This window comes from Xanthomonas sp. NCPPB 1062, from assembly GCF_041481705.2.
Lineage (GTDB): Bacteria > Pseudomonadota > Gammaproteobacteria > Xanthomonadales > Xanthomonadaceae > Xanthomonas > Xanthomonas euvesicatoria.
On sequence record NZ_CM192987.1, the window covers coordinates 914,058 to 971,728 of the forward strand.

General features: G+C 65.3%; 42 protein-coding genes, 1 pseudogene and 1 riboswitch (2 of these 44 cut by a window edge). Of the genes and pseudogenes, 29 read left to right on the forward strand and 14 right to left on the reverse strand.

The features are described 5' to 3' along the window. From murC to lpxC, 6 genes are all read left to right on the forward strand, one after another. A protein-coding gene (gene murC / locus ACCQ16_RS03945) for a UDP-N-acetylmuramate--L-alanine ligase (protein WP_011346425.1) crosses the window boundary here: on the forward strand, positions 1 to 149 show its end. The gene continues 1,285 nt to the left of window position 1, outside the view; the window shows 149 of its 1,434 coding nt (coding positions 1,286–1,434); its start codon lies off the left edge, out of view; it ends in the stop codon at positions 147 to 149. Beyond that, positions 146 to 1,102, forward strand: coding sequence for a D-alanine--D-alanine ligase (locus tag ACCQ16_RS03950; RefSeq protein WP_218196039.1), 957 nt, complete (start codon positions 146 to 148; stop codon positions 1,100 to 1,102). The genes murC and ACCQ16_RS03950 overlap by 4 nt, the downstream gene beginning before the upstream one ends. A gap of 124 nt (positions 1,103 to 1,226) precedes the next feature. Beyond that, positions 1,227 to 2,054, forward strand: a complete 828-nt coding sequence (locus ACCQ16_RS03955; protein ID WP_029818683.1) for a cell division protein FtsQ/DivIB — start codon at positions 1,227 to 1,229, stop codon at positions 2,052 to 2,054. Further along, positions 2,051 to 3,286: a cell division protein FtsA gene (ftsA, locus tag ACCQ16_RS03960; RefSeq protein ID WP_003485272.1), complete on the forward strand. Its 1,236-nt coding sequence runs from the start codon at positions 2,051 to 2,053 to the stop codon at positions 3,284 to 3,286. The genes ACCQ16_RS03955 and ftsA overlap by 4 nt, the downstream gene beginning before the upstream one ends. Positions 3,287 to 3,592: 306 nt before the next feature. Beyond that, positions 3,593 to 4,831, forward strand: a complete 1,239-nt coding sequence (gene ftsZ / locus ACCQ16_RS03965) for a cell division protein FtsZ (RefSeq protein WP_008571978.1) — start codon at positions 3,593 to 3,595, stop codon at positions 4,829 to 4,831. Between the two features lie 234 nt (positions 4,832 to 5,065). Continuing rightward, positions 5,066 to 5,977 carry a UDP-3-O-acyl-N-acetylglucosamine deacetylase gene (gene lpxC, locus ACCQ16_RS03970; protein ID WP_008571811.1) on the forward strand — a complete coding sequence of 304 codons (912 nt, stop codon included), beginning with the start codon at positions 5,066 to 5,068 and terminating at the stop codon, positions 5,975 to 5,977. Between the two features lie 185 nt (positions 5,978 to 6,162). On the opposite strand, the gene ACCQ16_RS03975 is transcribed toward lpxC, so the two are convergent. Next, positions 6,163 to 6,609 carry a DciA family protein gene (locus tag ACCQ16_RS03975; RefSeq protein WP_219195138.1) on the reverse strand — a complete coding sequence of 149 codons (447 nt, stop codon included), beginning with the start codon at positions 6,607 to 6,609 and terminating at the stop codon, positions 6,163 to 6,165. Here ACCQ16_RS03975 and ACCQ16_RS03980 point away from each other — a divergent pair, their 5' ends adjacent. From ACCQ16_RS03980 to ACCQ16_RS03990, 3 genes are all read left to right on the forward strand, one after another. After that, positions 6,610 to 7,551: a M23 family metallopeptidase gene (locus ACCQ16_RS03980; protein WP_008571813.1), complete on the forward strand. Its 942-nt coding sequence runs from the start codon at positions 6,610 to 6,612 to the stop codon at positions 7,549 to 7,551. It abuts the gene before it with no gap. Between the two features lie 156 nt (positions 7,552 to 7,707). Continuing rightward, a complete protein-coding gene (gene secA, locus ACCQ16_RS03985) occupies positions 7,708 to 10,446 on the forward strand; it encodes a preprotein translocase subunit SecA (protein WP_011346428.1) in 2,739 nt (912 codons plus the stop codon). Positions 10,447 to 10,769: 323 nt separating this feature from the next. Further along, positions 10,770 to 11,717: a Nudix family hydrolase gene (locus ACCQ16_RS03990; protein WP_277573148.1), complete on the forward strand. Its 948-nt coding sequence runs from the start codon at positions 10,770 to 10,772 to the stop codon at positions 11,715 to 11,717. Between the two features lie 111 nt (positions 11,718 to 11,828). On the opposite strand, the gene ACCQ16_RS03995 is transcribed toward ACCQ16_RS03990, so the two are convergent. From ACCQ16_RS03995 to ACCQ16_RS04005, 3 genes are read right to left on the reverse strand one after another with little or no spacing between them, the layout of a single operon-like run. Beyond that, positions 11,829 to 12,458, reverse strand: coding sequence for a hypothetical protein (locus tag ACCQ16_RS03995; protein ID WP_014089397.1), 630 nt, complete (start codon positions 12,456 to 12,458; stop codon positions 11,829 to 11,831). Between the two features lie 45 nt (positions 12,459 to 12,503). After that, on the reverse strand, positions 12,504 to 13,331 hold the full coding sequence (gene metF, locus ACCQ16_RS04000) for a methylenetetrahydrofolate reductase [NAD(P)H] (RefSeq protein WP_008573251.1): 828 nt from the start codon (positions 13,329 to 13,331) through the stop codon (positions 12,504 to 12,506). Between the two features lie 39 nt (positions 13,332 to 13,370). Then, on the reverse strand, positions 13,371 to 14,753 hold the full coding sequence (locus tag ACCQ16_RS04005; RefSeq protein WP_372380211.1) for a glycoside hydrolase family 2 TIM barrel-domain containing protein: 1,383 nt from the start codon (positions 14,751 to 14,753) through the stop codon (positions 13,371 to 13,373). 410 nt (positions 14,754 to 15,163) lie between these two features. On the opposite strand from ACCQ16_RS04005, the gene ACCQ16_RS04010 reads away from it, so the two are divergent. Next, the gene (locus ACCQ16_RS04010; RefSeq protein WP_218560340.1) at positions 15,164 to 16,141 is read left to right on the forward strand and encodes an NAD(P)H-quinone oxidoreductase; all 978 of its coding nucleotides are present in this window, start codon (positions 15,164 to 15,166) and stop codon (positions 16,139 to 16,141) included. 239 nt (positions 16,142 to 16,380) lie between these two features. Beyond that, positions 16,381 to 18,138 (forward strand): S53 family peptidase, encoded by a 1,758-nt coding sequence (locus tag ACCQ16_RS04015; RefSeq protein ID WP_277569772.1) that lies wholly within the window; start codon positions 16,381 to 16,383, stop codon positions 18,136 to 18,138. Between the two features lie 79 nt (positions 18,139 to 18,217). Here the strand turns inward: ACCQ16_RS04015 and ACCQ16_RS04020 are convergent, their stop codons facing one another. Next, the gene (locus ACCQ16_RS04020) at positions 18,218 to 18,622 is read right to left on the reverse strand and encodes a VOC family protein (RefSeq protein WP_029818689.1); all 405 of its coding nucleotides are present in this window, start codon (positions 18,620 to 18,622) and stop codon (positions 18,218 to 18,220) included. Positions 18,623 to 18,998: 376 nt separating this feature from the next. On the opposite strand from ACCQ16_RS04020, the gene ACCQ16_RS04025 reads away from it, so the two are divergent. Further along, on the forward strand, positions 18,999 to 19,934 hold the full coding sequence (locus tag ACCQ16_RS04025) for a Gfo/Idh/MocA family protein (RefSeq protein ID WP_031421127.1): 936 nt from the start codon (positions 18,999 to 19,001) through the stop codon (positions 19,932 to 19,934). Positions 19,935 to 20,335: 401 nt separating this feature from the next. Here ACCQ16_RS04025 and ACCQ16_RS04030 read toward each other — a convergent pair whose 3' ends face one another. Continuing rightward, positions 20,336 to 21,706, reverse strand: a complete 1,371-nt coding sequence (locus ACCQ16_RS04030) for an alpha-amylase family protein (RefSeq protein WP_029818691.1) — start codon at positions 21,704 to 21,706, stop codon at positions 20,336 to 20,338. 713 nt (positions 21,707 to 22,419) lie between these two features. Here ACCQ16_RS04030 and ACCQ16_RS04035 point away from each other — a divergent pair. The 5 genes from ACCQ16_RS04035 (at position 22,420) to ACCQ16_RS04055 (ending at position 26,840) form a co-directional block, all read left to right on the forward strand. Further along, a complete protein-coding gene (locus tag ACCQ16_RS04035) occupies positions 22,420 to 22,965 on the forward strand; it encodes a DUF2058 domain-containing protein (RefSeq protein WP_041469437.1) in 546 nt (181 codons plus the stop codon). Between the two features lie 233 nt (positions 22,966 to 23,198). Then, positions 23,199 to 23,756: a DUF3228 family protein gene (locus ACCQ16_RS04040; RefSeq protein ID WP_029818693.1), complete on the forward strand. Its 558-nt coding sequence runs from the start codon at positions 23,199 to 23,201 to the stop codon at positions 23,754 to 23,756. 150 nt (positions 23,757 to 23,906) lie between these two features. Then, positions 23,907 to 24,593 (forward strand): sulfotransferase family protein, encoded by a 687-nt coding sequence (locus ACCQ16_RS04045; RefSeq protein WP_005910850.1) that lies wholly within the window; start codon positions 23,907 to 23,909, stop codon positions 24,591 to 24,593. A 500-nt stretch (positions 24,594 to 25,093) separates the two neighbouring features. Continuing rightward, positions 25,094 to 26,026, forward strand: coding sequence for a sulfotransferase domain-containing protein (locus ACCQ16_RS04050; RefSeq protein WP_277573150.1), 933 nt, complete (start codon positions 25,094 to 25,096; stop codon positions 26,024 to 26,026). Between the two features lie 31 nt (positions 26,027 to 26,057). Then, entirely contained in the window at positions 26,058 to 26,840 is a 783-nt protein-coding gene (locus tag ACCQ16_RS04055) for a class I SAM-dependent methyltransferase (RefSeq protein WP_008573532.1), read from the forward strand. A gap of 238 nt (positions 26,841 to 27,078) precedes the next feature. Here ACCQ16_RS04055 and ahcY read toward each other — a convergent pair whose 3' ends face one another. Further along, complete coding sequence (gene ahcY, locus ACCQ16_RS04060; RefSeq protein WP_031421135.1) at positions 27,079 to 28,521, reverse strand: adenosylhomocysteinase; 1,443 nt, start codon at positions 28,519 to 28,521, stop codon at positions 27,079 to 27,081. 31 nt (positions 28,522 to 28,552) lie between these two features. Continuing rightward, positions 28,553 to 28,665, reverse strand: a riboswitch (S-adenosyl-L-homocysteine riboswitch). 125 nt (positions 28,666 to 28,790) lie between these two features. Between ahcY and ACCQ16_RS04065 the strand changes: the two genes are divergently transcribed. The 6 genes from ACCQ16_RS04065 to ACCQ16_RS04090 all read left to right on the forward strand — a co-directional run bounded on the left by ACCQ16_RS04065 (position 28,791) and on the right by ACCQ16_RS04090 (position 39,472). Then, a complete protein-coding gene (locus tag ACCQ16_RS04065; protein WP_277573151.1) occupies positions 28,791 to 31,325 on the forward strand; it encodes a S9 family peptidase in 2,535 nt (844 codons plus the stop codon). Positions 31,326 to 31,679: 354 nt separating this feature from the next. Then, complete coding sequence (gene ppc / locus ACCQ16_RS04070) at positions 31,680 to 34,394, forward strand: phosphoenolpyruvate carboxylase (RefSeq protein ID WP_277573152.1); 2,715 nt, start codon at positions 31,680 to 31,682, stop codon at positions 34,392 to 34,394. Positions 34,395 to 34,530: 136 nt separating this feature from the next. Beyond that, positions 34,531 to 35,103, forward strand: coding sequence for a TetR/AcrR family transcriptional regulator (locus ACCQ16_RS04075; protein WP_008573539.1), 573 nt, complete (start codon positions 34,531 to 34,533; stop codon positions 35,101 to 35,103). Continuing rightward, a complete protein-coding gene (locus tag ACCQ16_RS04080; RefSeq protein ID WP_127167632.1) occupies positions 35,100 to 36,137 on the forward strand; it encodes a DUF4105 domain-containing protein in 1,038 nt (345 codons plus the stop codon). Before ACCQ16_RS04075 ends, ACCQ16_RS04080 begins: the two co-directional genes overlap by 4 nt. Further along, positions 36,134 to 38,128 (forward strand): esterase/lipase family protein, encoded by a 1,995-nt coding sequence (locus ACCQ16_RS04085; RefSeq protein WP_055026660.1) that lies wholly within the window; start codon positions 36,134 to 36,136, stop codon positions 38,126 to 38,128. The genes ACCQ16_RS04080 and ACCQ16_RS04085 overlap by 4 nt, the downstream gene beginning before the upstream one ends. Before the next feature lie 141 nt (positions 38,129 to 38,269). Next, complete coding sequence (locus ACCQ16_RS04090; protein WP_463671700.1) at positions 38,270 to 39,472, forward strand: OmpA family protein; 1,203 nt, start codon at positions 38,270 to 38,272, stop codon at positions 39,470 to 39,472. Positions 39,473 to 39,612: 140 nt separating this feature from the next. Here the strand turns inward: ACCQ16_RS04090 and ACCQ16_RS04095 are convergent. Further along, positions 39,613 to 39,965: pseudogene (locus ACCQ16_RS04095) on the reverse strand (hypothetical protein). Between ACCQ16_RS04095 and ACCQ16_RS04100 the strand changes: the two are divergent. Both ACCQ16_RS04100 and ACCQ16_RS04105 read left to right on the forward strand, forming a co-directional pair. After that, positions 39,964 to 42,735 carry a TonB-dependent receptor gene (locus ACCQ16_RS04100; RefSeq protein WP_372380212.1) on the forward strand — a complete coding sequence of 924 codons (2,772 nt, stop codon included), beginning with the start codon at positions 39,964 to 39,966 and terminating at the stop codon, positions 42,733 to 42,735. The pseudogene ACCQ16_RS04095 and the gene ACCQ16_RS04100 overlap by 2 nt on opposite strands. Continuing rightward, a complete protein-coding gene (locus ACCQ16_RS04105) occupies positions 42,725 to 44,338 on the forward strand; it encodes a histidine-type phosphatase (protein WP_277573154.1) in 1,614 nt (537 codons plus the stop codon). The genes ACCQ16_RS04100 and ACCQ16_RS04105 overlap by 11 nt, the downstream gene beginning before the upstream one ends. A gap of 576 nt (positions 44,339 to 44,914) precedes the next feature. Here the strand turns inward: ACCQ16_RS04105 and metK are convergent. Continuing rightward, a complete protein-coding gene (metK, locus tag ACCQ16_RS04110; protein ID WP_005910819.1) occupies positions 44,915 to 46,126 on the reverse strand; it encodes a methionine adenosyltransferase in 1,212 nt (403 codons plus the stop codon). 244 nt (positions 46,127 to 46,370) lie between these two features. Between metK and ACCQ16_RS04115 the strand changes: the two genes are divergently transcribed. Continuing rightward, positions 46,371 to 47,471 (forward strand): metal-dependent hydrolase, encoded by a 1,101-nt coding sequence (locus ACCQ16_RS04115; RefSeq protein WP_277573155.1) that lies wholly within the window; start codon positions 46,371 to 46,373, stop codon positions 47,469 to 47,471. On the opposite strand, the gene ACCQ16_RS04120 is transcribed toward ACCQ16_RS04115, so the two are convergent. The 5 genes from ACCQ16_RS04120 to ACCQ16_RS04140 form a co-directional block, all read right to left on the reverse strand. Then, entirely contained in the window at positions 47,465 to 48,292 is an 828-nt protein-coding gene (locus ACCQ16_RS04120) for a class I SAM-dependent methyltransferase (RefSeq protein WP_065628434.1), read from the reverse strand. The genes ACCQ16_RS04115 and ACCQ16_RS04120 overlap by 7 nt on opposite strands. Positions 48,293 to 48,320: 28 nt before the next feature. Continuing rightward, positions 48,321 to 49,319, reverse strand: a complete 999-nt coding sequence (gene dusB / locus ACCQ16_RS04125; protein WP_008573556.1) for a tRNA dihydrouridine synthase DusB — start codon at positions 49,317 to 49,319, stop codon at positions 48,321 to 48,323. Positions 49,320 to 49,427: 108 nt separating this feature from the next. Then, entirely contained in the window at positions 49,428 to 51,770 is a 2,343-nt protein-coding gene (locus tag ACCQ16_RS04130) for a glycoside hydrolase family 98 domain-containing protein (RefSeq protein ID WP_277573156.1), read from the reverse strand. Between the two features lie 527 nt (positions 51,771 to 52,297). Continuing rightward, positions 52,298 to 53,248, reverse strand: a complete 951-nt coding sequence (locus ACCQ16_RS04135; RefSeq protein ID WP_008573562.1) for a ribokinase — start codon at positions 53,246 to 53,248, stop codon at positions 52,298 to 52,300. A gap of 90 nt (positions 53,249 to 53,338) precedes the next feature. Further along, entirely contained in the window at positions 53,339 to 54,637 is a 1,299-nt protein-coding gene (locus ACCQ16_RS04140; protein WP_008573564.1) for a NupC/NupG family nucleoside CNT transporter, read from the reverse strand. A gap of 888 nt (positions 54,638 to 55,525) precedes the next feature. On the opposite strand from ACCQ16_RS04140, the gene ACCQ16_RS04145 reads away from it, so the two are divergent. From ACCQ16_RS04145 to ACCQ16_RS04155, 3 genes are all read left to right on the forward strand, one after another. After that, entirely contained in the window at positions 55,526 to 56,494 is a 969-nt protein-coding gene (locus tag ACCQ16_RS04145; RefSeq protein ID WP_014089419.1) for a potassium channel beta subunit family protein, read from the forward strand. Between the two features lie 161 nt (positions 56,495 to 56,655). After that, a complete protein-coding gene (gene hemP / locus ACCQ16_RS04150) occupies positions 56,656 to 56,895 on the forward strand; it encodes a hemin uptake protein HemP (protein ID WP_014089421.1) in 240 nt (79 codons plus the stop codon). 259 nt (positions 56,896 to 57,154) lie between these two features. After that, on the forward strand, positions 57,155 to 57,671 hold the 5' end (the start) of the coding sequence (locus ACCQ16_RS04155; protein ID WP_277573157.1) for a TonB-dependent hemoglobin/transferrin/lactoferrin family receptor. It continues 1,715 nt past the right edge of the window; only the first 517 of its 2,232 coding nucleotides appear in the window; the start codon lies at positions 57,155 to 57,157; its stop codon lies beyond the right edge, outside the window.

The window sequence follows — 57,671 nt, forward strand, 5'->3', positions numbered from 1 at the left end:
CAGTGGTCGTCGGCCAGATTGCCGGGCTTGCCGAAGTGTTGCCGGACGTCCTGCAGGACGGCGACCTGCTGTTGATGATGGGCGCCGGCGATATCGGTTACGTGGCCCAGCACATCATCAGCAACGGGTTTGTCGGAGAGCAGGCATGAGCGCGTTGGTCGGCAACGTTCGCACCAGCGATCCGGCAGCCTTTGGACGCGTCGCCGTACTGCTCGGCGGCACCTCGTCCGAGCGCGAGGTGTCGTTGAATTCCGGCAGCAACGTGCTGGAGGCGCTGCGCGCGCGCGGTGTCGATGCGCAGCCGGTGGATGGCATTCCGGCGTTGGCCAAGGCATTGGTCGCGCAGCAGTTCGATCGCGTGTTCAACGTGCTGCACGGACATAACGGCGGCGGCGAAGACGGCATCGTGCAAGGCCTGATGGAAGCCTTCGGCGTGCCCTATACCGGCTCGGACGTGCTGGGCTCGGCGCTGAGCATGGACAAGATCCGTACCAAACAGGTGTGGCTGTCGCTGGGCCTGTCGACGCCGCGCTACGCGCGGCTGGCCGCTGGCGCCAGCGCAGAGGCAATCCATGCCGCTGCACAGCAGATCGGGTTGCCGGTCATCGTCAAGCCGGCCAACGAAGGATCCAGCGTCGGCGTCAGCCGCGTGTTCGACCAGGCGCAGCTCGAAGAAGCAGTGACCCTGGCGGCGCGCTACGACGGTGCGCTGTTGATGGAGCAGTTGATCGAAGGCGACGAACTCACCGTGGCCGTGCTCGGCGACACCGCGTTGCCGTCCATCCGCATCGTGCCCAAGGGCCAATGGTACGACTACAACGCAAAGTACATCGCCGAGGACACCCAGTACCTGTGCCCGGGCCTGGAAGGCGAGGCCGAAGCGCAGATTCGCCAACTCGCGCTGGACGCCTTCCGCGCTGCCGGCTGCCGTGGCTGGGGTCGCGTGGACGTGATGCGCGATGGCAGCAGCGGCCAGCTGTATCTGCTCGAAGTGAACACCGCTCCTGGCATGACCAGCCATTCGCTGGTGCCCAAGGCTGCCCGCCAACTCGACATCGATTTCGAAGAACTGGTCTGGCGCGTGCTGGAGCAGACGCTGTGACGCGGGGATTGGGGATTCGGGATTCGGGATTGGCCAACAGCGACGCGATGCGCGCCCTTGCTGTTGCTGCTGCCGTGACGAATCTCCAATCCCCAATGCCGAATCCCGTGTGCGGAGCACACCAATGAACGCCACCCTACGCATCCTGGCCTGGTTGCTCGCGCTGGCGTTGGTCGCGCTGCCGGTGGTGGCCGTGCTCAATGGCTGGGTCGGTGCCGAGCGTTGGCCATTGGCGAAGTTGCGCGTGTCCGGCGACTTCAAGCGGGTGCCGGCCGAAGAGTTGCGTACGGTGGTGTTGCCGTATGCGCGTGCCGGCTTTTTCGCGGTGAAACTGCAGCAGGCACAGGACGCCATTGCGCGGTTGCCGTGGGTGGAAAGTGCGCAGGTGCGCAAGCGCTGGCCCGATGTGTTGGAAGTGCACGTGACCGAGCACAAGCCGTTCGCGCGCTGGGGTACCGACCGCATGCTGTCCGAGCAGGGCCGGCTGTTTCGCACCCCGCCGCTGTTGAAGGATTTCAAGTTGCCGCAGCTTGGTGGGCCGGACAGCAAGACCCAGGACGTGGTGGCGCTGTACAACGAATCGCGCGCGCTGTTCGCACCGACCGGGCTGGATGTGGAGCGTCTTGAAATGGACGCGCGCGGCAGTTGGTCGCTGGGGCTGAGCAATGGCGTGCAGATCGTGGTCGGCCGCGACGATGCACGCGCACGGCTGCAGCGCTTCGCCCGCGTGCTGCCGCAGCTATCCGATCCACAGCGCCCGATCGCCCGCGCCGACCTGCGCTACACCAACGGATTTACCGTCGAACGGCAGCGATTGGAAAGTGGGGATTCGGGATTGGAAAAAGCGCAGCCCCGGCATCGCGCAGCACCTTCCGCACCTCCCGTCGCCCAGGCAGTTCCGCGTTTTCCCAATCCCGTATCCCGAATCTCGAATCCCGGCTTTAAGACATGAATCGCAAAGGCGACAAATCCCTCATCGTTGGACTGGACATCGGCACCTCCAAGGTCGTCGCGCTGGTCGGCGAGTACTCGCCCGGCAATCCGATCGAAGTGATCGGCATCGGTTCGCATGAATCGCGCGGTCTCAAGCGCGGGGTGGTGGTGGATATCGAATCGACCGTGCAGTCGATCCAGCGTGCGGTGGAAGAGGCCGAGCTGATGGCGGGCTGCGAGATCCGCTCGGTGTACGCCTCGATTTCCGGCAACCACGTGCAGTGCAAGAACTCGCCCGGCATCGTGCCGATCCGCGACGGCGAAGTGACCTGGAGCGATCTGGAACGCGTGCTCGACGCGGCCAAGGCCGTGGCCATCCCCGCCGACCAGCGCATCCTGCACGCGATTCCGCGCGAGTACGTGCTGGACGATTCGCAGGAGGGCATCCGCAATCCGGTCGGCATGACCGGCGTGCGCCTGGAAGTGCATGCGCACCTGGTGGTGTGCGCGCAGTCGGCCGCGGCCAACATCACCAAGTGCGTGCAGAAGTGCGGGTTGCAGGTCGACGATCTGGTGCTGTCGTCGCTGGCATCGTCGGTGGCGGTGCTGACCGCCGACGAACGCGAACTCGGCGTGGTGCTGGTGGATATCGGTGCCGGCACCACCGACCTGGCGGTCTACGTGCAGGGCGCGATCTGCCACACCGCCTCGCTGCCGATCGCCGGCGACCATGTCACCAACGACATCGCGCACATGCTGCGCACGCCGACGCCGGAAGCCGAGCAGATCAAGGTGCGTTACGCCTGCGCGCTGGCACAGCTGGCCACCGCCGAAGAAAGCATCCAGGTGCCGTCGGTGGGCGACCGCCCGCCGCGCCGCATGCCGCGCCACGCACTCGCGCAGGCGGTGCAGGGCCGTTACGAGGAAATCTTCGAGATGGTGCAGGCCGAACTGCGTCGTTCGGGCTTCGAAGAAATGGTGCGCGCCGGCATGGTGCTTACCGGCGGTGCCTCGAAGATGGAAGGCGTGGTGGAACTGGCCGAAGAAATGTTGCAGATGCCGGTGCGCGTGGGCATTCCGCAGCACGTCACCGGCCTGGGCGAAGTCGTCGGCAACCCGGTACACGCCTCCGGCGTGGGCCTGCTGCTGATGGGCAGCCAGATCGAACACCCGCGCCGGCCATCGATTCCGACCGGGCGCGCGGGCAGCTTGTTCAAGAAATTGAAGAATTGGTATCGCGGGGAATTCTGAATGCCGGGATTCGGGAGTCGGGATTCGGGATTGGAAAGAGCAAGAGCAAGAGCGAAAGGCAAAGCGGCGGCGGTTGCGAAGATTAAGTAGAGAGCGGCGAGCAGGTAGGCGATAAAATTATTTGCAGGCATTGCGTCGAGGAGTAGGTGACACGAGCCGTGGAGCGCAACAGCGAATCTACGGCCCCGGCACACGAATCCCGACTTTCAAACAACAACACTCGCCGTGGTGCGGAGTGGGCAGGGACCCTCGCTTGTGCGAATCCCCAATCCCCATTCCCCAATCCCGGCTCAAGAGGACACTGACATGGCACATTTCGAACTGATTGAAAAAATGGCTCCCAACGCGGTCATCAAGGTGGTTGGCGTCGGCGGCGGCGGTGGCAATGCCGTTGCGCACATGGTCAACACCAACGTCGACGGCGTGGAATTCATCACCGCCAATACCGACTCGCAGGCCATCAAGAACTGCGGCGCCAAGCTGCAGCTGCAGCTCGGCACCAACGTCACCAAGGGCCTGGGCGCAGGCGCGAATCCGGAAGTCGGCCGTCAGGCCGCGCTGGAAGATCGCGAGCGCATCATGGACGCGCTGCAGGGTGCGGACATGGTCTTCATCACCGCCGGCATGGGCGGCGGCACCGGTACCGGTGCGGCACCGGTCGTTGCGCAGCTGGCCAAGGAAATGGGCATCCTGACCGTGGCCGTGGTCACCAAGCCGTTCCCGTTCGAAGGCCGTCGCCGCATGCAGGTTGCGCTGAAGGGCATCGAGGAACTGAGCCAGCATTGCGATTCGCTGATCACCATTCCCAATGAAAAGCTGATCACCGTGCTGGGCCGCAACGCCACCATGATCCAGGCGTTCCGCGCTGCCAACGACGTGCTGCAGGGCGCCGTGCAGGGCATCGCCGACCTGATCGTGCGTCCGGGCCTGATCAACGTCGACTTCGCCGACGTGCGCACCGTGATGTCGGAAATGGGCCTGGCCATGATGGGCACCGGTTCGGCACGCGGCGACGATCGCGCGCAGGCCGCTGCCGAAGCCGCCATCCAGAACCCGCTGCTGGACGACGTGAACCTGGCCGGTGCCAACGGCATCCTGGTCAACATCACCGCCGGCCCGGACTTCACCATGTCCGAGTTCGACGAGATCGGCCGCACCATCGAAGCGTTCGCGTCGGAAGATGCCACCGTGGTCGTCGGTACCGTGCTCGACCCGGACATGCAGGACGAAGTGCGCGTGACCGTGGTGGCCACCGGCCTGAACCGCGCGGTTGCACGCCAGGCCCAGCGTCCGGACCAGCGCGCGCCGATCAAGCTGGTGCGCAACGCCACCACCGGCCAGCCGGAATTCGGCGACTTCGACACCACCAGCGGCGATGCGGTGTCCAAGGCCGTCGGTGGCAGCATGGGGCTGGGCCTGCGCCGTCCGAGCAGCGACTCGGTCGGCAGCGGCAGCCACAACGGCGGCGGCTCCTCGACGCCGGCGGCGGACCTGCCCAACGATTATCTGGATATCCCGGCGTTCCTGCGCCGCCAGGCCGACTGAGGATCGTCGGCTGCGTTGCTACGGTGACGCAGCCCGTCCCGCCCGGGGCCCGCTTCGGGTTGCACTGCCATGTCATGTCATTCCTGCCGGATCGGTGCCGATCCGGCAGCTTTTGTTATCGCGTGACTGACTGATTACGGTTGCCGTCACGCGCGACTTGTTAAAATTCGGATAATCTCAGCGATTAGACAGTCGGTTCAGCGTCTGTCTGCATTGTTCATCCAGACTTCGCATATGACCCAGCAACGCACTCTCAAGAACACCATTCGCGCCACCGGCGTCGGCCTGCACAGCGGCGACAAGGTGTACATGACGTTACGGCCGGCTCCGGTCGACCATGGCGTGGTGTTCCGACGGGTGGACCTGGAACCGGTCGTCGAAGTCCCCGCAGATGCCGAACTGGTCACCGAGACCACGCTGTGCACCGGGCTGACCTGCAACGGCGCCAAGATCCAGACCGTCGAACATCTGATGTCCGCATTGGCGGGCCTGGGTGTGGACAACGTCATCGTCGAGCTGTCTTCGGCCGAGTTGCCGATCATGGACGGCTCGTCCGGCCCGTTCGTGTTCCTGCTGCAGTCGGCAGGCATCGTCGAACAGAGCAAGCCCAAGCGCTTCATCCGGATCAAGCAGACGGTAGAAGTGCGCGACGGCGACAAGGTGGCGCGTTTTGAGCCCTACGAGGGCTACAAGCTCGGCTTCACCATCGAATTCAATCACCCGATGATTCCGGCCAAGCAGTCGCGCCAGGAAATCGAGTTCTCCACCTCGGCGTACGTCAAGGAAATTTCGCGCGCGCGCACCTTCGGTTTCATGCGCGACCTCGAGTACATGCGCGAGCGCAATCTGGGCCTGGGCGGTTCGATGGACAACGCCATCGTGCTGGACGAGTTCCGAGTGCTCAACGAAGACGGCCTGCGCTACACCAACGAATTCGTGCGGCACAAGATTCTGGACGCCATCGGCGACCTGTATCTGGCTGGCGGCGCCATCCTCGGCGCCTACGAAGGCTTCAAGTCCGGCCACGCCCTCAACAACAAACTGGTGCGTGCGCTCCTGGCCGACCAGACCGCCTGGGAATGGGTCAGCTTCCCGGAAGGCACCGAACAACCACCGGTCACCTACGCCAGCCCCGTCTACGCCTGATGTCAGGGAATGCCCTGGTTGGCGTTCAAAGTGTGAACGCGCTCGAATTTCAGGCCCTTTCTTAACATTTATTTAAGACTTCTCTAACTCCTGCGGGCCACATGCCCGCTAGGATGCGTCGGGTCGTGTGCGGTCTTCGCAACGCTTTCACGCACTGGCGGCCGCTCCGGATGGGCGACATGGCTTCACCGTTTGGTCGGTAACACGTCCTGCAGAGAAGCCAACGCGTCGCGCAAGCCTTTGTGCGTCGCCTCGGAAACAGGTTTGGGACGGTCGCGGTTCTGCTGCGTTGGGGAATGCAGCGGCACGGTTGCGGTCTTGACGGTCACCGCGGTGGCCTTCAGTCCGACGGATCGGGCGGCATCCAGGATTTGGGTTTCGGCAAGCCGCACCTTGGCATGCCAGACCGGCGAATCCACCAGAAAAACGAGCTGTTCGCCTCGGACATTGGCCAACCGGCAACGGGTCGCCAGATGAGGTGGTAACAGGGGGCGCAACTGCCGGTCCAGCGCATCGAGCCACAAGGCTCGGCGCAAGGGGTCGCCAGCCTTTTCCCCCAGCGCGGCCTCGATGGCCGGTTGTGGAGTGGAAAGGTTGCGTGCGTTGGACTTGGGCTTGGACATGACACTCATATGGCGTTGAAAAAAGTTGTAATCAAATCGCGGCAGACCCGGGCGCAGCGTGTGGCCCGACAGTTCCAGGACTTTGCAGCGGATCGACCGATGGTGGTGCTTGGCGCGGTATTGGGCCTGGGCATGTTGATCGGCGTCGGTGCCAGCACCGCCACCGGCATGGTGACCAATTCGGCGCTGCAGGCCAAGGTTGCGCAGCAGCAGGCCGAGCTGGCCCAGGCGCAGCGCGCCTCGCAGGCGCAGGTCAATGCACTGGCCGCCCGGCTGGGCGAGCTGCAGGCGCAAGCCACCCGCCTCAACGCGTTGGGCGAGCGCCTGACCGAAATGGGCAAGTTGAAGGACGGCGAGTTCGACTTCGACGAGCCGGTCGGCGTCGGTGGCGGCGATGAGCCGGTCAGCGACATGCCGGTGAAAGACCTCAAGGAGACGCTCGGGCAAGTGGAGCAGCAGTTCTCCGCCTCCGGCCAGCAATTGAACGTGCTGGCCTCGCTGATGTTCGATCATCAGCTGGAGCAGAATTCGGTGCCCTCGCGGATGCCGATCCGCAACACCTACATCACCTCCGGTTTCGGCGGCCGCGCCGATCCGTTCGACGGTGGTTCGGCCTTCCACAAGGGCGTGGACTTCCATGCCAACGTGGGCGACCCGGTGCTGTCGGTGGCCGATGGCGTGGTCAGCTACGCCGGCGTACGCGGCGGTTACGGCAACGTGGTCGAAGTGGATCACGGCAATGGCTATGTGACCCGCTACGCGCACAACTCGCGCCTGGTGGTGAAGGTGGGCGATCTGGTGCGCGCCGGCCAGCAGGTCGCGCGTGCCGGTTCCAGCGGCCGCTCCACCGGTGCACACGTGCATTTCGAGGTCTGGGCGGATGGGCGCGTGGTCAATCCGCGCAAATTCCTGGGCGAAGCCACGCCGGTGGGACGTCAGCGGCGCGGTTGACGGGGGCGCGGGCCGCGCTTGATTCGTGAAGGCCCGCCCCAAGCTACAATAGGGTGTTGCCATCGACAGGGCGCAGTGCGCCCTGTTTCGTTTACGGCGGTCGGGTCTGTGGGGACCGGCGTCGGTCAAACCGTTCCTTTTCAACCGGTTTCTTCAATGATCAACAGTCTGCTTACCCGTGTCTTTGGCAGTCGTAACGAACGCCAGCTGCGCCAGCTCAACCGCCTCGTCACCCAGATCAATGCGCTGGAGCCGACGATCGAGAAGCTCTCCGACGCCGAGCTGCAAGCCAAGACTCCGGAGTTCAAGCAGCGGCTTGCCGCCGGCGAGTCCCTGGACAAGATTCTTCCCGAAGCCTTCGCGGTATGCCGCGAGGCCAGCCGACGCGTGCTGGGCATGCGCCATTACGATGTGCAGCTGATCGGCGGCATGGTGTTGCACCTGGGCAAGATCGCCGAGATGCGCACCGGCGAAGGCAAGACCCTGGTAGCCACGCTGCCGGTGTACCTCAATGCGCTGCAGGGCGAGGGCGTGCACGTGGTCACGGTCAACGACTACCTGGCGCGCCGCGACGCCGCGCAGATGGGCAAGCTGTACAACTGGCTGGGCCTGAGCGTGGGCGTGGTGTATCCGGGCATGCCGCACAGCGACAAGCGCGAGGCCTACGGCGCCGACATCACCTACGGCACCAACAACGAATTCGGCTTCGATTACCTGCGCGACAACATGGCGCTGTCGCGCGCCGACCGCTATCAGCGCAACCTGCATTATGCGATCGTCGACGAAGTCGACTCGATCCTGATCGACGAAGCGCGCACTCCGCTGATCATCTCAGGCCCGGCCGACGAATCGCCGGAGCTGTACATCCGCGTCAATCGCATCGTGCCGCAGTTGACCAGGCAGGAAAGCGAAGAAGGCGAAGGCGATTTCTGGATCGACGAAAAGGGCAAGCAGGTGCATCTGTCCGAGGCGGGCATGGGCCACGCCGAAGAGTTGCTGTTGCAGGCCGGCATCCTGGAAAACGCCGAAGACGGGCTGTATGCCGCGCAGAACCTGAGCGTGGTGCACCACCTCAACGCGGCGCTGCGTGCGCATGCCATCTATCAGCGCGATGTGGATTACATCGTGCGCGATGGCGAAGTGGTGATCGTGGACGAATTCACCGGCCGCACGCTGTCCGGGCGTCGCTGGTCGGACGGCCTGCACCAGGCGGTCGAAGCGAAGGAAGGCGTGCCGGTCCAGCGCGAGAACCAGACCCTGGCCAGCATCACCTTCCAGAACCTGTTCCGCATGTACAAGAAGCTGTCCGGCATGACCGGTACGGCCGATACCGAAGCCTACGAATTCCAGAGCATCTACGGCCTGGAAGTGGTGGTGATTCCGACCAACCGCCCGACCGTGCGCAAGGACCATCCGGACCAGGTGTTCCTCAACCGCAAGGGCAAGTTCAACGCGGTGCTGGCCGACATCGAAGATTGCGCCAAGCGCGGCCAGCCGGTGCTGGTGGGAACCACCTCGATCGAGACCTCGGAGATGCTGTCCGAGCACCTGCGCAAGGCCGGGGTGAAGCACGAAGTGCTCAACGCCAAGCAGCACGAGCGCGAAGCGACCATCGTCGCCAACGCCGGCCAGCCGGGCGCGGTGACCATCGCCACCAACATGGCCGGTCGCGGTACCGATATCGTGCTGGGTGGCTCGTTGGAATCGGAGTATCACGCCCTCGGCGAAGACGCCAGCGAAGATGCGCGCTTCAAGATCAAGACCGAATGGCAGCGTCGTCATGACGCGGTCAAGGCGGCCGGCGGCCTGCACATCATCGGTACCGAACGCCACGAGTCGCGGCGTATCGACAACCAGCTGCGTGGCCGTGCCGGTCGTCAGGGCGACCCGGGTTCGTCGCGCTTCTATCTGTCGCTGGAAGACAACCTGATGCGCATCTTCGCCTCGGACTGGGTCCAGAAGGCGATGCGCATGATGGGCATGAAGGAAGACGACGTCATCGAAGACCGCCTGGTCAGCCGGCAGATCGAAAAGGCGCAGCGCAAGGTGGAAGCGCACAACTTCGACATCCGCAAGAACCTGCTGGATTTCGACGACGTCAACAACGATCAGCGCAAGGTGATCTATGCCCAGCGCGACGAATTGCTGGACGCCGAGTCGGTCAAGGACAACGTCGACGGAATTCGCGGCGATGTGATCTACGACCTGGTCGCACGCTTCGTGCCGCCCAATTCGGTCGACGAACAGTGGGATCTGAAGGGCCTGGAAGCCACGCTGGAGTCGGAGCTGGGCATGACCTTGTCGCTGACGGACATGGTGCGTGCGCAGGAAGAAATCGACGCCGAGCAGATCGCCGCCAAGGTGCAGACAGCGGTGGATGCGCACTTCGCCGAGAAGGAAGCTGCCATCGGCGCGGACACCATGCGCGCGCTGGAAAAGCACGTGATGCTGACCGTGCTCGACCAGGGCTGGAAGGAGCATCTGGCCAAGATGGATTACCTGCGCCAGGGCATCTACCTGCGCGGTTACGCGCAGAAGCAGCCCAAGCAGGAATACAAGAAGGAAGCCTTCGAGCTGTTCTCCGAGATGCTGGAGAACGTCAAGCGCGAGGTGATCAATCTGCTGGCGCGCGTGCGCATTCGCAGCGAAGAAGAAGTGGCCGAACTGGAAGAGCAGGAACGTCTCCAGGCGCAGGCGCGCTTGATGGCCTCGCAATTCCAGCACCAGGATGTGGGTGGCTACGGCGCCGAGGAGGAAGTGGAGCAGATGCAGGGCGGCAACGCGCCTGTGCCGGTGTCGCAGGTCACCCGCGACGAACCCAAGGTGGGCCGCAACGACCCATGCCCGTGCGGCAGCGGCAAGAAGTACAAGCACTGCCACGGTCAACTCAGCTGAGGCTGAGTTGACCGTGGAGCAGCCCGCTTTGCGGGCTGCTCACCCGCTATCCGCGTTGCCGATAGCGGGCTCACGGCGCTGATTCCAATCCCCTGCGCCTTCGGCGCGCCCCCCTTACCAAGGGGGGCTTTGCTTTCGGAATTATCGCGATGCTTTGCGGGCTACGAGGTTAAGCGGTAAGTGCGGCGTTGATCTGTTGCTCCGAGGCGGAGATTTGGGATTGGGGATTGGCAATGCCTGCGCAACGCCTGCGTTAGCAAATCCCGAATCTCCGATCCCGGCCTCATTGCGCTGTACCGCTCACTCGCGGCACTCTTGCCGCCATGCCTGATTCTCTTCGATCCATTCACGTCGTTGCCGGCGTGATCACCGACCCCCGCGGGCGCATCTTGCTGACCCGCCGCACCGAAACGCGCGACATGCCTGGCCTGTGGGAATTTCCGGGCGGCAAGCGCGAGCCTGGCGAGACCTCCGAACAAGCGTTGGTGCGCGAGCTCAACGAAGAGCTCGGCATCGAGGCGCAGGTGGGCGATTGGGTGATGGAAGTGCCGCAGCTCTATCCGGACAAGCGGCTGCGCCTGGAAGTACGTCATATCACGAGCTGGAAAGGCAGCCCGCGCGGCCGCGAAGGCCAGGCCATGACCTGGGTGGCGGCAGACAAGCTGGCCCGCTATTCGATGCCGCCGGCCGACGTGCCGGTGGTGGGCGCGCTACGGCAGCCCGACCGTTACCTGATCACGCCCGAGCCGGAGGAAGAGGCGCGCTGGCTGGAGGGCCTGGAGCTCGCATTGCACAACGGGATCACCCGGATCCAGCTGCGTGCGCGGCAGCTTGCGCCGGCGCGTTGGCAGGCGTTGTTGCAGCAGGTGATGCGCCTGCGTGGTCGCGCGCGTGCGCAACTGTTGCTCAATCGCGATATCGCGCTGGCTGCGGATCTGGGTATTGGCGTGCACCTGGGATCGGAGCAGCTGGCCGGTCTGCAGGAACGCCCGCTGCCTGCAGACCGACTCGTGGCTGCGTCGTGCCATGGCTTGGACGACCTGCGCCACGCCCAACGGATCGGCTGCGACTTTGCGGTGCTGGGCCCGGTGCAGGCGACCGCGTCGCATCCGGGCGCCACACCGATCGGCTGGGACGGTTTCGAGACCTTGCGCGAACAGGTCTGGCTGCCGATCTACGCGCTCGGCGGCATGCAGGGCGAAGATGTGCGTCAGGCGCGCTCGCATGGTGCGCAGGGTATCGCGGCGATCCGCGCGCTCTGGCCGCAATGAGCGCACCGCAGCGTCTGACGGCCGAACCGCCAGCGCAATGCCTTCGATCCCTGTTGCGGCGTGCAGCGGTCCTGCGGTGATCCCGCGCCGCCGGATGCCACGCATACGCTGCTAGAACGTCACCCAGAAGCAGTTGTATTGCCTGCGTAGCCGCAGCACGCTGCGCGCCGGCGTGCCGCTGGCGAGGTTCTGTTCCAGCCGCAGTCCCCAGGGGCGCGGGCGGCTGGGCGGGGTAGGCAGTGGCGCGTCGATGGCGCTGCCATCCAGCGACGATGTGGGCGCGGTGGTGTCGGCGTCCCAGGTGGGGGTGTCGCTTTGCGGATACATCGGCACGATATCCAGCAACGGGCGCTGCACGATGGCTTCCAGCCGGCTCAGCACCTGATTGGCGGCGGCATCGGATTGACCGCTCCACAGGTACAGGCTGGACAGGCGGTTGACGTCGCGGCTGTCCACCGCCAATTGCAGCAACGACACCAGTTCGCTCAGCCGCCGCGGGCAGCCGTAGCGATACAGGCCGGTATCGCCCTGCGGGCGGATGGCAGGCGGTGCGCGGCTGGCCGCGCCGACGTCTTCGCAGCGCCGGTCGGTGAACAGGGTTTGCCCGTCCGGCGCGACGCAGCGATGGATTTCCTGCGCCTGCACGCGCGCGGCGGGACAGGCGCAGAGCAAGAACAGCAGGGGCAGAAGGCGATGCATCGGCGCAGCGTAGCCGGGTAAGCGTGAGCTGGCGACATGCATGCGCGCGGGTGTGCGAGGGCGACGACTGGAATGCGAAGCAGGTGCTCAGCGTCCGAGCAGCTGCAACACCTGCGTGGTCGGCTTGGCCAGATTGAGGGTGTAGAAATGCAATGCCGGCGCGCCACCTGCGATCAGGCGCTGGCACAAGGCCGCCACGACCTCTGCGCCGAAGGCGCGCACTGCGTCGGCGTCGTCGCCGTAGGACTGCATCTTCTTGCCGATCCAGCGTGGAATCTCTGCGCCGCATTGCTCGGAAAACCGCCGCAGCTGCGAGAAATTGGAGATCGGCATGATGCCGGGAATGATCGGTATCTCCACGCCCATCCGCTGCACTGCGTCGCGGAAATGAAAGTAGGCATCGGCGTTGTAGAAATACTGGGTAATGGCCGCATCGGCGCCGGCATCGACCTTGGCCTTGAAATAGCGCAGGTCGCTGAGCGCGTCGGCCGCCTGCGGATGGGTTTCCGGATAGGCGCCGACTTCGATCCGGAACGCGGCGCCGTGCTCGGCGCGGATGAAGGCGATCAGGTCCGAGGCGTAACGCAGGTCCCCGGGATGGCCCATGCCCGACGGCAGGTCGCCACGCAGCGCAACGATGCGGGTGCAACCGATGGCGCGATACAGCTTGAGCAGCTCGCGGATTTCCTGCCGGCTGCCGCCGACGCAGGACAGGTGCGGCGCCGCTTCGAAGCCATGCTTCTGCTTGAGGTGGCGTACCGTTTCGGAGGTGTAGCTGAGCGTGGAGCCGCCGGCGCCGAAGGTGCACGACACGTACTCCGGCGCGTAGCCCTTCAACCTGGCTGCAGTGCGGTCCAGTTGCGCGCGCTGATCATCGGTCTTGGGCGGGTAGAACTCGAAACTGAGATGCGTCATCGCGGCGGTTCCGGCGGATCGTCTGGCGATAATATCGCTTCATCGCGATGAATGCATATCAGATTGCGACGGTTCCGATGCGCACTGTCGCAGGGCCGGTGAGGGCGGCAGCACGCGGAATGGCAGGTTGGCATAGCCGGCGCGGCCGGCGTCATCGCGCACTTCCACAAACAAGCGGTAATTGCCCGGCGGTGGTGCGATCAGGCGCACCTCCTCGCCCGTAGCGCGTGCGCCGTTGCGACCACCGGGCATGCGGTTCGGCGCAATGGCGGCATCGACCAGCGGTGGCAACGTCTCGGGGTCGCCCCCGATGCTGCGCGCGGTGCTTTCGCTGCGCACGTGCCAGTCGTAGCGCAGTACGGATGCGCCGCTGGCACGAATGCGTGCGGTCACGGCCTGGCCTGGGCGAAGGCTCACGCTGTCGGCGGCGCGTTGGCCAGCCAGCGTGAGCGCCGCTACCGTGGGCGCCCGGGTGGCTGGCCATTGGCCGGTCCACAGCAATTGCAATGTGTCCACGCTGGGCGTGGCCTCGCCCGAAGACAGGAACAGGCCATACCAGGTGGGCGTGCGCTCCTGCTTGTCGCCCCACAGAAACACGAACGAGCCCAGCCCCTGGCGGGTGTCGCTGGCGATGTCGCTGCGGTAGCGCTGTTCCAGCAATAGCGCCTTGCGCGTGCTGTCGTCTTCGATCGGTGCGCCCCACGAGGTGGTCGGCGATTCCCAGTGCCCGGTGGGGCCCCATTCGGTGACCACGTAAGGGCCGCGCCAACCGCTCTCGTGCAGCTTTTGCGGGAGCGCTGCGATATCGCCGTAGAGCTGCACGGCGATCAGGTCCAGTGCCGGCGCGCGCGTCTTGAGTTGGTCGATGAGTTGCTTGTCGAAACCGGCCAGCGTGGTGGTGACCGGATGATCCGGGTCGATGGCATGGATCGCCTCGGCGATCTCGCCGACCGCATTCCAGACCTTGGGATTGGTGTAATCCAGATTGAGCTCGTTACCGACCACCCACATTAGCACCGCCGGATGCGCCGCCGATTGCCGTACCTGCGCAAGGATGCGTTGCAGTTGCTGTTTCACTGCCGTTGCATCGTCGTAATCGAAGCCATGTCGCTGGTTGCCGACCTCAATGCCGACCGCCACTTTCAGGCCGTTGCCTTGTGCGCGATCGAGCAGGGCGCGCTGGCGTTGCGGGTCCGGATCCACGCGCCAGGTGCGCAACGCGTTGCCGCCGCGTGCGGCCAGCGTTTCCATGCTGCCATTGCCCAGGCCGGCACCCTTGATCACGAAGGGAGCGCCATCCACCAACAGGCGGTAGCCGTCTGCTTCCTGCGCAATGCGCACCTGCGCCGCGCTGACCTGCGTGCTCGCGGCCAGTGCGAACACGCAGACGGCGATGACGCGCGCATTGCATGGCAGTTGCATGGCGACTCCTGGTGGTCAGCAAGACACCAGCATAGGCCGGGATACCGTGATGCGGGCGGCCGCGCAGCATCTGCCTGGTTGGGGTTGCTTGCGGGCAATCGCATCCGGTTCTGGGGACTGGGTTGCAATCGCGCGCCGCTTGCCTGCTTGAAGTTGCTGCGCATTCGGTGAGCGCAGCGCTTTGCGCCATTGGGCTGCAATGCGACATGCAGGAAGAGGTTGGCGAAGACCGCTTGTCCCATGCGCATGGTGTCCTTCGAACATTACGCAGTACCGCGGCGTTGTCGAAGACCCACCATCGCTGGCTTGCCGCTGCCGTGGCAATGCCTGCTGGAAACCGTGGAGTGCATCTGCGCCGGGCGTTGACGCCTGCACGCCTACACTGGGCGCACTTTCCATGGAGCGCTTTCATGAGCGATACCACGATGACCGCCATCGCCATCCGCGATGGCAAGGGCGACGCCGAGGCGCTGTACGCCACCGAACAACCGCGCCCGCGTCCGGCACCGGGGCAGGTGCTGATCCGCGTGCATGCCGCCGGCATCAATCGCCCGGATCTGCTGCAACGCGCCGGGCACTACCCGCCGCCACCTGGCGCGCCGGAAACGCTGGGGCTGGAAATCGCCGGCGAAATCGTCGAGCCGGCTGGTCGCTGGAAGGTGGGCGAGCGCGTGTGCGCGCTGCTGGGTGGCGGTGGCTACGCGCAATACGCCGCCGTCGATGCGCGTCACGTACTGCCCATTCCCGCCGGCATGGATCTGGTGCACGCCGCCGCGTTACCGGAAACCATCTTCACTGCCTATGCCAATCTGTTCGAACACGGCCGGCTCGCGGCAGGCCAATGGCTGCTGTTGCATGGTGCGACCTCGGGCATCGGCGTTACGGCGATCCAGATGGCCAAGGCGGCGGGCGCGCACGTGCTGGCCACCGCGCGCTCGGCCAGCAAGGCGGCACAGGCGCGCGAGTTGGGCGCCGATGTGGCGATCGATTCCACCACTGCGTCGTTTGTCGAGGTGGCCAAGGCGCACGGCGGCGTGGATGTTGCGCTCGACATGGTGGGCGCTGCGGTCTTCGCCGACACCCTGGAAGCGCTCAACCCGCGCGGACGCATCGTCTACATCGCCTCGCAGGCCGGCGCCACCATCGAGGTGCCGATTCCGGTGCTGATGCGCAAGCAGGCGGTCATCACCGGCTCGACGCTACGCCCGCGCAATGCAGACGAAAAAGCCCGGCTGGCGGCGGAAGTGGAGCGCGTGGTGTGGCCATGGATCGAGCAGGGCAAGCTGCGCGTACTGCTCGACAAGTGCTTCCCGCTGAGCGAAGCGGCTGCGGCGCATCGTTACCTGGAGCAGGGCAGTCACCTGGGCAAGGTGGTGCTGGAGATGTAGCACGTAGCCACTGGCCTCAACCAGCTCGGCGCCAGCGGCTGCAGGCGCCGTGCGCCCGGCGATCGACAAGCGCCGGCGGCGCCACCGCGCAATCGCACAGCTACCTCGGCACGAGGTTCGCGTGGCAGTTCGCGGCCGCATCGTTTTACGCACACAGAGTTCGCACTGTTGCGCCTGAAACCACTGCCGCCTCGTGAGAATCCGCAGCCTGTTAACTCACGATCAATGGCGGCACACGAATGATGACGCGCTCTTTCTCTCAGGCCGTCCTGGCTTGCGCCGTCGCGCTGGGTATGACCGGTGTCGCGCAGGCAGCCGAACAGGCACCTGCGCAACTCGCCGTCGGTGGCGCGCTGGCGCCGCAACGCATCCTGCAGGTGGGATTGGTGCTCAAGCCGCAGGTGACCATGCGTCAGCAACAAGCGGCGGTGGAGCAGTGGTTGACCCGCGATGGCGGCGATCCGGTGTTGCGCGGCCAACTGGCACGCGCATCGGCTGCTTCCACCCGCGATATCGCACAGGTCAAGGCCTATCTGAGCCGGTATGGCATCACCGATGTACGCCCGGCCATCGATGGCCGCCTGCTGCAGGTTCGCGCGACAGCGGCGGCATTGCAGGCTGCCCTTGGCACCCCGCTGCGTGCAGTGAGTGCCGATGGCCGCCTCGGCGTTGCCGCTGCGCAGGGCACGGTCGCAGTGCCGGCCGGCTTGCAGGCGGTGGTGCAAGGTGTGGTTGGCCTGGACGGCACGGCCGGCGCCAGGGTCACCCCGCACTGGGCGCCGCTGGGCGCCGCGCGCACATCGTTGTTGAACAGCAGCGCCGTGACGGCCGCCAACAGCGGCGGCGCAGAAGTCGTGCGCCACAGCATCGAAGAGCTCAATAGCGCGTACGGCGCCGATACGCTGGCACCGGCCAGCGATATCGTCGGTGCGGTCATTGCCGCCGGCAATCTGGAAAATACCCTCGCGCGGCTGCAGAGCTTCCAGGACCTGCACGGCCTGCACACCCCGGTCACGGTGGTGACGGTGGGCGACCCTAGCGCGCCGGGTTACCAGTCCGATGCCGCCAGCAAGGATTCGGAAGTCGAGTGGGACATGGATACCCAGTTGCTGGTCGGCAGCGCCGGCGGGTTGAAGCGCCTGATCATCTACAACATCCCGGACTTTTCCTGGAAGAGCATGATCGATGGCATGGCGCGCGCGGCCGACGACAATCTGGCCCGCGTGGTCAGCATGTCGATCTATGGGCAGGAAATCCAGGTCAACGACGCGGTCTTCCAGGCCATGGACGCCAGCCTGACCAAGGCGGTGCGTCAGGGGCAGAACTTCCTGATCTGCAGCGGCGACGACGGCGTCTACCTGCCGCTGAGCGCACGCGCCAACGCGCCTTATTACGACACGCTGGCGGGGCGCCCGGACCTGCGCCAGGTCGGTTGGCCGGCCTCGCACCGCTACGCGATTGCGGTGGGCGCCACCGAGTTGCTGACCCAGGGCGGCAACCCCGGCAGCTACGCCTCCGAGCGCGTCTGGAATGCCGGTGTCGGCCGCCACCTCAGCCAGGGCGGCCTCAGCAAGATTGCCTATGCGCCGCAGTGGCAGCGCACCCTGCTGCCGGGGCAGACGGCCTCCGGCTACCGCGCTGTGCCCGACGTCAGCTTCAATGGCTCGTTCTACAGCAGTGCGCAGATCCGCGGCACCGATGCGCAAGGGAACGAGGCTGCCTGGTATGTGTGGGGGACCAGTGCCGCCACCCCGACCTTCGCCGGCTATATCGCCCGGCTGTTGCAGTCGCATCCCACTCTGGGCTTCGTCGCGCCGCAGATCTATCAGTACGCGAGCCAGCGTCACGATGCGCAGCGCGCCCATGACGTGGTGGTCGGCAGCAATGGCCTGTATCGCGATGGATACAACGCGAGCTACGGTTGGGACTTCGCGTCGGGTTGGGGCAGCATGAACATCGGCGACTTCGACCGTTTCCTGACGCAGGCAGCGCCATGACCTTCACTGCGCATGGCGAGCTCGCTGTCGCTGCGCATTAACCCACCGATATTCCAACGTTGCGTAGCGGCGGTGCTGGTTACCGTGGCGGCGTACAGTCGACCACCGCTTCGATGTGGTGGCCGTCCGGGTCGATGACGAACGCGGTGTAATAGTCATCGCCATAATCCGGTCGCAAGCCGGGTGCGCCATTGCAGTGACCGCCGTGCCGTAGCGCGGCTCGGTGAAACGCGTCCACGGCGGACGCGTCGGTGGCGGCAAATGCCAGATGGAATCCGACCCCCGGGGCACATTGCGTTGCCTGGCGTTGTTTCAACGCCAGGCAATCGTCGCCACCGGGCCTGCCATCGCCGACCGCCTGGTCGAGCGTGCCTGGCTCCAGATCGGACCACACCCGCACATAGCCAGGCGCACCCAGCGTTGCGTCGAAAAATTCGGCGGATATCTCGATCGTACGAACGCCCAGCGAAACGTGATGCAACATCGGTGCAGCCTTCGATGGCGACGGCACATCGGCGTGCCGGCAGCGATACTTGTCTGCACGCGCGCCGGCGTCAATCGCATGCTGCAAAAGAGGCTAGTGGCGTGTGGTCGAGCACCGCCAATTCCAACCGCCGCGCCGACACCATCTGCAGCCGTCGCGCATTGTCTTCGTGGCGCAACTGAGCAGGCCCGGTAGGCAGCGGCTGGCATACAGGTATAGCAAAACAAGCAGGAGCGATGTCTCGCAGTGGGCTGCACGCTGACCGTACACTGCGCCGTCGCGTGCGCTCTCCGCATCGCGCCGCTGCAGCATTGGCCAGGCAGTGTGCGTGCAGGCGTTCGCATCGGTGGCCACCCCTACCAGCACGAAGGTTTCGATGAAGCATCCAGACGCATTGCGTATCGCCCTTGTCGGGATCGGCAAGATCGCCCGCGACCAGCACGTGCCGACCATCGCTGCGCGCGACGATGTGCAGCTGGTGGCCACCGTGAGCCGGCATGGCACGGTCGACGGTGTGCCTGCCTATCACACCCTGGAAGACGCATTTGCCGCCCAGCCGCAGATCGAAGCGGTGGCCTTGTGCACGCCACCGGTCGGACGGCACGCTTTGGCGCAGGCCGCGTTGATGGCCGGCCGCCATGTGTTTCTGGAGAAGCCGCCGGCTGCCACGCTCGCCGAAATTCATGACCTGCAGGACGTGGCGCGGCGTGCGCAACGTAGCCTGTTCACCAGCTGGCATTCGCGTTGCGCAGCCGGTGTCGAGCCTGCCCGTGCATGGTTGGCCGACAAGCAACTCGTGCGCGCGCACATCACCTGGAAGGAAGACATTCGCCACTGGCATCCGGGCCAGGACTGGATTCTGGAACCTGGCGGCATGGGGGTGTTCGACCCCGGCATCAATGCGCTCTCCATCGTGACCCATCTGCTGCCGCGCAGCTTGGCGCTGCGCGACGCCGAGCTGCATACCCCGGAAAACCGCCAGGCGCCGCTGTATGCCAGGCTCGCATTCGTCGACACCGCAGGACTCCCGGTAACGGCCGAATTCGATTTCCTGCAGACCGGCCACCAGCGCTGGGACATCGAAGTGGAAACCACCGCGGGCCTGCTCATGCTCAGCGAAGGCGGGGCCAAGTTGAGCATCGATGGGCAACTTAAGGCGCTGCCAGCGTCCAGCGAATACGACGGCTTGTACGGGCGCTTCGTGCAGCTGGTGCGCGCGGGCCAATCGGAAGTGGATATTGCACCGTTCGTGCACGTGGCAGATGCGTTCATGCTCGGCGCGCGCCATGTCACCGCAGCGTTCGCCTGGTAAGTCGTTCTGCCGCTCGCCAATGGTGAACACCGCTGGTCAATGCCAGCGGTCCTGCGGCCGACTGCGATCGATGGAAGCGGGTTCGGGGCACACAATCGTGCGCCGCTGCCAGCGTCGTCCGCCCACCGCGGTGCGCGGTGCGCAGGAAACGGGCCGACTGCAAGGCGTGTTGGCGGTCCATCGATGCGAGTGGGCGTGTACTGCACCCCGCGGCATCCTGGTGCAGTCGATCGGCGCCAGCACGTAGAGGCAACGAAGCCCCCATACGCCGGTTTGCGTCGGGGGCTTCGCCTTGATCGCACTGCGGCGTGGCGTGCAACGTCGCACGCCGACGCGCCAGTCACCATTTCAAACGATGGGAGCACTGCAAGGTAGTGCCACCGCCATGCTGTGGTGGCTGCTCAGCGGCGCCACATGCGCGCCCCGCGCGCCGGCAGGGTAAAGGTGTACGAGCTGCTGGAAATGCGCACCACGTTGCCCGAGCCCAACGCGTCCACGTAGTCGGCATTCCAGTACAACACGCTGTTGTTCATTCCCACCGTGGTGGTGACCGGGTTGCCGCACTTGTTGATGCCCACGATGCCCAGGCTGCCGCGACGGAACAGGATATGGCAGGAGCTGGACGACAAGACCTGCATGTCGGTGCCCTGCACGCCATTATGGAAGCCGATCATGCGGCGTAGGTCGTCGCGGAGATAGGCGTTGACCCAGCGGTTGTCGCCGCTTTCGTTGTTGTCGGTATAGATCATCGGCATGCCGCCGTTGCGACCGATCAGGTATGCGTAGGCCAGCGTCTCATCCACCGGGTCGAGAATTGCGTAGCGGAAGCCGGCGTTGTTGGGAATGTCGTGGGTCACTGCAAAGGTCACGGCGCGATTGCCCGGCAATGCCTGTCCGGACGCGGCGGGGTCCACCAGCTGCTGCATGCTGGCGCCGATCGCGAACGCATTGCGCACCGCATTGAACAACGGAAAGTCGTAGGCTGCATGCGGCGTGGATTGCAGATACGGGGCCAGGAACTGGTCGTAATCGCCATTGCCTGTACCGCCGCCGGTGATCACTTCACCGAAGACATACACACCCGAGCGGATGCCGGCATCGAAGACGCGATTGAGATGGTCGAAGGTCATGTGCTTGGCCGCATCCACCCGGAAGCCGGTCACGCCAATGCTCTTGAGCGCTTGCAGATAGGCGCGTTGTTGCTGCACCACCCAGTCGTTGCCCACGAGATCCGGCAGGCCTGGATCGCTGCCGCCGCCGCAAATGCGGTAATTACGCACCTGGTAGGCGTCGTTGTAGTTGCTGATGCATTGCGCCGGGCCGAAATCGCTGGCGCTGAGGAAGTTTGACTGCAGCGTGCCGAACAGACGCAGCGAATCGTAACGGCCGGGGTTTGCAGCGTACTGCGACAGCACCGCGCTGCCCGGGTAATTGAGGTCTGAACGCGTGGCCGCTTCGTTGGCCATGTGGTTGAACACGATGTCGGCATAGGTTTCCACGCCGTTGTTGGCCAGCGCCTGGACCATCTTCTTGAATGCAGCGGTGTCGCCGAGCGGGTTGTCGATCAGGCGAATGTCCTGGGGCTGATAGCGCGCCCACCACGCGCTTCCTTCGGAGCGGTACGCGGGGGCGACCAGCACCTTGCGATAGCCTGCATCGGCAATCTGTTTGGCGCGCGCTTCGACGGTGGCATACGGCCAGTTGAAGGCATGCAGGATGACATCGGCCTGCGCGTTGGCGGTGGTCAGCAGCAGGACCAATGCGGTCAGCAAGAGACGTGCACCGCGTTGTATCAGGGAAGGTGGGGCATGAGCAGGCGTGTTGCGCATCGGATCGATCTCCAGTGGTAAGCGCAGGCCGACGCGCAGTGCGCGATGCCCGCATCAAGGCTTCCGGCCCCTGTTCCGGAAAGCGCGCACGGCGTGCAGCGCGCGGTGATGCTAAGCGCGCATCGCGGCGCAGCATGGGGGTTGTGCATACGTATTCACTGCAGCGGGCCAGCAATCTGGGCGCCGGGTTGGGCGCCAACGGCGCGATTGGTCGCAAAAATCAGGGAACCACACGGCCGTTGCAATCTCGCCTGCACTTGCCTTGTCACATCAATGCTTGGCGATAGGCAATGCTCATCGTTAGCATGCGGCGCGTGCAACGTGGCCGGCGCAATCTCGCTGGACCGTCGCGGGTGACACAGATCAGCTGCTTCGCTGTTCGCCGCCGGCAGTGTGCACGTCATCGTTGCACGCTGCGCTGCCCTCGTGTGGCAAGGCCAAGGTGCCGATTTGCGGCTTGCATGCCGCATCCGCATCGTGCCGAGCAGCAACCGCCCGCCGCAGCGGCGATAAGCCCGAACCTGCGGCTGGCTGCGCCTGGCAGCGGCATGGCTGCAATCTGGATTGCAGGCGATCCCAACGGCTCGGCCCGGCCACGACGATGGGCCGGTGCTGGCCGCGTTAAACTAGTCGCCAGTCCACTGCCCGGCCTCCCGATGCGCAATCCATTGCAAGAACAGCTGCTCAAGGCCGGCCTGGTGAAAAAAGCCCAGGTGGACAAGGTTGCGCGCGAACAGGTCAAACAGCGCCATGCCAAGGGCGCGGCGGTGCAGCCGGCGGCGACGGACAAGATCGATGCGGCGCGCCTGCAGGCCGAGCGTGCCGAGCGCGATCGTGCGCTGGCCCAAGAGCGCAACGTGCAGGTGCGCCAGCAGGAAGTGCTCGCGCAGGTGCGGCAGATCGTGGAGACCAACAAGGTCAAGCGCGAAGGCGAGATCGACTACCGCTTCAACGACGGCAGCGTGATCCGCAGCGTGCTGGTCAACACGACGCTGCGCAGCCAGTTGGCCAGCGGCGCGCTGGTGATCGTGCGGTACGGTGATGGTTTCGAGCTGATTCCGCGTGCGGCCGCCGACAAGGTTTACAGCCGCGATGCCGATGCGGTGGTGCTGGACCACGGACGCAACAGCGCGCCGGCTGCGGCCGACAGCGATGACGAGTACTACAGCCAGTTCAAGGTGCCGGACGATTTGATCTGGTAGCGCCGGCGAACGGCCGCTTGGGTGATTGCCGGACGGATCCCGCTCCGCCGCAGGCGCGACATTGCTGCATGCTGCGTACCTGCATGCTGTCGGTGCATGTTCGGTGACTGTCGGGAACCAGGCCAGGCACTCGGGCCAGTCCGATCGCCGCGCGGTCGGCTGATGCTGATCAACGTAGTCGTGCGAACGCCTGCGCGCTACCCTGGCGCTCTTTGTCGCCGCATACCCCACTCATGTCGATCGTCCTGACCCAGTTCGCCCGCACCCGCTTGTTTCCGCGCGATGGGCGTCGCAATGCCATCCAGGACTGCACGCCGGAGCAGTTCATCCAGCGGCTCAACGACGAGGCGCCGCTACGCGTGATCGAGGGCTATGCGCCGTTTTGCCAATTGCATGTGCACCGCAACTGGACCTCGACCCGCTGCCTCACCATTCCCATTACCGAAGACAACCGGCACCTGCTGCGTTCCGGCTACGAGGCACGCAGCACGCAGGAATTGGCCGTGCTGGTGCGGTGGTTCGAAGGTGTCGAGCCACCGGTGGCCGGCTATCTGCTGCCCATCCTCTACAGCCGCGAGCAGTTGGCCAAGGAAGGCACGCCCATCGAGGCAGACTGGGGTGTGGTCGGTTGTCTGTACACCGCAGAGCCGGACGAGATTCCGATGGCACCGATCACCATGTTGCGCAATGCCCTGGGCGTGGAAGAGGGCGGCTCGGGCACGCCGCTGGACCGCGAGGCATATCGGCGTAGCGTGGCGTTCTGGGAGCGCAATGCCAATTGGCGCGGGTGAGCGCGTCGTTGCGATCCGCGTTCTTGTCCGCCACTTAAATCGCGCATGGCGCGTGTAGTTGCCACATCCATCCTGACTGCCAATGCCGGGACGTACGCCACGGCTGCGTGCTAGGTTGCCGCCCTGCGTGTAACGGATCGGAGAATCGCCATGTCGTTAGAAGTGCTTGGTGCTGGCCTAGGCCGAACCGGGACGCTGTCGCTGAAGTTCGCGCTGGAACATTTGGGATTTGGACCGTGTTATCACGCCACGGAGGTCGCCGCGAACATGCGTACGGCACTGCCGCTGTGGAATGCCGCCGAGCGCGGTGCCGCAGACTGGTCGACCATCTTCGCCGGCTACCGTTCGAGCACCGACCATCCTGGTTGCTATTACTGGCGGCAATTGATTGAGGTATATCCGCAGGCCAAGGTCGTCCTGACGGTGCGCGATCCCGACAGCTGGTTCGAGTCGGTGACCCAGACCATCCTGATGCCGGGCAGAAAGAGCACCTTCGTCGGCCCCGAAGGCGAAACATTCAGTACGTTCTTGAAGCAGCAGATGGGCGGGCGCAGTCAGGACCGCGCCTTCATGGTCGACTACTTCAATCGCTGGAATCAGGCGGTGATCGATACGGTGCCAGCCGAACGGCTGCTGGTATTTTCGGCTCGGCAAGGCTGGGCGCCACTATGCAGCTTCCTCGGCGTACCGCTGCCGCACAAGCCTTACCCACACTTGCACGCACGGCCGCGGCTGCGTTGGTTTACGCGCGGCTTGCGTCTGCCGGACGACGTTGCCGCACGCGAGCGACACGTGCGCGAATATCTGGAGTACCTGCGCGAAGATCTGTTCGGATAAACGCACATTGCGTGGCTTATTCTGCGACACATGCCCGATAATTTGATTTTAAAAATAAAGTACCAACCATAATGTTGATTGGCCATATGACTATTGCTAGCCTGAATAAGGCGAATGTCAGAGTTCGCCATTTCTGAAACTTCCAGAAGAGGTGCGCGTGATGAAAACTGCCAAAGCCATGCTGTCACTCGTGTTTTCGAAGATTCTAAAAATGTTTGGTCCGCGCAAGGTGGCGTATATCTACACGCAGTGACTGCAATGCCAGGGCAGGCTTTGCCGGATGGCCCGCATGCACGCGCATCGTCGGCGACGGCGATGCGCGCTGCCGCAGGTCACCGATGTGCTGCAAGTGCAGTGTGCGGATGTGCGGATGTGCGGCAGACGTTATGCCGTCTTGCCGGGACTTGGAGCCAGGCGCGGATGCGGATCATGCGGTTGCGAAGTGTTCACGCGTGCATATCCGATGAGCCCGATGCGATGACAACCGACAGGACGCCGATGTGGGCATGCCCTTCAAGCAGCGCGAATATCCCAATCGCTTTTTCGACTCGACAGTCTGGAACGACTTCGCCTTTCGCGACGACGATGTCGTCATCGCCAGCTATGCCAAGGCAGGGACGACCTGGGTGCAGCAGATCGTCGCGCAACTGATCTTCGGCGGCACCGAGGAGATCGAGGTGTCGCGGCTGTCGCCCTGGTTCGACTCGGTGTATCCGGACAAGGCCACCAAGCAGCGGCTGCTCGCCGAGCAACGCCATCGCCGCTTCGTGAAAACCCATCTGCCCGCCGATGCGCTGGTGCTATCCGAACGCGCCCGCTATCTCTACGTCGGCCGCGATGCGCGCGACATCGTCTGGAGCCTGTACGACCATCAGCGGGCAGTCAGCGCGGATGCACAGGCGCGTCTGGATGCGGAGCCCTCCAGCAACGGTAAATTGAAGGTCATGCCGCCGCCCACGTGCTCGGTGGAGGACTATTTCCAGAACTGGATGCGCGCCGATGGTGCGCCGCTGTGGCCGTTCTGGGAGGGCGTGCGTTCCTGGTGGGCGCTGCGCGATTACGACAACGTGCTGCTGGTGCATTACGCCGCGTTGCTGCATGACCTGCCTGCGCAAGTGCGGCGCATTGCCGCATTCCTGGATATCCCGCTGGATGCCAAGTGCTGCGAGCGCGTGCTGGCGCACTGTAGTCTGGACTACATGCGCGCGCACGCGGCGCGCTACGTTCCACAGGGCGCCGGTTTCTGGCGCGACGGCGGCCGAGCCTTCTTCAATCAAGGTCTCAATGGGCGGTGGCGTGACCGACTGGCACCGGCAGTCGATGCGGCCTATCGCCAGCGTGTTGTCGCCGAGCTTGGCGCCGAGTGCGCGCATTGGCTCGCCACCGGCGATGTTGCGTCGGCGGCGCATGCGACGACCGGGATGGTTGCTTAGGGTGGCCAGCGACTCTTTCGCGGAGAAGGGCATGGATGCATCGTCGGCGCACGCCTACGATCAGGTGTCGCAATACTACGATCGCCTGAGGGACCACTGGGCCGCTGCCAGTGCAGCGCAGTGTGCGCAGGCATTGGCGGCACTGGTCGGCAGTGGCACGGCGCTGGAGTTGGGGATCGGCACCGGCCGTATCGCGCTGCCGCTGGCGGCTGGCGGCGCGGCGGTCTGCGGCATCGACAACTCGCCTGGCATGTTGGACATGCTGCGTGCCAAGCCCGGTGCAGAGCGACTGACCCTGGTCTGCGCCGATTTTGTCGATGTCCCGGTCGCCGGGCCGTTCGACCTGATCTATTCGGTGTATTCGCTCGGCTATCTGTTGACGCAGGACGACCAATTGCGTTGCCTGCGCGCGGTGCGCGAGCGCCTGGCAACGTCCGGCGTGTTCGTCCTGCAGACGATGGTGCCGCAGGCGGAGACCTTGCTGGCGGACGGCAAAGTGAGGTCGTTGGAGGCGCCGGCCCTGGACGAGGGCGAGGTGCCGGTGATGCTGATGTGCTCCAGCGCCGATCCGGCCCGGCAGCTGATCCAGCAGCGCATCGTGATGATCGGGGAGTCGGCGACCCGCGTCTTCAACGATCGCTATCGCTACCTCTGGCCTTCCGAGCTGGATCTGATGGCACGGATCGCCGGCTTGCGCTTGCGGGCCAGATGGGGCGATTGGAGCGGGCAGCCCTACACTGCGCGCAGCCGTAGCCAGATCTCCGTGTATGAGCCTGCTGCGATGGATGCGGACGAGGCGAGCGCACGCGGCTGACAGTGCCATCGGCGAAGATCGGTCAATAGCGGCTGCAGCAAATGTCGGCGTGTCGTGGCCCTGGCCGCCGCGCGGTCTGTCACCTTCGGCCAACCACAGCGCAGGCGACAATGCGTAGTGCAACGCGTGCGCAGATTCAGCTTCGACGTCGTGCCGATCGTGGCCTTGAAGCACAACGGGCGCCTTGCGGCGCCCGTTGATTGACACTGTCGAGGATGGGCGAACGTGCGCCCACGTCTCAGTAGCGGTAATGATCCGGCTTGAACGGGCCTTCCACCGGCACGCCGAGGTAGTCGGCCTGGTCCTTGGTGAGGGTGGTCAGCTTCACGCCGATCTTTTCCAGGTGCAGACGCGCAACTTCTTCATCCAGGTGCTTGGGCAGGATGTAGACCTTCTTCTCGTAGGTGTCGCGCTTTTCCCACAGGTCGATCTGAGCCAGGGTCTGGTTGGCGAACGAGTTGGACATCACAAAGCTCGGGTGGCCAGTGGCGCAGCCCAGGTTCACCAGGCGGCCATCGGCCAGCAGGAAGATCGCGTTGCCGTTGGGGAACACGTACTTGTCCACCTGCGGCTTGATGTTGATCTTCTGCACGTCCTTCAGCGCCTTGAGCGCATCGACCTGGATCTCGTTGTCGAAGTGGCCGATGTTGCAGACGATGGCCTGGTCCTTCATCGCCTGCAGGTGCTCGACGGTGATGATGTCCTTGTTGCCGGTGGTGGTGACATAGATGTCGGCACGGCCCAGGGTAGATTCGATGGTGTTGACTTCGAAGCCTTCCATCGACGCCTGCAATGCGCAGATCGGGTCGATTTCGGTGACGATCACGCGGGCGCCATAGGCGCGCAGCGAGGCGGCGCTGCCCTTGCCGACATCGCCGTAGCCGCAGACCACGGCAACCTTGCCGGCCAGCATCACGTCCATCGCGCGCTTGAGGCCATCGGCCAGCGACTCGCGGCAGCCGTAGAGGTTGTCGAACTTGCTCTTGGTGACCGAGTCGTTGACGTTGATGGCCGGGATCAGCAGCTTGCCGGCTTCGGCAATCTGATACAGGCGGTGCACGCCGGTGGTGGTCTCTTCGGAGACGCCCTTCCAGTCCTTGACCACGCGGCCCCAGTAGCCCGGGCGCTCGACGGCCACGCGCTTGAGCAACGCCTTGATGACGCCCTCTTCGTGCGAGGAGGCCGGCTCGTCCACCCAGGTGCTGCCGTTCTCGAGCTCATAGCCCTTGTGGATCAGCAGGGTGACGTCGCCGCCGTCGTCCACCACCAGCTCCGGGCCGGTGAGGGTGCCGTCGGGCAGGGTGAAGGTCAGCGCGTCCAGCGTGCAGTCCCAGTACTCTTCCAGCGTCTCGCCCTTCCAGGCGAACACCGGGGTGCCGGTCGCGGCGATCGCAGCGGCGGCGTGGTCCTGGGTGGAGAAGATGTTGCACGAGGCCCAGCGCACATCGGCGCCGATGTCCTTGAGCGTTTCGATCAGCACGGCGGTCTGGATCGTCATGTGCAGCGAGCCGGTGATGCGGACGTTCTTCAGCGGCTTGGTCTGCGCATGCTTGCGGCGGATCGACATCAGGCCCGGCATTTCGTGCTCGGCGATGTCCAGCTCCTTGCGGCCCCAATCGGCCAGGGAGATGTCGGCAATCTTGTAGTCGGTATGTGGGGTGATCTTTGTGACAGCGTTCATGCAATGGCTCCGGTAGGCAAACGAATGTCTGCAATGCCGGGCGCCGTTGAACGGTAACTGCTGGTCGAGCCTGGCCGTGTACCTGCACCTGTGGTGCAGTGAGCGGATCAGTCCGCTCTACCGGTCGCAGCGCCCCTCGACGAGAGTGCTCGATTATATCGGCAGCACCCTCGCGCGGCATGAATTGCGGCCGACCCCCTACCAACGGCAGGGGAGCGGCCGACAGGCGGCTGCTATGGTCCGGAGTCGATCATCAGCGGGGACGGACGATGCGGGCGAAACGGCATGCGCAAGGCTGGCGGCAGCACACATGGGCGTTGGCAGGGGTGCTGGCATTGAGCGCACCGGTGATGGCCGGGACGGCTCGCCCGGCAGCGACCAACGCGGCAGTTGCTCCACCAGGCCCTGCGCCAGGCAGCAGTTACCAACTGCCGTCCAAGGCACTGCAGGCGGTGGTGGATGCCCCGCGTGCGCCGCTGCTGCAGCTCTCGCCCAGGCGCGATCTGGCTGCGATGCTGCAAATGCCCGCACTGCCGGACATCGCCGAGGTGGCCCAGCCGGAGCTGAAGCTGGCCGGCCTGCGCATCCATCCGAAGACCTTTGCGGCCAGCCGCTTTTCGTTCGCCAGCAAGCTGTGGCTGCTGTCGGTGGCCGACGGCAGCGAGCGGCAGATCGCCGGGTTGCCCTCCCCGTTGTCGCTGGCCGATCTGAGCTGGTCGCCCGACCAACGCCATCTGGCGTTCCGCCGCGAAGATGCCGCCAGCGGCGCCAACGAACTGTGGCTGGTGGACGTGGCGGCCGGGCAAGCGCGGCGGCTGCTGGCCGGCTTGAACACCAGCGTCAACGACGACTTGCGTTGGTTGCCCGATGGCAGTGGTTTGCTGTTGCAGCAACAGGTTGCAGGGCAGGGCGCACCGCCGACCCGCGATGCGATCCCGACCGGGCCGGCGACCCAGCAGACCAGTGCGGCTGCCGGGGTGCGCTCGCTGCCCACGTATCAGGACCTGCTGCGCAACGAAGCCGATGCGCGCGTGTTCGAGTACTACGCCACCGGCCAGCCGATCATCGTCACGGTGGCCGGGCAGGTGCGCCCGATCGCCACGCCAGGCATCTATCTCAACCTGTCGGTGTCGCCGGATGGCCGTTACATCCTGAGCGAACGCAGCGAGCGGCCGTTTTCGTATCTGGTGCCGGTGGACAACTTCCCGCGCCGCATCCAGGTGCTGGACCTGCAGGGCAAACTGGTGCGTCAGATCGCGCAGCTGCCATTGGTGGAAGGCCTGCCGACCGGAAACGATGCGGTGCCGACCGGCGTGCGCGACATCGCCTGGCGGCACGATGCACCGGCCACGCTGGTGTGGGCCGAAGCGCAGGACGGTGGCGACCCGGCACGCGAGAGCAAGGTCCGCGACGCGGTGCGGATGCAGGCCGCGCCGTTCAACCGCGCGCCGGTCACGCTGGCGCAATTGGGCAGCCGATTCGAAGGCATCCAGTGGGGCCGCGGCGATCTGGCGATCTTGAGCGAAAGCTGGTGGAAGACCCGCCGCACCAAGCAATGGCGTATCGCACCGGATCAACCGCAACGCGCGCCCGAACTGTTGTGGGACCGCTCCTCGCAGGACCGCTACAAGGACCCGGGCACGCCGGCGACGGTGGCCGACGGCAAGGGCCGCCCGCTGCTGCAGACCAGCAGCGATGGCAACAGCCTGTTCCTGTTCGGCAAAGGTGCTTCGCCGGAGGGCGACCGCCCGTTCGTCGATCGATTCGATCTGCGCAGCAAGCAGGCCACGCGGCTGTTCCATTCGCAGGCGCCGACCTATTCGGCGCCGCTGGCCTTGCTGGACGCGCAGGCCACGCAACTGCTGCTCAGCCGCGAATCGCCGGAAGAACCGGCCAACTATGTCGTGCAGTCGTTGGGCGATGGCGCCGCGGCGCGCGCGTTGACGCACTTCGCGCACCCGCTGCCGCAATTGCGCGGCGTGCAGAAGGAGCAGATCCGCTACAAGCGTGCCGACGGCGTGGACCTCACCGCCACGCTCTTGCTGCCGCCCGGTTACGACCCCAAGCGCGACGGGCCACGGCCGTTGCTGATGTGGGCCTACCCGGGCGAATTCAAAAGCGCCGACACCGCCAGCCAGGTCACCGATTCGCCGTACCGTTTCAACGCGATCAGTTACTGGGGGCCGCAGGCGTTTCTGGCGATCGGCTATGTGGTGCTCAACAACCCGAGCATGCCGATCGTGGGCGAAGGCGATGCCGAACCCAACGACACCTATGTGCCGCAGCTGATCGCCGATGCGCAGGCCGCGGTGGACGAAGTGGTGCGGCGTGGCGTCACCGACCGCGAGCACATCGCCATCGGCGGGCATTCCTACGGTGCCTTCATGACCGCCAACCTGCTCGCACACACGCGCCTGTTCAAGGCCGGCATCGCACGCAGCGGCGCCTACAACCGCACGCTCACCCCGTTCGGTTTCCAGGCCGAAGAGCGCAATTACTGGCAGGCGCAATCGGTGTACCAGGCGATGTCGCCATTCAATTACGCCGACAAGATCAAGGACCCGCTGCTGCTGATCCACGGCCAGGACGACAACAATACCGGCACCTTCCCGATCCAGAGCGAGCGCATGTTCGCCGCGATCAAGGGCCTGGGTGGCACGGCGCGCCTGGTGATGTTGCCCAACGAATCGCATGCTTACCGCGCGCGGCAATCGATCATGCAGATGCTGGCCGAAAGCGAGCAGTGGTTGAAGACCAATGTCGGCGAGCCGGTAAAGGAGACCGGCGCTATGCGCACGCGTTGATCGATGGTGCGCTGGCACGGTAGGAGCGCGCTCGCGCGCGATGCGCCGTTACCGATGAAGCTTCGTCGCGCCCGGATGCGCTCCTACAGCGGATGAGGATGTGGCCGATGTGGTGCCGGCAACGGCTGCCGAGCCGTATAGATGGGTGCCGCGATCACCTGTAGGAGCGGGCCTGCCCGCGATGGGGCATTACCGGTAACGCCCCATCGCGCGCGAGCGCGCCACGACGAGATTCATCGCCACGTGCGCCAGCACACGATGGTTGGTGTTGAAACCGTCGTGCCGGTCGCGATCATCTAATCCTTTTGGGTTAGTCTTCGACGACTTTGCGCTTGAAGAGGGTGTGCGTTTCCGATGAACGAGTACCGCAGCAGTCTTGTGTTCGCTACCCCCGATCTTCCCTTGCGCGACGATGTGCGTCGGCTGGGTGCACTGGTGGGTGATCTGCTCGCCGAGCAGGTGTCTGCGGAATTTCTCGATGAAATCGAACGCGTGCGCACCACCGCCATCTCGCGGCGCGAAAGCGATGCCCCACCTTCCACGCTGAGCGAACAACTCACCGGTCGGCAGCCGCGTGACGCCGAAGCGTTGGTCCGGGCGTTCAGCACCTATTTCCAGGTGGTCAACATCGCCGAGCGCGTGCACCGCATCCGCCGCCGCCGCGAATACCAGCGCAGCGGCACCGATACGCCGCAGCCCGATGGCCTGCATGACGCATTGCGCCGCCTCAAGACGCAGGGCGTGACCCTGGACGAACTCAGCCAATGGTTGCCGCGCATCGATGTGGAGCCGGTGTTCACCGCGCATCCCACCGAGGCGGTGCGGCGCGCGCTGCTGGAAAAAGAACAGCTGATGGTCGCCAGCCTGGTCGACAACCTGGACGGCATGCGCACGCCCAACGAACGCGCCAGCGACGCCGCGCGCTTCCGCATGGCCCTGACCGCGTCGTGGCAGACCGCCGATTCCTCGCCGGTGCGCCCCACCGTGGACGACGAGCGCGAGCACGTGGGCTTCTACCTCACCCAGGTGCTCTATCGCGTCATCCCGGTGATGTACGAAACGCTCGAACACGCCATCGAAGAAACCTACGGCAGCGTGCCGGCATTGCCGCGTTTGCTGCGCTTCGGCACCTGGGTGGGCGGCGACATGGACGGCAATCCCAATGTGGATGCCAAGACCATCGCCGGGACGCTGGACGCGCAGCGGCGCGCGGTGCTGGACCGCTATCAGAAAGAACTCTGGCAGTTGGCCAGCCTGCTCAGTCAATCGACCACGCTGGTGCAGGTGAGCGCCGAACTCACCGCACAGCTGGAGCGCTACCGCGCGCTGCTCCCCGACGCGGCCGCGCGTTCGCGCCCGCGCCATGGCGACATGCCGTACCGCCTGCTCAACGACCTGATGCGCGCGCGCCTGCAGGCCACACTGGACGATGCCGAGGGCGCTTACAGCGCGCCTTCGGAGCTCGAGCACGACCTGCAATTGATCCTGGACAGCCTGCAGGCCAACAAGGGCCTGCATGCCGGGTGGTTCGCGGTGCGGCGTCTGCTGTGGCGCGTGCGCAGCTTCGGTTTCCATCTGGCGCGGCTGGACGTGCGCCAGGAATCGAGCGTGCATGCGCGCGCGGTGGCCGATGCCTTGGGCCAGACCGATTGGGATGCGCAGGACGCCACCCAGCGCGCTGCGGTGCTCGGCCCGTATGCCGCAGGGCAGGAACCTTTGCCGCGCGTGGACGATGAAGGCAATGCACGGTTGGATGCGGTATTCGCCGCGCTTGCCGATGCGCGCACCCGCCATGGCGCCGATGCATTGGGCAGCTACATCATCTCGATGGCGCATAACCGCGCCGACGTGTTGACCGTGCTGGCACTGGCCCGGCGTGGTGGCTTGGTCGACGATGCCGGCGCGGTGCCGCTGGATATCGTGCCGCTGTTCGAAACCGTGGACGATCTGCGCGGCGGCACCGGCACCGTGCAGGACCTGCTGGCCGACCCGGTGTATCGCCAGCATCTGGCCGCGCGCGGCGATACGCAAATGGTGATGCTGGGCTATTCGGACAGTGGCAAGGACGGCGGCATCGCCGCCTCGCGCTGGGGCCTGCAACGTGCGCAGGTCGAGTTGCTGGAAGCGGCCGCCGAATTGGGCGTGCGGCTGACCTTCTTCCACGGCCGTGGCGGCTCGATCGCGCGCGGCGGCGGCAAGACCAGCCGCGCGCTGGATGCCGCACCGCGCGGCAGCGTGGATGGCCGCCTGCGCGTCACCGAGCAGGGCGAGGTGATCCACCGCAAGTACGGCATCCGCGCTCTGGCGTTGCGCTCGCTGGAGCAGATGACCGGCGCGGTGCTGCTCTCGAGCCTGCGCCCGCGTGCGCCCGAGCCGCGCGAGGCGCATTGGCGCCCGGTGATGGACCTGGTGGCCGAACGCAGCACGGTTGCGTATCGCGCCTTCGTCGGCGCGCCGGAGTTCATGCAGTACTTCCGCCTGGCCACGCCGATCGATGTGATCGAGCGCATGACGCTGGGCTCGCGTCCGTCGCGGCGGCTGGGCCAGGACGCGGCCTTGTCCAACCTGCGTGCGATTCCCTGGGTGTTTGCGTGGAGCCAGGCGCGTGCGGTGATTCCCGGCTGGTACGGCGTGGGCAGCGGCCTGCAGGCGGCGGTGGATGCCGGGCATGAAGACACCTTGCGCGAAATGGCGCAGGACTGGCCGTTCTTCCGCACCTTTCTGGACGACATCGCCATGGTGTTGTCCAAGGGCGACCTGAATATCGCCGAGTTGTTCTCGCGCTTGTCCGGCGACCTGCACACGCGGTTTTTCCCGCTGATTCGCGACGAACTTGCCTTGACCAAGGCCTGGGTGAAGGCGCTGCTGCAACAACAGTCGCTGTTGCAGCACGACCCGCGGCTGGCGTTGTCGATCCGTCTGCGCAATCCCTATATCGACCCGATCAGCGTGCTGCAGGTGGATCTGCTGCAACGCTGGCGCGCCACCGATGGCGAAGACGAAGCGCTGCTGCGTGCGCTGGTGGCCTGCGTCAATGGCGTCTCGCAGGGCGTGCAGAACACCGGCTGATTGCATGGCCGGCTGCAGGGGCGGATAGGCAACAGACCACCGCAAGCCAACGGCACACACGCCGTTGGTCGGGGAGCGTGCACAAACGGCAAGCGGACTCTGGCGTAACCGGACAAATCTGTCCGATAATGCCGGCATGATGACCTCCCGTCCCGATGCCGCGCTGCGCCGCCGGCAGATTCTCGATGCCGCCGACGAGGTGTTCAGCGAACACGGCGTCAATGCCCCGCTGGAGCTGGTGGTGGAGCGCGCCGGTCTGGGGCGCGCCACGCTGTATCGCAATTTCCCCGACCGGCTGGCACTGATGACTGCATTGATGGCGCGTGGCCTGGATGGGCTGGAGCGCCTTGCCGCCGACCTCGCCGACCGTCCGGATGGCCTGGCGGTGCTGCTGCACGATGTCGCCGAGCACATCGCCCAGTCTTCGCCGCTGGTGGATTTCTGGCGCTCGATCGAACGCGCGCATCCGGCGGTGGAGGCGGCAGATCGGCGGGCGGTCGGCATCTTCCTGCCGTTCGTCCATCGCGCCCGCGACGCCGGGCTGTGCCGCGCCGATGTCGACGAGGAACAGGTGCTGTTGGTGATCGACATGCTGGGCAGCTGTCTGCGCGGTAACGATGAGGCCGAACGCAAACGGCTTGCGCATCGCTCGGCCGATCTGTTGATGCATGCGCTGGGCATGCGGGTACCCGAAGGCGGCACGCGATGACACCGGCCACACGCGCCCGCATCGGTCGCTGGGCCCTGCGCATTGCGCTGGTGCTGGCCGCCGGATGGGGCGCCCTGGCGATTTATTACGCACTGACCGGCAACGCCCTCGTACGCGCCGGGTGGGTGGCCTCGTGGTGTGCGATGGCGGTGGCAGCGTTGTGGGGGGTACGTCGTGGCCGCGAGAACTGGGCCCTGGTGGGCATCTTCAGTGCCGCGTTCGTGGTGCTGGCGGTGTCGTGGTGGCTGATGCAGCCCAGCCAGGACCGCGACTGGGCCGACGATGTCGCCCAGCGTCTGCAGCCGCAGGTGCACGGCGACATCGTCACCCTGCACAACGTGCGCAACTTCGATTGGCGCAGCGAGACCGACTATGTGCCGCGTTGGGAGACGCGCCAATACGATCTGAACCGCCTGGTCAGCGCAGATCTTGCGCTCTCGTACTGGATGGGCCCGGCGATCGCGCACACGCTGGTGTCGTTCGGCTTCGACGATGGTTCGCACGTGGTGTTCTCGCTGGAAATCCGCAAGGAACGTGGCGAAGCGTTTTCCGCGTTGGGCGGATTCTTTCGCAGTTTCGAAGAAACCCTGGTCGCCGCCGACGAACGCGACATCCTGCGCGTGCGCACCAACGTGCGTGGCGAAGACATGTACCTGTATCGCCTGGCGATTCCCAAGGCCGGGCTGCGCCGCATGTTCATGGGATATGTGGAACTGGCCAACGAACTCGATCGCAAGCCGGCGTTCTACAACACGCTTACCAGCAACTGCACCACCATTGTGTTCGCGCTGGTGCGGCAACTGCAGCCCACACTGCCGCTGGATCATCGCCTGCTGCTGTCCGGCTATGTCGACCAATACGCCTACGACCATCACGGCCTGATGCCCGGTTATCCCTTCGCCACCTTGAAGCAGCGCGGGCATTTCACCGCGCGTGCGATCTCCGCCGACAAGGCCGCGGATTTTTCTGCGCGCATCCGTGCCGGCATGCCGCTGGCGCCGGCGCCAGGCGCAACCGCGACCACGCCGCGATGAGGCCGCGCATGCCCCGAGCGCGTGCCGCTGCATTCCTGGCGGGAGTGCTGGCAACTGTGTGGTTGAGCGGCTGCGCCATGGTGACGGTGCAGTCGCGCAACAGCGGCGACTACATCGCGCAAACGCGTGGCGATGTGCTGAGCACCGGTGAATTGAGTCAGTCCGGCAGCGAAACCTTGCAGGTTGCCGGCCTGCAACCCAAGGCCTGCCGCGCTGCGCCGCTGCCGTGCCTGCAGCAGCTCACCAGCGAGGCCGGTATCGGCGATGAGCGGCGCTTGGCCACGCAGGCAGAACTGTGGACCGCGCGTGCCATCGCGCTGAGCGGGCGCAACCCCACCACGATGAGCGATGCCGCGGTGGAGGCCTGGTTGGAGGCCGCGCGGCATGCGTATGCGTACCTGTTCTTCACCGCGCGTGCACCCAGTGCGCGGGCGTTCGAGAATCGCCAGTCGCAGGTGCGCGATTACTACAATTACGCCGTGCAGCAGGTGGTGGAGCGCCTGTTCGCACGATCGCAGCAAGCCGGCGAAACCACTCCGGCATCCACCACGGTCGGGCGCTGGCAGCTCGACGTCGATCTGTCCGCCTACCGGCTGCCGGGCGACGGCAATACGCCACGTGCGATCTTCGCCGCCTCGGCGCTGCGCTTCAATGGCCTGCGCAGCACCTACCGGCGCGATGGATTCGGCGCCGAGCTGGTCGCGGAAGTGGACCCGCAAGTGGTTGGCGACCCCGCCGGGCTAGCATTGCAGCAGGCCGTCGCGGCGGGTGCGGCGCCCGATCGCCCGTTGCCGACGTTCAGCGAAATGCCGTACGCGCCGGCAACGATCTTGCTGCGTTTCGAGGGCGAGACGCTTGCTGAGGTGTTGCGCAGCCACCTGGTCACCTTGGTGCCGTACGACCCGTATCGCCAGAGCGAAGTGGTGCTGCATGGCCAACGCGTGCCGCTGGCAGGCAACTTCACTGCCGCGTATGGATTGTGGCTGGCCAAATCCGGATTTGCGGAGCAGTCGCTGCGGTCGATGCTGGGCAGCGCACGCGGTATCGATCGTCCGCACCTGTATCTGATGCAGCCCTATGATCCCAACCGACGCGTGCTGCTGATGCTGCACGGTCTGGCCAGCAGCCCGGAGGCCTGGGTCAACGTGGCCAATGAAGTGATGGGCGATGAAACGCTGCGCCAGCGCTACCAGATCTGGCAGGTGTATTACCCGACCAACGCGCCGATGGCGATCAACCGCGCGGAAATCCAGTCACTGGTGGAACGCAGCCTGCAGCACTTCGATCCATCCGGCAGTGCGATCGCGTCGCACGACATGGTGTTGGTCGGGCACAGCATGGGCGGGGTGATCGGGCGGCTGCTGGTGTCGTCCTCTGGCGAGCAATTGTGGGATTCCCTGCTGCAGAACTACCGGCTGGAGGGCGAACGCGGCGCGCGCATCCGCGCCAAATTGTGGCCGTTGCTGCACTTTTCGCCGATGCCGCAAGTGGACCGCGCCATCTTCATCGCCGCGCCGCATCGCGGTACGCCGTTGGCCGAGGGCGGGCTGGGGCGGTTTGTGAGCAAGCTGGTCCGTTTGCCGGGCGCGTTGCTGGATCGCTTCGGCGATGTGATGCAGGACCTGGCCAACAGCGAACGCGACGATCCGGGCGGCGCTCCCCGCCGCAAGGGCCGCGCGTTGGTGCCCACCAGCATCGACAACCTGCGCGACACCGATCCGTTCGTGCGTGCCACGATGGATCTGCCGATCTCTCCAAACGTGCAGTACCACACCATCATCGGGCGCGAGAAACCGCAGGTGCCGCTGGCCGATTCCGACGACGGCCTGGTGCCGTATCGCAGCGCGCATCTGGACGGCGCGGCCTCGGAGCTGGTGGTGACCTCCTGGCACAGCGTGCAGGAAACGCCGCAGGCCATTCTGGAAATTCGTCGCATCCTGCATGTGCAGTTGCAGGCAGAGCAGCAGGCCTCGCACGCGCCGGACCGCTAGCCTGCCGGTGGGGCGGCTGCCGTTTCGCGTGCTCCACTGGCGGCACCGGCATGCAGCGTGAAAGCCGCCGGTCTTAGCGCCATGTTGACCGCGACCGTGCTATCAGGCGGGTCTCGTACAGGCTCGAACAGGGAAGAGGCGATGCGCAAGGTGTCGGCGATGTTGTGGGTACCGGTGTTGTTGGTCGGATGCGGGCGTGGCGAAGCTCCAAAGGATGCAACCACTGCTGCCAGTGCCACGGGCGCTGCGCCGATGCAGCCTGCAGGCACCTCCAACGCTGCAGCGGCCGTCGACCAGGCCGCACCGGAATTTCCGGCCATCCCCACCATCGTGGTGCCGGAGATCGTCGGCGTCACTCCCGCGCAACGTGCACTGGAAGCATCGCTGCAGGACATTCTCGACCCGATCGAAGGCGTCAGCGTCGCCCCGGCACGCTGCGGCGATGGCGGTACCCTGATCACCGATGCCGGCATCACCAGCGTCGACGCCAACGGCAACCTGTTGCGCAATGGCGAGGGCGGTCTGTTCGATCTCAAGGCCGACGGCAGTGGCACCGCCAACTTCGAGGGCGGGCTGGTCAACGTCAATGCCGACGGCAGCGGTACCATCAATGCGATCGGCGAAGGCGGGTCCGGTGGGGCGCTCATCGATGTGCAGTCCGATGGTGGCGGCACCTACAACGGCCCGGCCGGCTTGATCAGTCTGGACGGCAAGGGCGCCGGAACCTGGAACAGCGAAAAAAGCGGGCTTGTCGACAATCGCGGCGATGGCAGCGGCACCTGGAACGGGCCACGCGGGCTGGTCACCATCAACGCCGATGGCTCGGGCACCTGGAACGGTCCCGATGGCCTGGTGCAGAACCACGGCGACGGCACCGGCACGGTCGGTACGCCGCCGCGCGAAGTGCGCATGCCGCCACTACCGAAAGTGCCGCCAGCAGGCCGCTTCCCGCCGCTGCAAAAGTTCGCACCGCCCGGCGCACCCTGCGGTTACCTGATCACCTTGAACGACCGCATCCTGTTCGACTTCGATAAGTCCGACATCCGCCCCGACGCGGCGCGCGTGCTCGACACCCTGGGCGCCGCACTGACCAAGGTCACGGCAAAAGACATGCAGGTGCGCGGGCACACCGATGCCAAGGGCAGCGACGATTACAACCAGGCGCTGTCCGAGCGACGCGCCAATGCCGTGCTGGCGGCCTTGCGCGCCCGTGGTGCCGCGCAGTCGGCCAATGCAAAGGGCTATGGCGAATCGCAGCCGGTGGCGCCCAATACTCTCAACGGCCAGGACAATCCGGGCGGGCGGCAGCTCAATCGACGGGTGGAGATCTTCCTGCGTACCTGACGCAGCGTGACGGGCGGGGGGAGCGCTTGACCGCGCGCTGGTGCGGACTGCCTCGCATGCCACCGCAATGCGCGTCGATCGCAGGCTGGCGGGCGGCCGAAGGCAGTCGGCAACACCTGCCGTTGGCGCGTGCGCAACCGTCAGATGATTGAGGTGTGTGTCTGCGCCACCACCTGGCCCCGTGCATCCAGGGTCCATGCATCGCCTCGCCGGCGCGCATGCCCTGCTGTCGGTGGATGCATGCGCCAGGCAGGCAGCGCACAGCGTCGACAATGTTTGCCTCCATACGGCAATGACTGTGCCGACTTGCGCATGCGTTGCGCGCATTTGTCATGTTCGCAACCACGGTCACCAAACTGACATACCGCATCACCACCATGCGCGGCGCCTGCTTGCAGGTGTGATGCAGTTCCGCCTGCGCGGGCTGCCTCGCTTCCCCACATTCGCGGCGGCGCAGCCTTGGCGCGCTGCTGCATTCATCGGATTGGATCATGATCGTTCGTTGCTCGCTGTTGCGTCCTTCGCGGTTGTCGCAGGCGCTGTGTTTGTCGTTGTGCGCCCTGTGCGGCCATGCCGCGGCCCAGGAGACGCAGGCCACCACGCCCGCACAGGGCGATATGGCCACGCTGGACAAGGTCACTATCGCTGCCACGCGCTATAACGCGACCGACATGCAGATGGCCGCCACCAATACCGTCAACGTGTTGTCGGCCGACGATCTCAAGACCACTGCCGTGCACAACGTCGCCGAAGCGCTGGGCCTGATGCCGGGCGTCAACGTGATCAATACCGGGCAGTCGTATTTCGGCGGCATCGACGGCGCCGCGCGCGGCGAAGGCATGTTTTCATCGGTGCGCGGCCTCAATGCCGAATACAACGTCAACCTGATCAACGGCATCAACGTCGCGCAAGGCATGCCGTACAGCCGCGGCGTGCAATTGAGCCTGCTGCCGCCGTCGGGCCTGCAGACCATCGTGTTGAACAAGACCTCCACCGCCGACATGGACGGCGATGCGATCGGCGGCACCATCGATTACCGCACGCCCAGCGCATTCGATTCGCCCGATCGCCAGGGCGGCAGCGTGACCTTGAGTGGACGCCTGGAAAGCCGTGCACGCGACTACGGCGATTCCGGGCTGGGCAGCGGCGCAGCCGGCGACTGGCATGCGCGTTTCGGCGGTGCCGGGCAGTTCGGTGTGTCGGTCAGTGCGTATTACGACGAGCGCCATTTCGTGAACAGCGAAGTGGCCTCTGCCTCGGCTGCACGCAACGATGGCGCATGGAAATTTGCACGTGCCGACGCCAGCGGCAATCTGGCCGCAGGCGCCGACCCGCAAGAGGTCCTGCAGAGCACCGGCATCAATATCGGCTACTCGCAGGGGCAGACCCGACGCTACGGCGGCAACGCGGCCTTCGACTGGCGTGTGGATCCCAGTTTGCATCTGTATGCACGCATGACCTACGCCTTTGCCAAGACCGAGCAGAACACCGGCTACACGCAGTTCGTGCCGGCCAATGTCAGCTTCACGCAAATCGGCAGCAGCGGCGTGTATCAGCCGCAGATCAACCGCGTTGCAGTGCGTTACTGGTACGAAACCAACCCGGAAGAGGCCGACCTTGCCACCGTGCAGTTCGGCGCAGAAAAGCAGCTCGGCCATTGGACGTTCGCGCCCAACATCTTCTACGGCACCGGCAATAACGACCGGCCGGATCACGTGGAAATCTCCGCGCGCAACGACCAGTACAGTTCGACCAACTTTGCCTATGGCGCCAACCGTTTCATCAGCTACGACGGCGACGGTTTCCCGGTTCCCTTGCTCACCCCGGCCATGCAGGCGCAGGCCTCGGACGTGGGTAGCCTGTATGCACGGCGCACCGGGCAGATTTCCAAGCAATACAGCGGCCAGGACAAGGGCGGCGGCAAGTTCGACGTGGCCTATGACTTCGATGCGGGGCTGCTCAGCCGCATTGCCTTTGGCGTGAAGTATGTCGACAGCTCGCGCAGCTTCACCGATCGCGATTGGACCAATGCCAAGTACACCGACGGCACCTTGTTGCGCGATACCGGCCTGATCGCGCAGCGCTATGATGCGGTCTATCCAGGCCAATACGCGTTTCCCACCGTGCGCCTGAGCAATGCAGCGCTCAACGACCTGATCGCACGCACGCTCACCCCTGCCAGTTTCGACAGTTGCGGCCAGTTGGCCATCAACAATCTCAACTGCAACACCATGCGCGCAACCGAAGCGGTGAGCGCTGCCTATGCAATGGCCACCTTGCGCACCGGCAACTGGGAAATCCTGCCGGGCGTGCGCTTCGAACATACCGCCATCACCAACACGTTCTGGGCGCAGCCGGCCGCCATCAACGGTGCCGAGCAGGTCGGCGCATTCGCCAACAACCAAACGCGCTACAACGTCGCCTTGCCCAGCGTGTTCGTCAATTACCGGCCCGATGGCGATGGCGCGGTGTATCGCGGCTCGGTGTGGACCAGCTACACGCGCCCGGCCTTCGTGCAGCTGGGCGGCGGCCGCTCCACCGACATCTCCAGCGATGGCCAGACCACCATCACCGAAGGCAACCCGGATCTGAAACCGATCAAGTCGCTCAACGTAGACCTGTCGGGCGAATGGCAGAACGACAGCGGCGGCCACGCCATGCTGGCCGGCTATTACAAGCGCCTCACCGATTACATCTATGAAAGCGGTTCGAACGCCGCCAATGCCGGCGAAAGCGAAAGCGGCAATATCCGCTTCGTGCGTCCTCAAAACGGTGGCGACGGTCGCGTGCTGGGCATGGAAGCGGCCGTGCGGCAAACCTTCCAGGGCCTGCCCGCTCCGCTGGACGGCTTCGGCATCGGTGCCAACATCACCCGCCAGACCACGCGCGTGGACCTGGGAGAAGAAGGCTTCGCACACGAACGTATCCAGAACGCGCCGAACCTGCTCGCCAATGCGGAGCTGTTCTACGAAAAGGGGCCGTGGTCGGTCAACCTGAGCTATCACTACTCCGGCGAATACGTGTCGGTGTACGACTATCTCAACCAGGGCGCAAACTGGGACAACCTGTGGATCAAGCCGATCACTCGCGTGGACCTGCATTTGGGCTATGCACCGAACGATCACCTGCGCGTGGATCTGTCGGTGGCCAACCTCACCAAACAGCACAGCTACTGGGCGCACGTTGGCCATGACACCGATGCGATTTCCGACATCGTCGATTCCGGTATGACCAGCCTGTTGACCGCCAAGTATGTGTTCTGATCGCGCACGATTCGCATCCGACGACCTTCCAGGTGCGCAGCAGGATGCAGATGTCATGACGGACGCGATGCATAGCGCAGGCCGTGCACGCGCCTGCGGTGGAACGGAGCAGTGGGCATTGCAACGCGCGCCGTCGGCCAGCGGTGGGGAGCCGCGATGGGCCGCCCGCGTTGTCGCGAGCGCAGGTGCCGCGATGGGGATCGCGGCACCTGCGCGGCAGGCCAGGCGCAGGCAGTGCGTCGGTATTGCACCGAGGCCTGATACGCCCCGTGGCGCGCCAGCGGCAACCGGCAGCGTGCTGTGCCTGGTACTGGCGGCTGCGTTGGCGTTGGGCGGCTGCACCACGTCGATCCCGAGCGTGGCCACCGCGCGCGCCTCCACAGCGCACGGTGGCGATCGAGCGACAGGTATCGCCGGCAAACAGGTGGGCACCGGAGCGCCGGCATCGACGCAGGCCGCGCAACTGGAGCGCGTGGTGGTGGTGTTCCGGCATGGCGTGCGCGCACCGCTGCAAGGCGAGGCCGCCGCCGCGCACTATGCCGACCAACCCTGGCCGCAATGGTCCACGCCCGCCAGCCTGCTCACTCCGCATGGTCGCCAAGGCGTGCGCTTGAGTGGCGAGTACCTGCGTCAGTGGCTGGTGCAGCAGGCGTTGTTGCCGAGCAACGGTTGCCCGGTAACCGGCAGTGTGTCGGTGTGGGCCAATACCGATCAACGCACCATCGATAGCGGCGCACTGCTGGCCGACGCGCTTGCACCCGGCTGCGGCATTCTTGCCGGGCATCGGGAGGCTGGCAGCAACGATCCGCTGTTTCGACCGATCGAGGCCGGCACGGTGCCGTTCGATGCGGCGGCAGCGGTCGCATCGATCCAGCAACAGACCGGAGGCCCTGCCGCCTTGCTGCAAGGCCATGCTGCCGAGCTGCAGGCATTGCAGCAGATTCTGGGCTGCACGCGGACGCCGTGCGAGTTCGCGCAGATGCCTTCGACGCTGGCGCCGTCGGCCAACGGGCGCGGGCTCAAGTTAGGTGGGCCAATTGACCTGACCTCCGGCACCGGCGAGGTGTTGCTGCTGCAATACGCAGAAGGCCTGCCGCTGTCGCAGGTCGGTTGGGGCCGTGCGACGCCCGAGCGCCTGGCCCAGGTCTCACGCCTGCATGCATTGCTGTTCGATATTTACGCACGGCCGCACTACATGGCCTCGCGTTCTGGCGCACCGCTGGCGCGCGAGGTCTTGCAACGCTTCGGTGACGCGCAGGCGCCGAAGGTCTCGGTGTTCGTCGGCAGTGACACGCATATCGCCGCGTTGAGCAGTTTGCTGGGCGTGCACTTTCATCTGCCCGGCTACGGCGCCGACGATCCACCGCCGGGCGGCGCGTTGCTGCTCGGCCTTTGGCGCGAGAGCGACGGCCGCCAGCTCGTGCGCGCCCGTTACCTGGCGCAATCGCTGGATCAACTGCGCACGCTGGTACCGCTGGATCTGGCCCATCCGCCGCTGCAGCAGGAACTGTCGCTGGGCTTGTGCGCTCCGGAGCAACGCATGGCCTGCCCATTGGCGGATTTTGCGATGGCGCTCGAACAGCAGTTACAGCTCGATCGGTAGCAACAGGTTCGCGACCGCTGTTCTGCGGTGGTCCACATGGCATGTGGCTTCGCCCCGTACCCTCACCCCAACCCCTCTCCCGCGGGGAGAGGGGCTTGAGCGGCGGCGGCGTCGTTGTCCCTTCTCCCGCAAGGCGGGAGAAGGTGCCCCGTAGGGGCGGATGAGGGCGCGTACGCAGCCACGTGCTATCCGGCAGGTGAGTGGCTTCGCCCCGTACCCTCACCCCAACCCCTCTCCCGCGGGGAGAGGGGCTTGAGCGGCGGTTGGCGTCGTTGTCCCTTCTCCCGCAAGGCGGGAGAAGGTGCCCCGTAGGGGCGGATGAGGGCACGTGCGCAGCCACGTGCTATCCGGCAGGTGAGTGGCTTCGCCCCTTACCCTCACCCCAATCTCTCTCACGCGGGGAAAGAGACTCTATTTCGTCACGCCCGTACGCGTGCGGGACCGCCGTTAGCCGAAGCCTTCGCAACCTGCCACTTCCTGGCGTGGGCAACCCACCGACGACCCCAAAACCGCAACTGGGCCGCATCAGCGGCCCAGTCGTTATGCGTCTACCTAGCTTTCGCAGGAGCGGGGCGATTATTTCAGCTTGGCGGCGGCACGCAGTGCGTCGGCGCGGTCGGTCTTTTCCCACGAGAACGAGGTCGCGCTGTGCTGCGCGCCGGTGCCGTCGGTGTAGGTGAAGTCCTTCGGCTTGCGGCCGAAGTGGCCGTAAGACGCGGTCTGCTGATACATCGGGTGGATCAGGTCGAGCATCTGGATGATGCCGAACGGACGCAGGTCGAAATGCTTGCGGATCAGCTTTTCGATCTGCTCGTCGGCGATCTTGCCGGTGCCGAAGGTGGTGACCGAAATCGAGGTCGGCTCGGCCACGCCGATGGCGTAGGAGACCTGCACTTCGCAACGGTCGGCCAGACCGGCGGCCACCACGTTCTTGGCAACATAACGCGCGGCATAGGCAGCCGAACGGTCCACCTTGGACGGATCCTTGCCGGAGAACGCACCGCCACCGTGACGCGCCCAGCCGCCGTAGGTGTCGACGATGATCTTGCGGCCGGTCAGGCCGCAATCGCCCACCGGGCCGCCGATCACGAACTTGCCGGTCGGGTTGATGTGGAACTTGGTGCCCTTGTGCAGCCACTTGGCCGGCAGCACCGGCTTGAGGATTTCCTCGCGCACCGCTTCGATCAGGTCCTTCTGCTTCACGCCCGGGTCGTGCTGGGTCGACAGCACCACTGCATCGATCGCCGTCGCCACGCCATCTTCATAGCGAAGGGTGACCTGCGACTTGGCGTCTGGACGCAGCCACGACAGCGCCGAGTTCTTCTTCTTGCGGATCTTGGCCTGCTGCTCGACCAGGCGGTGCGAGAGGTGGATCGCCGCCGGCATAAAGCTGTCGGTTTCGTTGGTGGCATAGCCGAACATCAGGCCCTGGTCGCCCGCACCCTGCTGCTCGGGATTCTTGCGATCCACGCCCTGGTTGATGTCCGGCGACTGCTTGCCGATCAGGTTGAGCACGCCACAGGTCTCGCCGTCGAAGCCGACGTCGGAGCTGTTGTAGCCGATGTCCAGGATGACCTTGCGGGTCAGCGCTTCCAGATCGATCCAGGCACTGGTGGTCACTTCGCCGGCCACGATCGCAACGCCGGTCTTGACCATCGTCTCGCAAGCCACGCGGGCGCGCTTGTCCTGGGCCAGGATGGCGTCCAGCACTGCGTCGGAGATCTGGTCGGCGATCTTGTCCGGATGGCCTTCGGAGACCGATTCGGAGGTGAACAGGTAGCTGGACATCAGGCTTATATCCCTTGATTCGGATGAAAAGATGGGTGCGGATGATACACGCCCCGTGTGTCGGTTGCATTGTGCGCCTGAATGGATCGGTTTGGGGTTAAGCCGACGTCGGTCCGCCGCCCGGGCGCGCGGGCCTGTGCGTTGCTCGTGACGATTAACTGCCCGGTGACGCAGCGGTGCCGGCCGGCCGCACCCCGCCTCAAACATCCCGATCCGTGCAGGTCCGGCCTGCTAGCATCGGCCGATGGATTCATTGACCCAGATCGTTCTCGGCGGCGCCATCGCTGCCGCCATCGCGCCGCCCGGACAGCGGCGTGCCGCCTTGTTGGCAGGCGCGGCACTGGGCACCTTGCCCGACCTCGACTCGCTGGCATTGCTGCCGCTCACCCACGACCCGGTCACCCTGATGACCGTGCACCGCAGCGTCAGCCATTCGTTGTTCGTGCTGCCGCTGGTGGGTTGGTTGATCTGGTGGCTGTTCCGCCGCTACGGCAATGGACGCGTGGCCAGCGCACCCACGCGCTGGTTCTGGGCGATCCAGCTGGCCTTGATCACGCATCCGCTGCTGGATGCGTTCACCGTCTACGGCACCCAGCTGTGGTGGCCGTTGCAGCCGCATCCGACGATGTGGTCGAGCGTGTTCATCATCGACCCGGCATACACGGTGTGGCTGTTGCTCGCCTGCGTGGTGGCCTGGTTTGCGCGCGCGCGCCCGTTTGCGCAACACGTGCTGGTGATCGGGTTGGTGGCCAGCACCGCGTATCTGGGCTGGTCGTTGATTGCCAAGCAACTGGTCGACCGCCAGGCCGATCGTGCGCTGGCAGCGATGGGCCTGGCCGATGCGCCGCGGTTCTCGGTGCCGATGCCGCTCAACACCTTGCTGTGGCGCGTGGTGGCGATGACGCCCAACGGCTATGTCATCGGCGAGCGCTCTCTCGTGGCCGACACCGGCCCGATGCACTTCCGTGGGTTTTCCAGCAACACCCAGGCGTTGGGCGAAGTGGCCAGGTTCGATTCGGTGCGTCGGCTGACCTGGTTCAATCGCGGCTTCATGCGCGCGCGCCTGGTCGACGATGACCTGATGCTCAGCGACCTGCGCATGGGCCTGGAGCCGGACTACAACTTCAACTTCGTGGTGGCCCATCGCGACAACGGGACGTGGCAGCCGATCGTGCCGCGGCAGGTGCAGGCGGCATATCGTGCGCCGGTGGCACGCGACCAGATCGGTGCAGTGCTGGGGCAGATGTGGCACCGCATCTGGCACGAGCCCCGCAGCACCGTGCTGACCGGCGACCTGGAAGCTGTCGGCGCTCCGGTCGTCGCGCCCGCATCGGCAACTCAATAAACCGTGGCGCGCGCCTGCACGAACGAATAGAAGAACACGGCGTCCGGGTCGCTGTGCACCTGCGCCAGCTCACGGTGCATGCCATCCACGGTGGCGGCCTCGACCGCGCCGGCCTGCAGCAATTGATCGGCCGCCGAGAGCAGCACTTCTTCCCAGAACCCGATCATGGTCTTGCGCCGGCCCGGTTCGCGGTTGTCCAGATGCAGCGTCTTGATCTGCGTGTGCACGTCGCGAAAGCCCCCGGCCAGCAGCAGGTTGCCCAGCTTGGCACCGACGAACGGGTCGCCGCCCTGGTCGTGCTGGAAATCGTTGAATGCCATCCAGTAGCGCCACAGGTTGGGCGAATACGGATGCAGCAGGAACGAAGCATTCATCACCTCGGTCACGTACACCGGCGAGCCGGGCAGCAGCACGCGCCGCACTTCGTTGAGCACGCGCGCAGGCGAGGGCACGTGCTCGAGCACCCAGCACAGAAACGCCGCATCGAACTGACGCGCCTCGAACGGCAAATCGCTCGCATCGGCCTGCTGCAGTGTGTAGCGCGCGCGGCACCACGCCAGCCGTTCGAGATTTGCCCGCGCCGCGCCCAGCTGCGCCTCGCTCAGGTCCACGCCGGTGACATGCAGCTCGGGAAAACGGCGCAACAGGATTTCAGTCTGCGCGCCGACGCCGCTGCCCACTTCCAGCAGGCGCCGCGCGCCGCTGTAGTCGATCTGATTGAACAGCGTGGTTTCCAGCAAGCGCGCCTGTTTGAGCAGACGCGCCTGTTCGGTGGCGGAAAAGCCGTGCAGATAGGTGGGGGTGTCGCTCGGTGCGCTCATGCGTGCGGCTCCAGCAAGGCAGGAAAACTCAGGCAGCGTCCGATAGTGCGGGCGGCACGCCGGCGATCAAGGCATCGAAGTAATCACGCGTCAGGGCCAACTGGGCTTCGGGCGTTTCGGCGCGATTGACCACCGCCCGGAAGTCGGCGCTTTGCGGGTGGTCCTTGGCATACCAACCCAGATGCTTGCGTGCGATGCGCACGCCCTGCGGTTGGCCATAAAACGCGTGCAGCGCTTCCAGGTGGCCGAGCAAGGTATCGCGCACGAACGCCAACGACGGCGGCGGCAATACCTCGCCGGTGGACAAAAAATGTGCCACTTCGCCGAAGATCCACGGGCGGCCTTGTGCGGCGCGGCCGATCATCACGGCATCGGCGCCGGTTTCGCGCAGCACCTGAGCGGCTTTCTGCGGCGAGTCGATATCGCCATTGGCAACCACCGGGATCTGCAGCGCGGCCTTGATCTGCGCAATCGTCGCGTACTCGGCGCTGCCGGTGTAATGCTGGTCGCGGGTGCGCCCGTGTACGGCGAGCGCGGCGATGCCGCAGTCCTGCGCGATCCGCGCGATCGTCGGGCCGTTGCGGTGGTCGCAATCCCAACCGGTGCGGATCTTCAACGTCACCGGCACGTTCACTGCCTGTACCACCGCGGTCAGGATGCGTGCCACCAGGTCTTCGTCGCGCATCAGCGCCGAGCCGGCCCACGCGTTACAGACCTTCTTGGCCGGGCAGCCCATGTTGATGTCGATCAACTGCGCACCGTGGTCGACGTTGTAGCGCGCCGCCTCGGCCAGTTGCTGCGGCTCGGTGCCGGCGATCTGCACGCTGATCGGGTCCGGCTCGCCGGCATGGTCCATGCGGTGCAGCGATTTGCGCGTGCCCCAGAAGCGCGGGTCGGAAATGGTCATTTCCGACACCGCCAGGCCCGCGCCCAGCCGCTTGCACAGCAGCCGGAACGGTTTGTCGGTAACGCCCGCCATGGGCGCGAGGATCACCTTGGGAGCGATGGAGTAGGGGCCGATCTGCATGGCGCTAGTGTAACTTCAGCGGTGACGGCCCTTCGTGCTGCCAACCCTGCGGCGGCCGGGCCGGCAGCAGGCGGGCCGGCTTGGCCGGCACCGCCGCTGCGGTATCGCCTACTGCCAGACGGCCAGATTATCCAGGTACAGCTTGGCCTGGGTGCCTGCACTGGCGCGGTATTCGACGATGTTGTTGCCGGCACGCAAGGTCGCCGTCAGCGGACTGCTGGCCCAGTCGCTGGCCGAACTGGTCTGGGCGAAGGCCGGGGTGCCGACACGCAGGCCATTGACGTACAGGTCTACGCTACCGACGCTTGCGCCCGGTGCGGAATAGCGCGTGGCCAGCGTATAGCTTCCCGCCTGCGGCACGTTGATGGTGGTCCGCAAACGCGCGCCGGGGTTGCCGCCGAAGTCGACATAGCCCAGCCCCTGGTAGTTGTGCACTGCGCCGGAGACGCCATTGGCGACAAGGCTGCCGATGCGCAGGAAGTCGAAGTTCTCCGCTTCGTATTGCCGCACGCCGGTATAGGCGGGTGGCGCGGCCGGTGCCTGCAGTGGTGTGACCGCCGCGGCGCTAGCGCGTCCGGTGGCCGAGCCGGAGCACTGGATGGTGATGTCCAGCGGCCCGTTGTGGGCGACGTTCAAGGTCAGGCCATCGCCGCTGGGCGTGGCGGTGACGGTACTGGCCTGGTGCTCGCCGCGATCGGCAAAGGTATAGGTCGGCGTGGCGCTGGCGCCGCGGATGGTGATGGTGTCGGTCTTGAGCGGGCCGGTTTCCGAATCGAAATTGGTCAGGTAGACCGACACCGCGTCGGCGAACTCCTTGACCACGCCCGTCGTGTAGGGGCCGTAGGTCATGTTGAGCGCGGCGCAACTGTTGTACTTGAGGTTGAACCCGCCGCTGGCGGTCTTGTTGGTTTTGTAGGGGTTGTAGGTGACCCAGGTGTTGTCTTGACGTGCCACATAGAGATCGCCGGTGGATTCCTGCGGGAACAAGGCATTCAGTTCCTGGGTCTTGGCGGCGATGGAGGGCCAGCGGGTGGCGTACGCGCTGCGCTTGACCTGTACGGGGAAGGACTTTGCAAGGTCATCGCTCAACTGCCATACGGTCGGGATGGCGGGGTAGCGCCCGGTCTTCTTGTACCAGCTGTGCTGGTTGAGATAGGTGCCGTCGTCGTCCATCAGATACAGGCCGGAGAACAGCGTTTCCGGCGATGCATACAGACTCTGATCGTTGCCGCTGGTGGTGTCGTCGACCACTACCAGCTTGGTGCGGTCGATCACCTGCTGGCGATCGAGGATGTGCAAGGTGCCGTCGAGAATCTTGCGGTAGACATCCATATGGATGTTTTTGAACTGCGGGAAGAACTGCCAGCGCCGCGTGTTGTAGCCGTCGGCGGTGGTCCCGTTTGGCAGGCTTTGAACGGTATCGGTCCAGATCAGTTCCGGGCCGTCGAAATAGGTTTCGCCGGTCAGCGTCAGGTGCTCGATCAGATGCGGGGCGCCCGCGGCCAGAGGATAGGCGCTGCCATCGGCGGCGTACCAGCCGCTGCTGTCAGGACGGATGCCGTAATGGCCCGCAAATCCCGACAGAAACATGCCCAGGCTGACGCTTTCGGTGTCGTGGTAGCCGTAGTTCATCGTGAACTTTTCTTGGATGATGAAATTCTTGGCATAGCTGCCCAGGGCGGTGCGCAAGGCCTCGTTGCGCTTGACCATTGCCAGCGGGTTGATGTTTGCGCCCCAGAAGCCGCCGGTGAAGCTCACCGCCAGATAGCCGCCGTACTTGTTGGTCAGCTTGAGCAGGTTGGCCCAGTGCTCCCAGCGCTGCGCTGCCGAGACCGAGCAGGCTTCGTCGAATCCCCAGAACTGCTCGGCGTAGTTGAAACCGAGGAAGTTCGGGTAGTCGCGGAAGAACTCACCGTAGACCGTCGATTCCAGATCGGTGCCGTTGGGATAGTCGGGGAAGTGGCTGAAGCCGCCGCTGGACGGTTGCACCATCGCCCAGACACCGTTGGCCGCGGCTGTCTTGATCCACGAGCGTGCCGTCTCGATCCCGTTCGCCACCTGGTTCCAGTTGCACTGATTGTTGGTGGCGCCTTTGTGACTGATCGAGAGCGAGATCAGCAGAACCGTGTAGGGGCGCAGGTCTGCAGGAATCAGGTCGATGATCTTCTGCGGATCGGCGGCGTTCCAGGTGTCGGCATGGATCACGAACATCGGCTTATCGGGCGCGAGGCTGCGCCGGAATGCCGGGTCGATACTGGCGCTCGCCGTTGCCGTGGACGCCTGCGTAGCGGTTGGCGCCATGGTACGCGGGGCGCTCACGGTGACCGTCGCCGCCGGCGATGGGGTCGCAGCGGTGCCGGCATCGGCGGCATCGCCGCCACAGGAGCTGAGCAGGCAGGGAAGTAAGACGCAGTGCAGCAGGAATGGCGCGCGCGATCGACGCAGGATCATCGGTAGTTCCGTTGAGCTTGGGGGGGGGCAGGGCCAGGCATACCGCGTCACTGCCATTGCGTGAGGCGGCAATGCGCCAGTCGACGATGCAGACGCATCTCGGCAAGCCGCGCCGCCAGGAGCGTCCTCGCATGACAACAGGCAATGGTCGTGGTGCGCCCGGTGGTGCGGCGATAGTAGGCAAGCGCAGATAGCGCGCTAGCGCGTGCAGCCGATCAGCACGCTTTATGCGATGCGCTTTCGTTTTTCGAGCGCCCAAAACAGCGCTGGGTCACGTGGCGTCGCGATGGCGCAGTCGGTGGTGTGACGTTGGCAGCAGAGCGTGCGCAGCGTGGCGAAAGCAGACATGCGCTCGTTGCAGCGTCACATCGTTCGGCGCGATGCGCAGCGACGCGGCCAACCTTGTCGCGATCGTCGTTGGGCGCGGGACATGCACGCGCATTCCTGGGAAAAACCTGGGCGCCTGCGTGGGTGCGGTGTCGATGGCATGCGCGCGTGGCGCACGCCAATGGCAGTGAACCGTGGTCTCAGTCGTCCGCGCGCAGCCGCGGCATCGACACCGCCGCGCCTTCCACCTCGGTGGAGCGCGCCGCATAACGGGTGGCAAAGCGCACGTGGGTTGCGAAGCTCGCAGCCGGCACCTGCGCCAGCGAGGCAACCAGCGCACCGTTGAAGGCATCGCCCGCGCCGGTGGTATCGATGGTCTGCGCGCTTTCCGCGCCCACGCGGTAATGCGCCTGGCTATCGCCGCGCAGCTGTTCTTCGGCGTGCGAAATGAAGGCGCCCACCGCGCCCAGTGTCACCACCACGGTACCGCCTGGCAGCAGCTTGCGGCACAACGAATGCAACGTATTGCCGTCCAGCGCGGCGACGTCGTCGGCATTGATGCGCTCGCCGACATGGCGACCGAGCAGGGCGGCGAATTCGGTTTCGTTGGGCGTCAGCACATCCGAGAGCTTGAGCAGGCCAATCGAGGTCGGTGCATTGGCCGGCGCGGCATTGAGCACGGTCAGCACGCCACATTCGTGCGCCAGCGCCAGTGCGGACTCGATCGTCTCGGCTGGGGATTCTAGCTGCGCCAGCAACACCTTTGCCGCAGCCACCAGCGGGCGTTGGTTCTCGATGAAGGCGGGGCTCAACACGGCGTTGGCGCCAGCGCCGATCACGATGGTGTTGCGGCCGTGCCCGTCGACATAGATGCCGCCGGTGCCGGTCGGTTCATTACTGGGCTCGGCGATCAGCGAAAAGCCGTCCTGCGCGGCCAGCGAGCGTGCCAACGCACCACCGGCGTCGTCGCCCAGCGCGCACAAGAAATGCGTTTTGGCGCCAGCGCGTGCGGCCGCAACCGCCTGATTGAAGCCCTTGCCGCCCGGGCCGGTGCTGTAGCGCCCGGCGATGGTCGCGCCCGGCACCGGCAAGGCATCGCAGCGCCACACGTGATCGACATTGAAGGACCCGACAACGACGACCGAACTCATAAATACCTTGCCTTGAATGACTGACTTGAAAGACTGGATGAAACGCGGCGTGCAGTGATTAGACCGTCACGCCGATGAACCCGCACCGCCTCAGCCGAAATGCGACAGCACACCGGCAATGGTAGCGGTCATGAAGGTGGCGATCGAACCGCCGAGCACCGCACGCAGGCCGAACTTGGCCAGATCGTGACGACGTTCCGGCGCCAGCCCGCCGATCCCGCCGATCTGGATCGCGATCGAGCTGAAATTGGCGAAGCCGCACAGCGCGTAGGTGGCGATCAGGCGACCTTCTGCGCTCAGGCCTACGCCCGGCACTTCGCCCTTGACGATGCGCGACAACTCGCTGTAAGCGACGAACTCGTTGATCACCACCTTCTGGCCGATCAACGACCCGACCGTGGTCGCATCCACCCACGGGGTACCGATCACCCAGGCGATCGGCGCCAGCACGTAGCCGAAGATCGTCGACAGGTTGGTCGGGCGGCCCAGCAGCGCGGCGGCGCCGGTGACCTCGCCCAGCCAGGTCAGCGGTGCGTTGATCAGCGCGATCAGCGCGATGAAGGCCAGCAGCATCGCGCCGATATTCAGCGCCAGGCGCAGGCCGTCGCCGGCACCGGCCGCGGCCGCATCGATGACATTGCTGGTGGTTTTTTCCACTTCCATCTTGACGGTGCCGCGGGTCAGCGGGGTGCCGGTTTCCGGCACCAGCAGCTTGGCGACCACCAGCGTGGCGGGCGCGGCCATGATGCTGGCGGCCAGCAAGTGCTTGGCATAGAACGCCTGTTGCGCCGGATCGCTGCCGCCGAGCATGCCGACATATGCAGCCAGCACGCCACCGGCGATATGCGCCATGCCGCCGATCATCATCGTCAGCAGCTCGGACTGGGTCATCTTGGGGATATACGGGCGCACCGTCAGCGGCGCTTCGGTCTGGCCGATGAACACGCTGGCGCACACGCTGGTGGTTTCCGCACCGGAAACGCGCATCACCTTGGTGATCGCCCACGCCATCGCACGCACCACCATCTGCATCACGCCCAGGTGGTAAAGCACGCCCATCAGCGCCGAGAAGAAGATGATGGTGGGCAGCACCTGGAACGCAAAGATGAAGCCGTAGCTGTCGATGTTCATCAGGTTGCCGAAAATGAAGGTGGACCCTTCATTGACGAAACTCAGCACCTTGACGAAGCCCTTGCCCAGCGCGTCGAACACGTCGCGCCCGCCTGGCACCAGCAACACCAGTGCGGCGAACGAGATCTGCAGGGCCAGACCGGTGGCGACCAGCTTCCAGTCGATCGCGCGGCGGTTGCTCGAAAACAGCCAGGTGATGCCGATGAGCACCGCCAGACCGAACAGGCCGAAACCGATCCTTCCCAAACCTTCGACCATTCCAATCCCCGGGCTGCTGACGGCAAAACGGGAAGCCTAGAGCAGGGGGTGACAGGGGGCAAGGCGAGGGGCATTCAGATGGCCTCGGTCGGCCCACAGACGAGAGGCGGCGGGCACGGGCAGGCCCGCGCTGGCGCGCTGTGGGACCGTGCTTGCGCAAAGTCGGGAGTTCGCATGGGCGAGGTGGGCGGTGTTCATCGCGTGGCGGCGCGGCTGGTGGCGGTCGTGACGCCCGCCCGGATGCGGTGTTCACCGTCATGCGTCAGCGTTCGGGAAACTGCCGCGCAGCCTGGAGCGGCTGAAGCGCGTGATTGGATCTACTGCTGCGACTGCTACGGCTGTCGTTGCTGCATCCGCTTCATTAGGCGCGGTGTCTTTGGCACAGATGGCCTGGGACAGTTGGCGTTTGTGCGCGAGTGCTGCTGACCGTTGCACGCATGTCCGCCGGCGTCATGCGCTGGTGTCTCCAGGCACGGTGCCGCATCCGGTGTCGGGGCACGCCGTCAATCCGTCCATGCGGCTGGTTGGCGCATGCATGCCACCAATGGCCCCACCCTGGTTGCGACGCCACACGCCGGCGATTTTGCCTGTTGATCGGCAAGCAGTCGCTGCAGCAAGGTCTCGCGTCTGTCACGTGTGGATAGGCGTGGAAACGCCCATGCAAGCCGAGGCATTCGGTGCAGATAACCACCAACGGCAGACCAACACCGACAAAAGCGCCGATCACGATGCATGCGCAGTGCAGGCGGTGCTGCGAACACGCAGTCGAGCCGGGAACAGGTCGATGCACGGCGCTGCACACGCCGCGCGCTGTGCCTGCCCGACGCCACGGCCTACACTGCGCACGCCGGTCCAGGGCAGGTGCCCTGGAGGTTGCGGGAGTTCGCCATGCTTTACCGACGTCTGGGTTCCACCGGGCTGCAGCTATCGGCCTTGTCGTTCGGGGCCTGGGTCACCTTCGGCAAACAGATCGGGCGCAGCGAAGCGCGCAATCTGATTGCCGCCGCATGGGACAACGGCATCAATTTTTTCGATAACGCCGAGGTCTACGCGCGCGGCCGCGCCGAGGAAGTGATGGGCGATGTGATCGCCGATCTGCGTTTGCCGCGCGATGGCTTCTGCGTGTCGAGCAAGGTGTTTTTCGGTGCGGTCGACAGCCCGCGGCCGACCCAGCGCGGGCTCTCGCGCAAGCATGTCACCGATGCCTGCCATGCCGCGCTCAAGCGCCTGCGCGTGGAGTACCTGGACCTCTATTACTGCCATCGGCCCGATCCGGACACCCCGATCCAGGAAACCGTACGCGCCATGGATGCGCTGATCCGCCAGGGCAAGGTGCTGTACTGGGGCACATCCGAATGGAGCGCCGCGCAGTTGCGCGAGGCCATCGCGATTGCCGAACGCGAACATCTGCATGCGCCGGCGATGGAACAGCCGCAATACAACCTGCTGCATCGCGAGCGGCTGGAGCGCGAATACGCGCCACTGTGCGAGAACGGGCTGGGCACCACGATCTGGTCGCCGCTGGCCTCGGGCCTGCTGACCGGCAAGTACAACGCGGGCGTGGAGGCCGACAGCCGTCTGGGCCAGCCGGGCAACCAATGGTTGCAGGACGAAGTGCTGGGCGCGCCGGAAGCGCGCCGGCTGGAGCGCGCCCGCGCGTTCTGCGCGGTGGCGGCCGAGCTTGGCCAGTCGCCGGCGCAGTTGGCCATCGCCTGGTGCCTACGCAACCGGCATGTGTCCAGCGTGATCCTGGGCGCGAGCCGGGTCACACAGTTGGAAGAGAACCTCGGTGCCCTGGACACCCTGGATCAGGTCGATGACGCCGGGTGGGCACAGGTGGAGTCGAGCACGCGCTGAGCCATTGGGTCGATCGAGTGCTGCGGTGGATGCTTGTAGTAGTCACCGCAGCTGAGGGCAGCGACACACGTCCGTTCGATTGGCGCGATCAATCGAAGACTAGAGAGCGATTTAAACATCCGGCCTTTCAAATGAGAATGGCTCTTGATCATTAAATGAGAATGGTTATTATTTGTCTGGCCAACCGACTGGAGAACCAGATCATGACCGCCCACCCCGTGCTGCTTCGCTCCGAACCGGTCAATCTGCGCGACCGCGCCACGCCGCGCGCCGTGCCCGCCGAAGAGCTCATCAGCAGCCAAGCGCTGCTCAAGGGCCGGCGTGAAGTGCTGATCCAGCACGGCGATCGCGTCTATCGCCTGCGCCACACCAGCAACGACAAGCTGATCCTGACCAAGTAATTCCAGCCACTGGGCTGCGCACAGCCACTGTGCGCAGCCGCTGCCGCAACGATCGTCATGCGCCGTCAGTGCCGATGGCGCGATCCTGCTCCACGCGCAACGCTCGATTGCCATGGCATCCCATCTTTGCGTACTCGCTCAACGCGTGTGCGCAAGATCGCAGCGGGCGCTGCCGCCGCCGCCCGCCACTCAACTCCATCTTCCCTGCCGCGTTTGGCTTATGCCGCACGCGCCGCCGGGGGACGCGTAAAGGTTCCTGATGATCCGCCTGCATCCGCTGGTGGTCGCGCTGTCGCTGGCGCTGCCCGCTATTTCCTTGTGTGCCCGTGCTGCCGAACGCGATGCCGGAGCGGAGGGTGCGCGTGAGGTGCACGACTTCGACCGGCTCCAGGTCACCGCCACGCGCACCCAGCGCGCGCTGGTGGATGTGCCCAGCACGGTGGATGTGATCGACCGCGAACAGCTCGACAACCAACTGGTGCGCGAACTCAAGGATCTGTTCCGCTACACGCCGGGCGTGTCGGTCACCAGCACCAGCGGCCGCTTCACCGGTGCCAACGGCATCCGCATCCGCGGGCTGGATGGCAACCGCGTGGCGATGCTGGTGGATAACGTGCCGGTGTCGGACACCTTCAGCTTCGGCAGCTATCTCAACGCCAACCGTAACTTCGTTGACCTGGAAACGCTCAAGCGCGTGGAAGTGGTACGCGGGCCGGCCAGCTCGTTGTATGGCTCGGATGCATTGGGCGGCGTGGTCGCTTTCGTCACCAAGGATC

Coding starts and splice junctions, on each gene's coding strand:
- ACCQ16_RS03950 (WP_218196039.1), top strand. CDS start 146: ATGAGCGCGTTGGTCGGCAACGTTCGCACCAGCGATCCGGCAGCCTTT.
- ACCQ16_RS03955 (WP_029818683.1), top strand. CDS start 1,227: ATGAACGCCACCCTACGCATCCTGGCCTGGTTGCTCGCGCTGGCGTTG.
- ftsA (WP_003485272.1), top strand. CDS start 2,051: ATGAATCGCAAAGGCGACAAATCCCTCATCGTTGGACTGGACATCGGC.
- ftsZ (WP_008571978.1), top strand. CDS start 3,593: ATGGCACATTTCGAACTGATTGAAAAAATGGCTCCCAACGCGGTCATC.
- lpxC (WP_008571811.1), top strand. CDS start 5,066: ATGACCCAGCAACGCACTCTCAAGAACACCATTCGCGCCACCGGCGTC.
- ACCQ16_RS03975 (WP_219195138.1), bottom strand. CDS start 6,609: ATGAGTGTCATGTCCAAGCCCAAGTCCAACGCACGCAACCTTTCCACT.
- ACCQ16_RS03980 (WP_008571813.1), top strand. CDS start 6,610: ATGGCGTTGAAAAAAGTTGTAATCAAATCGCGGCAGACCCGGGCGCAG.
- secA (WP_011346428.1), top strand. CDS start 7,708: ATGATCAACAGTCTGCTTACCCGTGTCTTTGGCAGTCGTAACGAACGC.
- ACCQ16_RS03990 (WP_277573148.1), top strand. CDS start 10,770: ATGCCTGATTCTCTTCGATCCATTCACGTCGTTGCCGGCGTGATCACC.
- ACCQ16_RS03995 (WP_014089397.1), bottom strand. CDS start 12,458: ATGCATGTCGCCAGCTCACGCTTACCCGGCTACGCTGCGCCGATGCAT.
- metF (WP_008573251.1), bottom strand. CDS start 13,331: ATGACGCATCTCAGTTTCGAGTTCTACCCGCCCAAGACCGATGATCAG.
- ACCQ16_RS04005 (WP_372380211.1), bottom strand. CDS start 14,753: ATGCAACTGCCATGCAATGCGCGCGTCATCGCCGTCTGCGTGTTCGCA.
- ACCQ16_RS04010 (WP_218560340.1), top strand. CDS start 15,164: ATGAGCGATACCACGATGACCGCCATCGCCATCCGCGATGGCAAGGGC.
- ACCQ16_RS04015 (WP_277569772.1), top strand. CDS start 16,381: ATGATGACGCGCTCTTTCTCTCAGGCCGTCCTGGCTTGCGCCGTCGCG.
- ACCQ16_RS04020 (WP_029818689.1), bottom strand. CDS start 18,622: ATGTTGCATCACGTTTCGCTGGGCGTTCGTACGATCGAGATATCCGCC.
- ACCQ16_RS04025 (WP_031421127.1), top strand. CDS start 18,999: ATGAAGCATCCAGACGCATTGCGTATCGCCCTTGTCGGGATCGGCAAG.
- ACCQ16_RS04035 (WP_041469437.1), top strand. CDS start 22,420: ATGCGCAATCCATTGCAAGAACAGCTGCTCAAGGCCGGCCTGGTGAAA.
- ACCQ16_RS04040 (WP_029818693.1), top strand. CDS start 23,199: ATGTCGATCGTCCTGACCCAGTTCGCCCGCACCCGCTTGTTTCCGCGC.
- ACCQ16_RS04045 (WP_005910850.1), top strand. CDS start 23,907: ATGTCGTTAGAAGTGCTTGGTGCTGGCCTAGGCCGAACCGGGACGCTG.
- ACCQ16_RS04055 (WP_008573532.1), top strand. CDS start 26,058: ATGGATGCATCGTCGGCGCACGCCTACGATCAGGTGTCGCAATACTAC.
- ahcY (WP_031421135.1), bottom strand. CDS start 28,521: ATGAACGCTGTCACAAAGATCACCCCACATACCGACTACAAGATTGCC.
- ACCQ16_RS04065 (WP_277573151.1), top strand. CDS start 28,791: ATGCGGGCGAAACGGCATGCGCAAGGCTGGCGGCAGCACACATGGGCG.
- ppc (WP_277573152.1), top strand. CDS start 31,680: ATGAACGAGTACCGCAGCAGTCTTGTGTTCGCTACCCCCGATCTTCCC.
- ACCQ16_RS04075 (WP_008573539.1), top strand. CDS start 34,531: ATGATGACCTCCCGTCCCGATGCCGCGCTGCGCCGCCGGCAGATTCTC.
- ACCQ16_RS04080 (WP_127167632.1), top strand. CDS start 35,100: ATGACACCGGCCACACGCGCCCGCATCGGTCGCTGGGCCCTGCGCATT.
- ACCQ16_RS04085 (WP_055026660.1), top strand. CDS start 36,134: ATGAGGCCGCGCATGCCCCGAGCGCGTGCCGCTGCATTCCTGGCGGGA.
- ACCQ16_RS04090 (WP_463671700.1), top strand. CDS start 38,270: ATGCGCAAGGTGTCGGCGATGTTGTGGGTACCGGTGTTGTTGGTCGGA.
- ACCQ16_RS04100 (WP_372380212.1), top strand. CDS start 39,964: ATGATCGTTCGTTGCTCGCTGTTGCGTCCTTCGCGGTTGTCGCAGGCG.
- ACCQ16_RS04105 (WP_277573154.1), top strand. CDS start 42,725: ATGTGTTCTGATCGCGCACGATTCGCATCCGACGACCTTCCAGGTGCG.
- metK (WP_005910819.1), bottom strand. CDS start 46,126: ATGTCCAGCTACCTGTTCACCTCCGAATCGGTCTCCGAAGGCCATCCG.
- ACCQ16_RS04115 (WP_277573155.1), top strand. CDS start 46,371: ATGGATTCATTGACCCAGATCGTTCTCGGCGGCGCCATCGCTGCCGCC.
- ACCQ16_RS04120 (WP_065628434.1), bottom strand. CDS start 48,292: ATGAGCGCACCGAGCGACACCCCCACCTATCTGCACGGCTTTTCCGCC.
- dusB (WP_008573556.1), bottom strand. CDS start 49,319: ATGCAGATCGGCCCCTACTCCATCGCTCCCAAGGTGATCCTCGCGCCC.
- ACCQ16_RS04130 (WP_277573156.1), bottom strand. CDS start 51,770: ATGATCCTGCGTCGATCGCGCGCGCCATTCCTGCTGCACTGCGTCTTA.
- ACCQ16_RS04135 (WP_008573562.1), bottom strand. CDS start 53,248: ATGAGTTCGGTCGTCGTTGTCGGGTCCTTCAATGTCGATCACGTGTGG.
- ACCQ16_RS04140 (WP_008573564.1), bottom strand. CDS start 54,637: ATGGTCGAAGGTTTGGGAAGGATCGGTTTCGGCCTGTTCGGTCTGGCG.
- ACCQ16_RS04145 (WP_014089419.1), top strand. CDS start 55,526: ATGCTTTACCGACGTCTGGGTTCCACCGGGCTGCAGCTATCGGCCTTG.
- hemP (WP_014089421.1), top strand. CDS start 56,656: ATGGTTATTATTTGTCTGGCCAACCGACTGGAGAACCAGATCATGACC.